The following is a 57671-nucleotide window of genomic DNA, read 5'->3' on the forward strand; positions in this document are numbered from 1 at the left end:
TGATGGCAGAGAGGTCACACCCGTTCCCATACCGAACACGGAAGTTAAGCTCTCTAGCGCCGATGGTAGTTGGGACCTTGTCCCTGTGAGAGTAGGACGTTGCCAGGCAAATGGAGGATTAGCTCAGCTGGGAGAGCACCTGCCTTACAAGCAGGGGGTCGGCGGTTCGATCCCGTCATCCTCCACCATTTAGCCGACTTAGCTCAATTGGTAGAGCAACTGACTTGTAATCAGTAGGTTGGGGGTTCAAGTCCTCTAGTCGGCACCAGAAATCATGGCGGTTGTGGCGAAGTGGTTAACGCACCGGATTGTGGCTCCGGCATTCGTGGGTTCGATTCCCATCAGTCGCCCCATTTTTCTTAAATAAATTAATATGCGGGTGTGGCGGAATTGGCAGACGCACCAGACTTAGGATCTGGCGCCTTTGGCGTGGGGGTTCGACTCCCTTCACCCGCACTTTTAATTAAATAACTCATACATGTCTTGCGGAAGTAGTTCAGTGGTAGAATACAACCTTGCCAAGGTTGGGGTCGCGGGTTCGAATCCCGTCTTCCGCTCCAATTTTCAATATGACATGCCGGGGTGGCGGAACAGGCAGACGCACAGGACTTAAAATCCTGCGGTGGGTGACCACCGTGCGGGTTCGACCCCCGCCCTCGGCACCATATGCGCCCGTAGCTCAATTGGATAGAGCGTTTGACTACGGATCAAGAGGTTAGGGGTTCGACTCCTCTCGGGCGCGCTTTTATTAACGGGAAGTGGCTCAGCTTGGTAGAGCACCTGGTTTGGGACCAGGGGGTCGCAGGTTCAAATCCTGTCTTCCCGATATTCCCAAAAAACATGGGGCCTTAGCTCAGCTGGGAGAGCGCCTGCCTTGCACGCAGGAGGTCAGCGGTTCGATCCCGCTAGGCTCCACTTATCTTAATATCATTTATGGCGGTGTAGCTCAGCTGGCTAGAGCGTACGGTTCATACCCGTGAGGTCGGGGGTTCGATCCCCTCCGCCGCTACCATAAAGGACCTTTAGCTCAGCTGGTTAGAGCAGACGGCTCATAACCGTCCGGTCGTAGGTTCGAGTCCTACAAGGTCCACCATTAGACGTTTCTATCTCGGAGGTATACCCAAGTTCGGCTGAAGGGATCGGTCTTGAAAACCGACAGGCGGCGAGAGTCGCGCGGGGGTTCGAATCCCTCTACCTCCTCCATTTTTTCTAAAGTAAATATTTTATCATCGCGGGGTGGAGCAGCACGGTAGCTCGTCGGGCTCATAACCCGAAGGTCGCAGGTTCAAATCCTGTCCCCGCAACCAAATGGTCCCGTGGTGTAGTGGTTAACATGCCTGCCTGTCACGCAGGAGATCGCCGGTTCGACCCCGGTCGGGACCGCCATTTTTACATAAAGGCTCGGTAGCTCAGTCGGTAGAGCAGAGGACTGAAAATCCTCGTGTCGGCGGTTCGATTCCGTCCCGAGCCACCATTTTGAAATCACATGCCGACTTAGCTCAATTGGTAGAGCAACTGACTTGTAATCAGTAGGTTGGGGGTTCAAGTCCTCTAGTCGGCACCACTTTCAAAATGAGCCATTAGCTCAGTTGGTAGAGCATCTGACTTTTAATCAGAGGGTCGAAGGTTCGAGTCCTTCATGGCTCACCATTTACAATTTAATGCGGGTGTAGTTTAGTGGTAAAACAAGAGCCTTCCAAGCTCTGGTCGAGAGTTCGATTCTCTTCACCCGCTTTTCAATTATGGGCCTATAGCTCAGCTGGTTAGAGCGCACGCCTGATAAGCGTGAGGTCGATGGTTCGAGTCCATTTAGGCCCACCATAATTGTTCCGCAGTAGCTCAGTGGTAGAGCTATCGGCTGTTAACCGATCGGTCGTAGGTTCGAGTCCTACCTGCGGAGCCATATTTATAGAGAAGTACCCAAGTGGCTCAAGGGGCTCCCCTGCTAAGGGAGTAGATCGCGAACGCGGTGCGAGGGTTCGAATCCCTTCTTCTCTGCCAGTAATTGGCCCGTTGGTCAAGTGGTTAAGACACCGCCCTTTCACGGCGGTAACACGGGTTCGAATCCCGTACGGGTCATACTAAAAGAGATAGCATAATCTGCTATCTCTTTTTTGTTGTGTAAAAGTGGACTTTGGATAGTCTACTTTTTTATGAATTAAAAGAAAGATGAAGTATTCGCTGTTACAGTTGGGAATACAGAGAGCTGTAAGTATAGTCATGTTGTTTACCTTGACCTGTATGAGTATGAAGGAATGTTCACTTAACAAATCATACTCAAATTGAATTTTTATCTCGGCCGTATGCTAAAGCCTCCTGCACTTGGATAAACGGGTAAATATCATAGCTGGGAAGATCCTAAGGAATTAGTTGTAGAGTTATTAGATACCGTTGAATAATAAAAATTGAAATATGGGTTGTTCAAACAAAGGATGCTGTATTAGGCGCTACGGTGGAAAATAAATAATATATAGAAGAAACTGTCTCTCAGTAGGTGATCTACTGGAGGCAGTTTTTTTATGCTGTCATTATTGTCGAGTTTTGTCGGTAAGTCGATATTCTTTGTCGAATCGCCGATATAATTTGATTTACGGTCGATATATTATAAAAATCGTTGATATATTTAAATAATCGTCGATATAATTTCACTTACCGACAAAAACATAAGAAAAACCCTTTCACAATCTAAAGAAAACGCCTCCATTGAAATGGATTCCACACCTATTCCAATAACTTTACACTCTATGTGAAAAAGTTCACAAATAGGTCATAATTTGTGAAGTAATTCACAATAATACGTGCTACAATATGAGTGTAAAGAAGTTAAACAACATTAAATTAGTATTTTAATTAATTACTTAAACAATCATAAAAAAATATATGTGAACAATAGAGAGGGGAAATTACCATGAAAAAAGGTATCAATCGTGTAGTATTAGTAGGAACAGGAGCTGTAGGTTGTAGTTACGCTTACTCAATGATCAACCAAGGTGTAGCTGAAGAATTCGTATTAGTAGATGTTAATGAAGCAAAAGCAGAAGGGGAAGCAATGGACTTAAGCCATGCGGTACCATTCTCTCCATCACCAACAAAAGTTTGGAGCGGTAGCTATGCAGATTGTAAAGATGCAGATTTAGTAGTTATCACTGCTGGATTACCACAAAAGCCAGGTGAAACTCGTTTAGACTTAGTTGAGAAAAATACAAAGATCTTTAAACAAATCGTTCGCGGTATTATGGATAGCGGATTCGATGGAATCTTCTTAATCGCAACTAACCCAGTTGATATTTTAACTTACGTAACTTGGAAAGAATCTGGTTTACCAAAAGAGCGCGTAATTGGTTCTGGTACTACTTTAGACTCTGCTCGTTTCCGTTACATGTTAGGTGACTACTTAGATGTAGATCCACGTAACGTTCATGCTTACATCGTTGGTGAACACGGTGACACTGAACTTCCAGTATGGAGTCACGCTACTATCGGTGTACAAAAACTAGAAACAATCTTAGCTAACAACGAACAGTACAAACAAGAAGACTTAGATAAAATCTTCGAAAACGTACGTGATGCAGCTTACCATATCATCGAGCGTAAGGGTGCAACTTACTACGGAATCGGTATGTCACTACTTCGTGTAACTAAAGCAATCTTAAACAACGAGAACAGCGTATTAACTGTATCTGCATACCTTGAAGGTCAATACGGTGAAAAAGATGCTTACGTAGGTGTTCCAGCTGTAATTAACCGTGAAGGTGTACGTGAAATCGTAGAGCTTGAGTTAAATGAGGATGAAAAAGCGAAATTCGCTCATTCTGTAAAAGTATTAAAAGAAACAATGGCACCAGTACTATAATAATTGCTAAATAATCCAGAAGTGGGGAACTACTTCTTACTTCTGGATTTATATATAATTTAATATAAATTCCTTTTCCGGTTTCCCTTGTATATCCCCAATATACCCCTTTTGCTGGATCAGGGTCGTTTATAGAAAAGAGCACTCTACTTTGCGTAGAGTGCTCTTTATTATTATCATTTTTTAGGCGTCAATCCTAATTTTTTAAAAATATCTGCCAGTGTACCGCTTTTTGATTTTTCTACAGGTGTTTGTGATTTGGATGCATCTGGACCTTTTTTCAAGAAGTTCTTTTCAACGAAGCGAATATCTTTTTCGTCGACAATACTATCTTTGTTAAGGTCGCCGTCGTTCACGGATAGTCCTTTTTTACCATAGTTGCTAGCGATAATTTCAGCATCTTTTATATCAATTACTTTATCGCCATTTACATCACCTGCAAGGTTTTCATCAAGGCGTGCATAATAATATTGGCCAAGTAGCTTACCGTCTTTTTCAGTACCAAGTTTCGTTGTTAGTCGGCTTGTTAAATGCCCTGGTACTTCTACATATAAGTTATAGTCGCGTTTATTAGCAGGAAGTCCATTTAGTTTGAAGGATCCGTATTTATCAAGTGAGCCTTCAAACTTATGACGGTAAGAATCTGTTGCATATACTTTTACGCCAAGCTTTGTATAATCGAATTTTTCATCTAAATATCCGCGTTCATTTAAGAAAGCACCAGGTTTAATACTTCCTTCGACTAGTGAGTTTAAAGACATAACTGAGAATGTTTGATCTTGAAGGACACGCATTCTATTTGGCTCTGTTTCCCCTTGTTTCCAGTATGCAAACACTGCTGATTCTAATTGAGCATTTGCTTCATAAAACTCATCATTTTCTACTTTGAACGTTACATCAATGAACGGGAAATCACCATCTAATCCACCGAAGTTTTTGTCATTGATAGCTCCGCCAACTGTGACAGAACCTTCTTCTAGTTTCGGTTCATTTACTTTTGCGGTCACCCCTTTTTCAGAAAGGAGTTTTTCAAAAGCAGGATTAAATTTCGCATTTGCAAACTTGAAGTTCTTCTCTAGGAATTTTACGTTAAATTCCCCAGCAACAAGTTGTTTCACATGTTTGGCGTTTAGCGTCACAGTGAATTCATCACCTTTATATACTTCTTTTTTATCATAACTAGTTTTCGCATATTGAGCTCCTTGCGGGATAAACCAATAGTTATTTACACCGCTTGGATAGTCAGCTCCTGCAGTTGCATAATCGAAAATATATACGCCTGTGTTCATTGGACCTTCAGTTTTAAAAGATTCAGGAGTAATGCCAACTTTAAAGTCACCATTTGCATTAATAGGTAAAAACTTATGCAAGTATGGAGAATAATCATAGTACATCACTCCGTTTGCTTCTTGCGTAATGTTTAATCCTTTTCCTTTTAAGTAGTCAACGTTCGAATCATACACATTTCCTTTAATCCATAACGCTTTTTTACCATCTTCTACTGTATAATTTTCTTCATTTAATTCATAAATACCAGGCTGTAATCCAGTTAATTTCACTTCTGGCGGTGTATTATCAATTACGACATAATCACCTTTCACACGTGCTTTACCGGCTTTATCGTAGCCAACAAACTCAATTGTGTAATCACCTTCTGGTAAGTCGATTTTCTCATCACCAATTGGTTTTGCAGGATCATTTGTAAAAGGATACACTTTGCCGTTAAAGAATGAATCTAAGTAGTAATACACATCAGTTTTTAATCCACTAGTATTTAATGTACCAAGGAAACCGAGAGCTTTATTTGTTTTGGAATCTTTCACGATAAGATCTAACGTTTCAAGTTCGCTATTTAATTGGAACGCCCCGTGCAAATACGATTCACGGTATGGATTGAATTTAGATGTATCAGTTGAAATTGCTTTTCTTGATAATATTGCATTTTCAATACCAGGCTCTGATACACGAATAGAGAACGGAATTTGGTACGTTTCTTCTTTATTTTTCGTATTTGTAATATGAATATATCCTTCATATCGGCCTTGTTTTACACCAGCCGGAACATTAATTTTTGCTTCAATTTCATCTGATTTACCAGCATCAAGAGTAATTGTTTCTGGAACAGAAACTTTTACACCGTTTGCGGTAGCATCGTTAATAGAAGAAGATGCTGGTGTATAAGAAATTTCTGTTTTAAATTCTTTTTTCTCTTGTTTATTATGATTTTGTACTTTTATATTTCGTTTTTGTTCAAGAGCTTCACTGTCTTTTTGATAGAACTTCCCGAATGCAATGGATCCAGTTTCTTCAGGGACTTCAATTACTTCATCATTTACAACTGTTTTTGTTGTATCTAGCACTTTAAAACTAGTTTCCGTATGAACGGCGTTGTACGCATCTACTCGTCCAGCTCCAACTTCATATACGGAATACTTTTCTTTTAAATCATCAGCTGTGTTCATAAGAGACGCCTTTACATCGAATGGAGAGTATTCTGGGTGTTCTTGTAAAATAAGAGCAGCAACGCCCGCGATATGAGGAGAAGCCATAGATGTTCCTTGCATACGCTCGTAGGAAACGTCATAGTTTTCGCCCTCTTGTGGGTCGTTAATATATTCAGGTACTGTTGAAAGTACAGCAACACCAGGCGCTGTAATATCTGGTTTAATATCATCATTTGATGTAACAGGACCGCGTGAGCTAAAGTCTGCAAGATGATCGCCTTCTGTTTGAATATAACTAAGTTCGTCAAAGGTAAAGGATGTATTACCTTGTTCGATTTGAGCTTTTAGTTTTACACCGTCTTCTTTCGTTAGGCGGAATGCGGGAATGTATTTTGTACTTTCGCCAACGTAGAAAGGAATTTCTCCGTCCACATTGTTATAAATAATAACGGCTTTTGCACCAGCTTGTTTTGCATTCGCAATTTTTTCATCAAATGACAGTGTACCACGTGCAACGAGAGCGATTTTTCCTTTTACATCTTTTTTACTAAACTCGTCAGGCGTACCAATTCCTACAGATTCAATAGGTAAAGTTTGTCCCTTGAAATCTTCTATTTTATCAGTAAAGTTTTTGCCGAATAAAATTAGGTTAGGAAATTGTAATTGCCCAGCATGACCTGATAGTTTCGGTAAAGAAATAGAGCTATCACTTGCGCCGACCGTAATCGCAAATGGAGAAGCACCTGGTGATCCGAGTGTCGCTGGATTTGGACCAGAGTTTCCAGCAGCAACGACTGTAACAACACCGGAAAGCATCGCGTTATTGACAGCGATAGACGTAGGATCAAGCGGATTGTTGCTATCGTCACCTAACGATAAGTTAATAACATTCATGCCGTCAGAAATAGATTTATCGATTGCAGCGATAATACCAGAACTATCTCCACTTCCGTATGGACCGAGTACACGATAGTTATACAGTTCAATGTCAGGTGCAACACCTTTTACTGCGGAATCTGATGTGTTTTTCTTTTGCGCAGAAACGATACCTGCTACGTGAGTACCATGCGCAGTGTAGAAGGAAGAGCCACGATCATCAAATTCAGGAGCACCAGATTGTTGCCACTCTGTATAAGTTGTTTCCATCGGATCTGCATCGTTACTAATAAAGTCCCAACCTTTTACGGAGTTTGGATCTATCTTGCTAGAGTCTTCGCCAGGTTTTGCGCGATAGCCCTTATATACGTCTTTTAGATCAGGATGATTGTAATCAATACCTGTATCTAATACACCAACTTTAATTCCTTTTCCGGTAATGCCTTCGCTATGTAACTTATCGACCCCAATTTGCGGAATACTATCTGTTAGTTTTTGAGGTGCTTTCTGCTCTACTTGTTTTGGTAAATTTAATTTCACTTCGTAATCTTTCCAAATACGTTTTACAACGCCAATCCGTAACAATTCTTCCACTGTATTTGCAGGTAATGTCAGCGCAACCCCATTTATCGCATGTTTATAAGAACGTTTAATTTGTACTGACTGGAAATTCCCTGACTTTACTGATGGGCTGAACTGATAAAGACGTTTTAGTCCTTTTTGAAATTCCTCATGTTCTTGATCAATACGTGCCTTTATATTTTCAGGAGCAGCTTGTAACCCTTTTTCTTTTTGTTTTAATTCATTAATCTTTACTGGAGCCGTTTGAAATTCTACAATGATATTTACTGGTTCGGAACTACTTGTATTAATATCTGGCGAGATAGTAAAACCAGGGTTGGCATCTAACGTTTGTAATGCCTGACGTTGTTCTTTAGAAAGTTTTGATAGTAAAGACTGGGCGTTTGAAGAGTCAATTTGGTTAATAGGATTTTCAGCAAGTACATTGAACGGAAGGGCAGTTGAAAACAGAACGCCAGCCGTTACAATTCCGGTAACAAATCGATTTTTCTTTTTCATGTATAAGCCTCCGATAATTTATATTTTAAAAATTATTTCTCTGTGCCTGGTGTTTGCTCTGCATGGAATGTCCAGTTTAGCTGTAAGGAATCACCCTGGAATTTATTTTGATCTTGTTCGTTGTCTTCAAAGGAGAAGAGCACGTGTAAATAATCTGTTTCACCAGGTTTAATACCGTCTATTAAGTTATGACGTTCTAAAGAAGTAGCCACATCCTCAGGTTTCATAGTCTTTAATTGTGATAGTTTTGTTTCCCACAAAATTTCATGATCATCGTTTGGATTAGATGGTTTTCCATCATTCACTAAAAATTTGACGATGATATGATCGCCTAAATCTTCACCATCATTATTTTTCTGTGCATCTGTAACTTCATAGGATGTTTCAAGTGCTACTTTTGCAATATCCAATGACCCTTTATTTTCAAGCGTGAAATTTTTTTCAATAAAGTCACCTGGCTTTAAATCTTTCACATCAACGATTACACTTGGATTAATAGAAAGGTCTAGTGTTCCAGCTTGAAATGAGTTACTAGATGTTTCAGAATCACTGAAGTAGGCGAATACACCGCCGAATGTAAGGGATAAGCCGAGCGTTGCTGTGACAACTCCCATTCCAACCTTTTGTTTTAATGACATAAGAAAGCCCCCTAATTAAATTTTTATAGCGACTGTTCGTAACAAGGATAAATAAGTAAACATAGTAGTCCACTATGAATTATAGTTGCGAAAAGTCGCTGTTCTTTATTGAGAACAAGTATATGCTTATCAATTTTCCATTTCAATAAAATTGTGACGAAAAATGTTGAGAAACATTTTTTTATGACAGATTATTTTGTTACGATTTTAAGTGATACATAACGTGTAAAATAGAGTGAATCTAATAAAATAAAGGTTGAGAAAAAAATATTATGTTGAAAGATTAGTATGAAATGAAGCGTTTTCAATGAATATTCGTCAAAATTCGATATTTTATATAGAAATGTGAAAAAAGACCAACATTTTTAAGAAAAAAACGTATATTTTTTATAAATTAACAAGGATATTTCAGTTTTTCGAAGAAATGATAAATTATAAAAAATTCTGTCATCTTAGTGAGGTGAGCATATTGAACGTAATAAATTGTGAAGAAGTGAAACGAGATGAGTTTCATACAGAAAAGTACTATGAAAGTTATAACATCTTTGGCGCACATATTGTGACGGAAGATGAGATGCGAGGTGTACGATTTACAGTATGGGCTCCTCATGCGAAAGCAATGAGTGTTGTTGGAGATTTTAATGAATGGGATTATGAGCAACATAAGATGCTACAAGTGACAGAAGAGGGAATTTGGTCCCTATTTATACCGCATATTGAAGAAAAAGAAATATATAAATATGCGATTGAAACGATGGCTGGTGATGTCATTTTTAAGGCGGATCCGTATGCTGTGTATGCAGAAGTAAGACCGAATACGGCATCTGTAGTTTTTGATATAAAGGGATACGAATGGAATGATAAAAACTGGAGTCGTAAGAAAAAGAAAAAATCGGTTTATAAAGAAGCGATGACAGTTTATGAATTGCATTTCGGTTCTTGGAAAAAGAAAGCAGATGGAACGCTGTATTCTTACAGGGAAATGGCAGAAGAACTCATTCCTTATGTGGTGGAACATCAATTTACACATATTGAAATTATGCCGCTTGTTGAGCATCCGTATGATCGTTCTTGGGGATACCAAGGGACGGGATATTATGCAGCAACGAGTAGATTCGGCACGCCACATGATTTGATGCATTTTGTCGATGAATGTCATAAATATGGAATCGGTGTCATTTTAGATTGGGTGCCGGGGCATTTTTGTAAAGATGCTCACGGTTTATATTTGTTTGATGGGACACCGACTTATGAATATAAAGATAAAGATGTGCAAGAAAATCCAGTATGGGGAACTGTTAACTTTGATTTAGGAAAGAGGGAAGTACGTAATTTCTTAATTTCAAATGCGTTATTTTGGATGAGATATTTTCATATTGATGGTTTCAGGGTGGATGCAGTTGCGAACATGCTGTACTGGAATAAAGAAGGACAAGAGCAAAGTAATGAGCACGCTGTTTCATTTTTACGGGAGTTAAATGAAGCGGTATTTGCAGAGGATGAAGATTTTCTTATGACAGCAGAGGATTCAACAGCTTGGCCACTTGTAACAGCTCCAACGTATGAAGGTGGGCTTGGATTCAATTACAAATGGAATATGGGCTGGATGAATGACGTGCTGAAGTATATGGAGTGTGCGCCAGAGTACAGAAAATATATTCATGAGAAAATGACGTTCTCTTTACTATATGCTTACTCTGAAAATTTCATATTACCGCTTTCTCATGATGAAGTTGTTCATGGGAAAAAGTCGTTATTAAATAAAATGCCAGGAGACTACTGGGATAAGTTTGCTCAACTTCGTTTATTATATGGATATTTCTTTACTCACCCAGGAAAGAAATTACTTTTCATGGGTGGAGAATTCGGGCAGTTTGATGAGTGGAAAGACCTTGAAGATTTAGATTGGAATTTACATGATTTTGAAATGCATCGTTATATGCATGATTACTTTAAAGAGCTCATAGCATTGTATAAGCGCTCCAAACCACTTTGGCAGCTTGATCATTCGCCTGAAGGATTTCAGTGGATTGATGCTAATAATAATGAGCAAAGTATTTTCTCTTTTATCCGCCAAGGGGATAAACAAGAAGATGCGTTAGTTGTCGTATGTAATTTTACGAAAACTACATATGAAAACTATAAAGTAGGTGTACCAGATTTCGAGTATTATAACGAGGTTTTAAACAGTGATGCTGAGCAATATGGCGGATCAGGGCAAGTAAATAAGAAACGTCTGAAGGCGATTCAAGAACCGTTTCATAATCAAGCAGCACATGTAGAAATTACAATTCCACCATTTGGCGTATCCATATTACGACCAGTGAAGACGAGAAAGGGGAGCAAAAAACAAGATGGCTCAAAAACAAAAGTGCGTAGCAATGTTACTAGCAGGGGGAAAAGGTAGTCGATTAAGTGCATTAACAAAAAATTTAGCCAAGCCAGCTGTTCCATTTGGTGGTAAATATCGCATTATTGATTTTACGCTAAGTAACTGCGCAAATTCTGGTATTGAAACGGTTGGGATTTTAACGCAATATCAACCGCTCGAACTTCATAATTATATTGGAATCGGCAATGCGTGGGATTTAGACCGAGTAAGCGGTGGAGTCACAGTATTACCTCCTTATGCGGAGTCTTCAGGTGTGAAGTGGTACACAGGTACGGCAAGTGCCATTTATCAAAACTTAAACTATTTAAGTCAATATGAACCAGAGTATGTTCTCATTTTATCAGGCGACCATATTTATAAAATGGATTACAGTAAAATGCTAGATTACCATATTGAGAAAGAAGCGGACGTTTCGATTTCTGTTATTGAAGTGCCTTGGGATGAGGCGAGTCGTTTCGGTATTATGAATACGAACGAAGAGATGGAGGTTGTTGAATTTGAAGAGAAGCCGCAATTTCCAAGAAGTAATCTTGCATCAATGGGAATTTACATTTTTAACTGGGCAATTTTGAAAGAGTATTTAGAAATGGATGCAAGAAACCCTGAATCTAGTAATGATTTCGGAAAAGATGTACTTCCGCTTTTATTAGATGAAGGGAAGAAGTTAATGGCGTATCCGTTTGAAGGGTATTGGAAAGATGTTGGAACGGTGAAGAGCTTATGGGAAGCGAATATGGATTTACTTCGCGATGAAACATCACTGAATTTAAATGATCGTAATTGGCGTATTTATTCTGTTAATCCAAACGAACCACCTCAATATATCGCTGAAAAGGCAAAAGTAGAAGAATCACTTATTAACGAAGGATGCGTCATTGAAGGGGACGTGAAGCATTCTGTACTATTCCAAGGAGTGACGGTGGAAGAAGGTAGTATGGTTATTGATTCTGTCGTTATGCCTGGAGCGAAGATTGGTAAAAATGTTGTGATTGAAAGAGCGATCGTTGGATCGGAAATGATTATTGAGGATGGAACAATTATTCGTCCGGAAAAAAATGTTGACGATGTAGTACTCATTGCTGAAGGGAAATAGAAAAGGGGGATGAAATGAATGGGAGAAAAAATGTTAGGAATTATTAATGCAACGGGAAGTTTTCCTTCCTTAAAGAAAGTAACAGGGCATCGTTCACTAGCGGCGTTACCGTTTGGGGGCCGTTATCGACTCATTGATTTCATGCTTTCAAATATGGTGAATTCTAATATTCATAGCGTAGCGGTTTTTACAAGTCATAAAAACCGCTCGTTAATGGATCATGTTGGTTCAGGAAAACAGTGGGATTTAGATAGAAAAAGAGACGGACTGTTTTTATTCCCGCCAAATTGCCAATGTGATCAAGATGAATTTGGATCTTTTGCGCATTTTAGAAGACATATTGATTATTTTCTAAGAGCTAGAGAAGAATACGTCGTTATTACGAATAGCCATCTCGTAACAGCATTGAATTTTCAAGCGGTGTTAGAGCGACATATACATACGGCAGCTGATATTACGGAAGTTTGCCATGAAGGGGTTTCGCTTCAAACATACGTATTAAAGAAACAATTACTGTTAGATTTATTCGATTCATATAAAGATGTGGAGCAATATAGCTTATTCGATGTAGTGAGAGAAAAGCGCGGAAAATCACTACATATTGCTACGTATGAGCATACAGGATATGTAGCTATTATTGATTCAATTGAAAGCTACTATAAACATAGCTTAGAAATTTTGAAACCTGCTATTTGGAAGCAACTATTTAAGAAAGAAGCACCAATCTTTACGAAAGTAAAAGATGAGCCACCAACTCGTTATGTAAAGGGTGCAGTCGTGAAAAATACAATGATTGCAAATGGTAGTATTATCGAAGGTGAAGTAGAAAATAGTGTTGTCTCCCGTTCTGTTAAAATTGGGAAAGGTTCAATTGTTCGTAATAGCATTATTATGCAAAAGAGCCAAATTGGAGATAACTGTATAATAGACGGTGTTATTATTGATAAAGACGTGAAAATTGGTGACGGTGTTGTACTAAAAGGAAACGCCGATGAGCCATACGTTGTAGAAAAAGGAAGCGTACAAAACAGTACGATTAATAGTTATTCTTAAGGAATCAGTGGGGGTTTTTCCTCCACTGATTAAAGTTTTAATTTAAATGAAAACTCGAAGGGAGGAAGCTGCAAGGGAAGTAGTATAAGCTTTTCGTGCAGTGGGACAACAAGTGAATATTTTATTTGCAGTATCAGAATGTGTACCATTTGTTAAATCGGGAGGATTAGCTGATGTAGCAGGTGCGCTCCCAAAAGAGCTAAAAAAATTAGGTGTGGAAGTTCGCATTATACTCCCAAATTATAGTCTTATTCCGCAAAAATTAAGGGATGGATGTACGCTACATAAAGTAATTAACGTCCCGCTTGGGTGGAGAAATCAATATTGCGGAATTTTAAAAGGTGAGCAAGACGGGATTACGTATTACTTAATAGATAATGAATATTATTTTAAGAGGGATTCTCTGTATGGTCATTATGATGACGGAGAGCGTTTTTCTTATTTTTCGAAAGCAGTTTTAGAGTGTATCCCGCATCTTGATTTCGAAGTGGATGTTCTTCATAGCCACGATTGGCATACAGCTATGGTAAATTTCTTACTACGTGAAAAGTATCAAGATAACCCATTATATGAGCATATTAAAACGGTATATACGATTCATAACTTACAGTTCCAAGGTGTATTTCCTCCTGAAGTGATGTACGACTTGCTAGAACTTGGTGATGAATATTTTCATAGTGAGCAGTTAGAATTTTATGGGAATGTGAACTTTATGAAGGGTGGCATTATCGCTTCTGATCAAATTACAGCGGTTAGCCCGACATACAAAGAGGAAATCCAATATGAGTTTTTCGGTGAAAAGTTAGATGGATTACTGCGAAAATATAAAGGTAAGCTTAGCGGCATTGTAAATGGAATTGATACGAGCGTGTACAATCCAGAAACGGATTCGTATATTACTGCTCAGTACGATGCAGATTCATTATATGAAAAGAGTGAAAATAAACGCGCGTTGCAGCGTTATTTTGGTTTGCCAGAAAAAGAAGATACACCAATTATTTCTATGGTAACGAGATTAACGAAGCAAAAAGGTCTTGATTTAGTACGTACTGTATTCCGAGAAATAATGGAAGAAGATGTACAATGTATTATTTTAGGATCAGGTGATTCGGAATATGAGAAATTCTTTGAGTGGATGGCATATGAGTATCCTGAGAAGGTAAAAGTGTATATTGGCTTTAATGAAGAATTAGCCCACCAAGTATATGCGGGAAGTGATTTATTCTTAATGCCATCACTATTTGAACCATGTGGACTTGGACAACTTATCGCATTAGCGTACGGTACGATTCCAATTGTAAGGGAAACAGGCGGATTAAATGATACGGTACAATCTTATGACGAAGAGACTGGAGAAGGAAATGGTTTCAGTTTCACGAACTTTAATGCACATGACATGTTGCACACGGTTCGTCGTGCAATTGAATTTTATCAGGATAAACCGGTGTGGGAGCAGCTTGTAAAACAAGCAATGACTGAAGATTATAGCTGGGAAAAATCAGCTCTGACTTATAAGAAATTGTATAAAAGTCTCATGGAATAACATGTAGGTGGTGAAGAAATGTTTACTCATGTTGAAAGTTTCAAATCAGCTTTTCTAGAAAAGTTAGAGACGATGTATGGTAAAAGTTTCAAAGACTCTACAACTCGTGATCAATACAATACGCTTGGGTACATGGTGCGTGAGTATATGAATAGTCAATGGATTGCAACGAATGAAAGTTATCGGTCTGGAGAGCGAAAGCAAATGTATTACTTATCCATTGAGTTTTTACTTGGGCGTTTGCTTGGAAGTAACATATTAAATTTAGGCATCAAGGATGTATGTGAGCAAGGGCTTTCTGAGCTTGGAATTTCGTTGCAACAATTAGAAGAGGTGGAAGCAGATGCAGGTCTTGGAAATGGTGGACTTGGACGATTAGCAGCCTGTTTCCTTGATTCACTTGCATCTTTAAACTTACCAGGTCATGGATGTGGAATTCGTTACAAACACGGCTTATTTGATCAAAAAATTGTTGATGGTTATCAAGTTGAATTTCCAGAACAGTGGCTTCTTCATGAAAACGTATGGGAAGTAAGAAGGCATGATCAAGCTGTAGAGGTAAGTTATTTCGGCAATGTTGAACCGCTTTACATTGATGGACGTTTAGAATTCAGGCATACAAATGCAGAAGTAATTATGGCAGTACCATATGACGTTCCAGTAGTAGGTTATGAGACGAGTACTGTAAATACACTTAGACTTTGGAATGCGGAACCAGTTCCTTTCCCGCAAAATTGCAAAGATATTTTGAAATATAAGCGTGAAACAGAAGCGGTATCGGAGTTTTTATATCCAGATGATACGCATGATGAGGGGAAAATACTTCGTTTGAAACAACAGTATTTCCTCGTATCAGCAAGTTTGCAAAATATCGTTCGTATGCATAGAGAAAGATATGGTGACCTTCGTCAATTACATGAGAAAATTGCGATTCATATTAATGATACACATCCAGTTTTGGCGATTCCAGAACTGATGCGTATTTTATTAGATGAAGAAAAACTAGCATGGGAAGAAGCTTGGCACATAACAACGCAAACGATTTCTTATACGAATCATACGACGTTATCGGAAGCGCTTGAGAAGTGGCCAATTCACATTTTTAAACCGCTATTACCGAGAATTTATATGATCATTGAAGAGATTAATGAACGTTTCTGTCATGAACTTTGGGAATGTTATCCGTATGAATGGCATCGTATTGAAGAAATGGCGATTATTGCGCATGATCTTGTGAAAATGGCTCATTTAGCAATTGTCGGTAGTCATAGCGTAAATGGTGTAGCAAAAATTCATACGGAAATTTTAAAGCAACGTGAAATGCGATTGTTTTATGAGTTTTATCCAGATAAGTTTAATAATAAAACGAATGGAATCGCTCATAGACGCTGGTTAATGAAGGCGAATCCACAGCTAACGAATCTTATTTCAGAGGCGATTGGAACAGAGTGGAAGAAAGAACCGATTAAGCTTCAAGAGCTACAATTAGTTCAATACGATGCGAGTTTCCAAGAGAAATTTGCAGAGGTAAAACAAGAGCGTAAAGAGATTTTAGCAGCGCGCATTCATAATACAATGGGGATTACAATTGATCCTAATTCTATTTTTGATGTGCAAGTAAAAAGGCTACATGCTTACAAGCGACAATTATTAAATGTTCTTCATATTTTATATTTGTATAACCGTTTGAAAGAGGATGCTAGTTTTACATTTTATCCGCGTACTTTTATTTTTGGAGCGAAAGCATCACCGGGCTATTACTATGCGAAAAAAATTATTAAATTAATAAATGAACTTGCAAGAAAAGTGAATAACGATCCGTACGTAAGCAAATATATGAAAGTTATTTTTCTAGAAAACTATCGAGTGTCTGTAGCGGAAGATATATTCCCAGCGGCCGATGTAAGTGAACAAATTTCAACAGCGAGTAAAGAAGCATCCGGAACAGGCAATATGAAATTTATGATGAATGGTGCGATTACGCTCGGCACGTTAGACGGAGCGAATATTGAAATAAAAGATAGAGTCGGTGATGATAACTGTTTCATTTTCGGTTTAACGGCCGAAGAGGTTCTTCATTACTATCAAAATGGTGGATATCGTGCAAGTGATTATTATCACCACAATGGGCATATTAAAAAGGTAGTAGACCAGTTAACGAATGGTTTCTTTGCACAGTCTGGAGCTGAATTTGAAGCAATTTACGATTCTCTCGTTATTCAAAATGATGAATATTTCGTTCTACGAGATTTTGGCCCATATGCGGAAAAGCAAGAAGCTGTTGGTAGAGCTTATGAGAACCGAACGAAATGGCTAGAAATGTCGATTTTAAATATTGCACAATCTGGTCATTTTGCGAGCGATCGAACGATTTTACAGTATAGTAATGAGATTTGGGGTATTGGTAATACAGTTACGCAAATTTAAAGGGATTGCTACGTCGGAAAAGATTATATGAAATTTATATCGGTGATTTTCAAATTATATCGACCGATACTTAAAATATATCAGCGATTTTTAAGATATATCGATTTACCGACAAAAATTGACACTAATAAATAAACCGAGCTTAAACTCATTAAGCTCGGTTTTCTTTTTTGCTTAAGAAAGAAATGGGATCGCAGTATATATGATACCTGTTCCATCATATTCTCCTGTCGCAAAGTATGAAAATGTAAAGAAACCTGTAAACGTAAAAATTACAATGAGAAAAAGTGCAAAGATAAATTTTAGCATGTAAGGTCCCCTCATCCAAAAGTAACTTCATATATTATTATAGTATAAGGATATTTAATTTCCAATTGTTTACTGGTTAAAAATGAGAAGTCAGACATGTTTTGTATGTTGTCATGGCATGATTATTTGCAATCGATTTTGTGTTTTTTGTAAAAGTCATGTTGTGATGAACGTGTGCATATTCCCAGTCTTGGTCATTAAAATTTATGTTTCGAGGAGGAAGAAGTGGAACGACATCAAATAAGTTGACGAAACGAAAGCTACTAGCTACTTGTAGTTTATAATAATTACGAAATGCAATATCTCCCACTTTTGGGGAGGCAAATGTATACAGACCGTACTGTGCGAAGGCAGTGTTTATACGCGCATCGAGTATATGTAGTGTAGCGAGCGCGCCGCCTAAACTATGACCTGTTGCAAGAAGTTTCTTATGGGCTGGTAATGATACGAGCATATCCATAATAGAATCTCGGCAAGACTCATAAATGGAAAGAAAGCCGTTATGGACATTTCCACTATTTAAAGCATATGGGTATGGTTTTTGGTTAACGAGTGAATCGATAATCCAGTCTGTATCTGTTTGTGTTCCGCGAAAAGCTACAATAATGGTATCCTCAGATTCTAGTATGAATCCGAACCATTCTGTCGTTTGAATGGTTTTTCCTTGAAAGCCTTGTACATATTGAAAACCATCTGGTATTTCAAAAATCCCATTTTGTTTATATTGTTCATACGTTAACTCACAACAAGAAGCTAACAGTATGGCGGTATCTTTATCAAAGGATAAAGGAGTACGCATTAAGGAAGCCTCCTTAAGAAAAGGTATAGTTCAATATATGCAGTGAGGGACTTGATTCATTCTTTTAGAAAAAAAGCTTGAACCTACAGTTACGTGAGGGAGTATGATTTTTGTAAACATACTGTTAGGAGGGGGTAAGATGAGCAAAAGAGAAGGCTATTCAATTGGTGAGTTTTCAAGGGGAACAGGTACAACGATACGAACGCTCCAATATTACGATGAAATTGGATTACTTAAACCTGAAAAGAATGTTAGCTCTGGTCACCGTGTGTACAAAGGAAAAGATATATTAGAGCTACAGAAAATAGTGAGCCTTAAAGTATTAGGATATAGTTTAGAAGAAATAAGCGTCATGTTGAAAATGCCAAGTTTGAATGTAAATTTAAAAGAAACATTGGAGCAACAAAGAAAAGCCTTTGAAGAAAAAAGAAAACAAATTGAAGTTTCGATAAAGGCGCTTGAACGAACAATGGTATGTCTTGAGGAAGATGAAGAGTTGGATAGTGACATATTAATGAGTTTAATTAACAGCATTCAAAAAGAAGCTGAACAACGTTTATGGCTTGAAGAATATGTATCAAAAGAAACAGTTGATGGATTATATAATAAGCCAGAAGAAGAGAGCCTGGCACTTGATAAAGAGTTTGTTCGTTTAGCGAAAGAAGTGAAAAGGTTATTTGGAAGACAAATTGATGATGTAGAAGTGCAAAAACTAGTTGACCAACATATGAAAGCGACTCTTAAGTATGTGGGCGAAGAGACAGTGTATGCTTTAGGAAGATTAGAGAATGCAGAAGAACAATATAATAATATGATGCCATCTCCTTATACGGAAGAAGAAGAGGCGTGGCTTAATGAAGCAATGGAGTATTATATGATTCGAAATGGTTTATCCCGCTTTAATGGGCAGTAAGACCCCCACCTCAAAATTCAGCGAAAGCAAAGAAGTTAGGTGGGGGATCAACTGCCCATAAAAGCCCGATTGGTTCAACTAATAATCAGTGGGGGATGAAGAAAACCCCCACTGATTAAAGTTTCACTTTATATAGTCCACCTAAATAAAAAGAGCCCTATAAGGGCCCTTTTTACTCTTTCCCATCTAATAAACGACCAAGCCCACCTAAAACGCTACCTTCACCAGTGCTTTGCGCTGCTGGGCTTGTCAGACGTGCTGCTAAGCGGCTAAGTGTTAAGGACTGAATCCAAACTGTTCCAGGTCCTTCTAACGTTGCGAAGAATAAACCTTCGCCGCCAAATAGAGCTGTTTTTACTTTTCCAACGAACTCGACATCGTAGTTAATGTCTTTTGTCATGGCAACGAGACAACCTGTATCGATGCGAAGCTTTTCGCCATGTTTTAATTCACGCTTATATACAGTTCCGCCTGCATGCATGAAAGCAAGTCCATCACCTTCAAGTTTCTGCATGATGAAACCTTCACCGCCGAAGAAACCAGTTCCGATTTTTTTCGTAAACTCGATACCGATAGAAACACCTTTTGCGGCACAAAGAAATGCATCTTTTTGACAAACTACTTTTCCTTGATATTCTGTTAAATCTACAGGAATAATTTTACCCGGATAAGGGGCAGCAAATGATACGTGACGCTTGCCGTGACCTGTATTTGTAAATACAGTCATAAACATGCTTTCGCCTGTAACGAGACGCTTACCAGCACCCATCAATTTTCCAAATAAACCTCCAGATGGGCCAGAACCATCGCCGAAGATTGTTTCCATTTCTATGTAATCTTCCATCATCATCATTGCGCCAGCTTCTGCGATCACGCTTTCTTCTGGGTCTAACTCAATTTCAACAAACTGCATATCATCGCCGTATAATTTATACTCGATTTCGTGTGCTCTCATTTTTTTTCACCTCGTATGTAATAGATACTTATATTGTACAGAATTTAATAGGATTAGAATACTTTAGTTTTGTTAACTTTCAAATAAAGTGGGCGCACCCAAAACGGATTAGCAGCTCCCGCCAATCAAACTGTTCACAAATGGGGGGATAAAATATGAATATGGAAATTCAACATTATATTAAAATTATAAAAAAATGGTGGGATGAAAGTGTTCTCATTTGACGTTTTGGATATAGCGTGATATAGTGAAATCACTATTGAGCTACATAATGTGGTACGGAAATAAAGCACGTTGAATTAAAGGCTGTAAGCTTGTTATACATTCATGTCCTTTATATCCACCTTTTCATGTGGATTCATAGTTTCATTTTTATTTAGGAGGTACATGACATGCAAACAGGTAAAGTTAAATGGTTCAACAGCGAAAAAGGTTTCGGTTTCATCGAAGTTGAAGGTGGAGACGATGTATTCGTTCACTTCTCAGCTATCCAAGGTGACGGATTCAAAACTTTAGAAGAAGGTCAAGAAGTTTCTTTCGAAATCGTTGAAGGTAACCGTGGACCACAAGCTGCTAACGTTACAAAAAACTAATTAGCTAGCGATAAAAAGCATTCCGATTTTCGGAATGCTTTTTTTTATTCTTTGGAACTCGACTCATTTGAAGACAATTCGCCCTTAAAGGTACGCTCTTCAAAGTCATCAAGCATTTGCTCATATTCTTCATGTTCTTCCGTAGCGAAAACTTGCGGATTTTTTCCGTACATATCTGTACCGATAAAGTTTTCAAAATCCTCTACGTAGCCTACGTTTTCTTCACTATTTACGTACATGCCATTATAGTTTTTCGAATCTTGTCTTTCTAAATCAGATGGTGTTTCAGACGTTCCGTAATTGGCAACATCTTGCCATGCATCTTCTGCATCATATTCAACAGAATGATCTTCATCATGTTTGTGGAAAGAAGGAGACAATACTTCTTCTTCGACTGGTCGTGTATTCATATTTAACTTATTTGTTGCGTGCTGAACGCATGTTGTAGCGGTTGGCATCGCTTCTAATCTTTCAAACGGAATTTCTTCGCCAGACACTTCGCAAATGCCGTACGTACCCGCTTCTATTTTTTGCAAGGCATGCTTCGTATCCTCTAATTGTTTATGCCAAAGTTCAATAAGCCCGAAGTCTTTTTCACGTTCATATAGCTCTGTTGCCATATCAGCCGGATGGTTATCATAGCTAGATAATTCTCCAACAGATTCACGTTCAGATGCACGATCTTCATTTTCATGTGTTTGTATCGTTTGCTCTAGTTCTTGCTTTTGTTTTTCTAAAACGGATTTAAATTGATTTATTTGTTGTGGAGTTAACATAGTCGTCCACCTTCCTACAATTCAGTTTCTTTACATAGTATGAGCGTTGCGAGTAGGAATTATGAGCTGAATTTGGTATATGAAAAAGGAGCCGCATTAGCAGCTCCTTTTAAAGGAAATATCCAAGTAATAATCCGATTCCCATTAAGAGACCGAAGATTGTATTTGTTTTTGCTGTTGCTATCATCGCAGGTACCATTTCCATTGGAATGCTTTTGCCGATAAAGCCTTTCGTCGCTTTATATGCTTTCGGTGCACTTAAAAATACGATAAGCATCCATGGTGATACGATGCCCACGATAATTAAAGCAATTGTCCAAATGTAGGAAACGATGAACATAGAAGCAAGTACACCAACTGCTCGCTCGCGTCCAACGAGAATTGCTAACGTTTTACGACCGTTTTCTTTATCGCCATCTAAGTCACGGATATTGTTAGCAAGTAAAATGGCACCAATTAAAATTGAGCTTGGAATAGATAGTAAAACGACTTCTGATGTTACAGTTCCAGTTTGAATAAAGAATGAAATCCCGATAATAATGACACCCATAAATAATCCGGCTGTTAACTCTCCAAATGGTGTATAGGCAATTGGAAGGGGGCCACCCGTATAAAGGTAAGCAACGGCCATACAAACAAGACCGATTGCAGCAAGCCACCAGCTAGAATTCATACAAATATAAACACCTAATAGTATTGCGATACCGAAAAATCCAAATGCTAAGTTAAGCACTGTTTTTGGCTGAATGCCATCGCGAACGATAGCGCCGCCGATACCAACTGAACCTTCGTGATCAAGTCCTCTTTTATAATCAAAGTATTCATTAAACATGTTTGTTGCTGCCTGAATGAGAAGACAAGCAAGAAGCATTATAAGGAAAAGAGGGAGATGTATTTGATTTATACCTCCGACCTGCATTGCATAGGCTGTTCCGATGAAAACAGGAACGAAAGCTGCTGTTAATGTATGGGGACGTAGTAAACTCCACCAAATGCGCCAGCCTGTTTGCTTGCTTGGCTTTGGCGCCGTAGGAGAGGAATTCGTTTCGACGTTCATTTCCATGTTGAATCCTCCTTTGGTCACATATTGTACACAACTAAGTGTAGAAAAAGCATCATTTAGTGTCAACGTTTATTTTCTAGGAAGAGAAGGTGAATTTCTCAGAAATGCTAAACGTTGACAGGCCTTTCGTTTGAGGTGTATCTTAAAATCAAGCGTAATTATGACTATTTTTCGCCCATAGGGGGGAGACAATTGTGATTCAAACGAAACAAAAAGGCTTGCAGGAAGTTCTGAGTGCAGCCATTAAGCATGCAACTGATGAAAAAATATTGGTTAGTTTTGTAAAACAAATAGACTGGATGGATCCGCTTCTGTTTTATGCAGCAGGTAAAAGGATCGCATTCGAAAATAGATGTTATTTTGCAGACCCAGCTCAGCATGTAATATTTGCTGGAATTGGTTCTGTTTTCACTATAGCAACTGCTTCTCACAAACGCTTTCAAACTGCTCGTGACGAGTGGGATAAAGTAAAAGAGAAATCATTTGTACAAAGAGAAAGATACGAGTTTGGAACAGGTCCTCTTTTATTTGGTGGATTTTCATTTGACCAAGAAAAAGAGAAAACAGATTTATGGAAAGAATTTGATGATACGACATTTTCACTACCAGCATTTTTATTAACTGTAAAAAATGAAAAAGCATGGTTAACAATGAATACATTCGTTTCGGCAACAGATTGTGCAGAAACTCTTTATAACGAAATTGTTTCTTTAGAAGAGAAAGTTTTGGAGGAGAGTAAATGTGCACTAGGAGGATCTAAATTAACAGTTACTTCTAAAGTAGAAGTAGATCCGAAAGGCTGGATGAAGGCTATTGAGAAAGTGCAAGATGAGATGAAGCAGGGGAACGTGCAGAAGGTTGTATTAGCGAGGGAGCTAAAAGTAGAGATGGATCATCATATTGATTCTGCGCTTGTTTTAGAAGCACTTCGCATTGGGCAACCAGATTGTTACGTATTTTCTTTTGATTATAAAGGAGCATGCTTCTTAGGAGCGACGCCAGAGAGATTAATTCGCAAAGAAGATGAGAAGTTTACTTCAATGTGTCTTGCTGGTTCAACTGGTCATGGTCAATCTATAGAAGAAAGTAAACGAAATAGTGATGCGCTTCTTCATGATGAAAAGAATTTAGCTGAACACGGTTATGTTGTGAACATGATCAGGTCTGTATTAAATGAGCACTGCGAATCCGTTAATATTCCGGAAAGTCCGGGCTTATTAACAACGAAAAACTTAATTCATTTATATACGCCTGTAGAGGCAAAAGGCGATGCGAGTCTTTTAACAATGGTAGAAGAATTACATCCAACACCAGCTCTTGGCGGGACACCTCGTTTGGAAGCGATGAAACTGATTCGTGATGTTGAATTGTTAGACAGAGGATTATATGGTGCACCGATTGGCTGGATAGATGATGAAGGAAATGGTGAATTTGCGGTTGCACTTCGCTGCGGATTATTAAATGGCGAGAAAGCATCCTTATTCGCCGGTTGCGGGATTGTAATTGATTCAGTACCACAACTTGAATATGAAGAAACAAGTTTGAAGTTTAGACCGATGCTTGGTGCTTTGGAGGAATTAATGAAATGAACAATCATATAGAAGCATTATCATATTATTTAGGCGCGTTCGTGGATGAACTGACGCGTCTAAATGTATGTGATGTTGTCATTAGTCCAGGCTCACGGTCAACGCCGATTGCTCTACTAATGGAACAACATGAAGGAATGAACACATATTTACATGTAGATGAAAGATCAGCAGGATTTTTTGCGCTCGGTATCGCAAAAGCGAAAAAACGTCCTGTTGCATTATTATGTACGTCAGGAACGGCTGCAGCGAACTATTATCCAGCTGTATGTGAAGCTTTTCATTCGCGAGTGCCGCTTATCGTCTTAACGGCAGATAGACCGCATGAATTAAGAGATGTCGGTGCACCACAAGCGATGAATCAAATTAATTTATACGGCACGTTTGTGAAGCAATTTACAGAGATGGCAATTCCAGAAGCGAATGAGGCGATGTATCATTACGCTCGCATGACAACGCAGCGTACGATAGCAAGCGCGCTTTTAGCACCGCAAGGACCTGTTCATCTTAATTTTCCAGTTCGTGAACCGCTTATCCCGGACTTCTCATTAGAAAGTTTATGGGATAAAGGACGCGGAGAATATACAGGAGTAGTTCAGCGAGGGAACGTAACGATGCCGAGTGAATATGTAGATTCTCTTGTAGGGCGCCTTTCACATATGGAAAAGGGGCTTATTATTTGTGGAGATGATAGTCATTCAGAAATCGCAACGTTTACAACGCAACTAGCTGAAAAAACTGGATATCCAATATTAGCGGATCCACTTTCTAACATTCGTAGTGGACACCACGATAAAACGATGGTAATCGACTGTTACGATACATTTTTACGAAATGAGCTGTTAAAAGAAACGTGGAAGCCGGAAGTTATAATTCGCTTTGGTGGTATGCCTGTTTCGAAAGCATTAACGCAGTTCATCAAAAAACAAACGAAAGCTGTTCATATCGTTGTTGACGAATCAGGACAATGGAGAGATCCAGCTCTCGTTGCAACAGAAGTTGTCCAAGCAAGTGATATTGCATTTTGCAGTGCACTAATAGAAAAAATGCCAGTTATGAAAAAGAATGTTTGGTCCCAAATGTGGCAACATATAAACGAAAAAACGAAGGAAACGCTTCGTGAAATGGAAACATATGATACTGCGTTTGAAGGAAGAGTCATTACGGATATTGTCCGCGTATTACCAGAAGGAGCAACGTTATTTGCGAGTAATAGTATGCCAATTCGTGATACAGATTCATTCTTTTTCACATCGGATAAAAATATTCAAGTGATGGCTAATCGCGGTGTAAATGGGATTGATGGAATCATTTCGACAGCTTTAGGAGCGAGCATGATTTGCGATCCGCTCGTATTAGTAATCGGTGATTTATCATTTTATCATGATTTAAACGGATTATTAGCCGCAAAATTACATGAGTTAAATATAACGATTGTTGTTGTAAATAATGACGGTGGTGGTATTTTCTCATTCTTACCACAATATGAGAAAAAGGAACATTTCGAATCATTATTTGGAACTCCAATTGGGCTTGACTATGAGCATGTTGTCAACATGTACGGTGGTTCATTTAGCCGTGTAAATGGTTGGGAGCAATTCCGTGAAGAAGTACAAAAGGGAACAACGACAGAAGGTTTACACGTTGTGGAAATTTGTACGAACCGTGATGAAAACTTAACGTTGCACCGTACGTTATGGGCAAAAACACAGGACGTCATTACTACATCGTTGCAAGGTGAATCAAAATGAACGTAACGCTGCAAGGTGTATCGTATGAATATGAAGTAGTCGGAAGCGGAGAACCACTTCTACTTCTTCATGGTTTTACGGGAAGTATGGAAACGTGGCGTTCCTTCATTCCTTCTTGGAGCGAGCAGTTTCAAGTCGTTTTAGTAGACATTGTTGGGCACGGAAAAACGGAAAGTCCTGAAGATGTGACGTATTATGATATTCGAAATGCGGCATTGCAAATGAAAGAACTACTAGATTATCTTCATATTGAAAAGGCGCACATACTCGGCTATTCAATGGGCGGTAGACTGGCGATTACGATGGCGTGTCTATATCCAGAATATGTACGTTCTCTTTTATTAGAAAATTGTACAGCTGGGCTTGAAAGTGAAGATGAGCGAAAAGAACGCTGTGAAAAAGATGAGCGACTTGCTCAAAAAATTGAGCGAGAAGGCATCGAAAGTTTTGTATTGATGTGGGAAAATATTCCGCTGTTTGAAACGCAAAAAAGTTTAGCACAAAACGTACAAGAAGCAGTGCGAAAAGAACGACTTGCTAACAATCCAAAAGGGCTTGCAAATAGCTTGCGCGGCATGGGAACAGGGGCTCAGCCTTCATGGTGGAATGAGCTGAAAAACTTAAAAATGCCTGTTCTTTTAATGAACGGTGAGCATGATGAAAAGTTCTTTCGCATATTAAAAAATATCGAAAAATGCGTCTCTGACGCGAAATTTGTCAAAATTGATGGTGCTGGCCATGCAATTCATGTGGAACAACCGGAAAAGTTTGATACAATAGTAAAGGGATTTCTAAAAACTATGCAGTGATGCTTTTTTCAGTTAAGAATGAAGTTACACTTATAGAGGAGATCAGAAATATACAAGGAGGTAGTTGTAATGGCTATTGAATGGGTAAAAGAAGGCAATTACGAAGATATTATTTATTCAACATACAATGGTATCGCAAAGATTTCGATTAACCGCCCTGAAGTACATAACGCATTCCGTCCTAAAACGGTAATGGAGTTAATCGACGCTTTTGCACAAGCTCGTGATGATGCAAATGTTGGCGTTATCATTTTAACAGGTGAAGGTGGACGTGCATTCTGTTCTGGCGGCGACCAAAAAGTTCGCGGTCATGGCGGATATGTAGGTGACGACCAAATCCCTCGTCTAAATGTATTAGACTTACAACGTCTAATTCGCGCAATTCCTAAACCAGTTATCGCAATGGTAGCAGGTTATGCAATCGGTGGTGGACACGTACTTCATATCGTATGTGACTTAACAATTGCTGCAGACAACGCTGTATTCGGACAAACAGGTCCTAAAGTAGGAAGCTTTGACGGTGGATACGGAGCTGGTTACTTAGCTCGTATGGTAGGCCACAAGAAAGCACGCGAAATTTGGTACCTATGCCGTCAATACAACGCGCAAGAAGCACTTGATATGGGCTTAGTAAATACAGTAGTACCACTAGAACAACTTGAAGCAGAAACAGTACAATGGGCAGAAGAAATTTTAGCAAACAGCCCAATGGCACTTCGTTTCCTAAAAGCTGCATTCAACGCAGACACAGACGGTCTAGCTGGTATTCAACAACTAGCTGGAGATGCAACGTTATTGTACTACACAACTGACGAAGCAAAAGAAGGTCGCGACGCGTTTAAAGAAAAACGCCGTCCAGACTTCGGTCAATTCCCTCGTTTCCCGTGATCAAAAGCGGAGCCGACTGTTTAGCCTCGTTGGCTAAGGTTCTTAGACGGAAGCAGCTCGCCCACAAAGTGAGTCGCAACCAAATGATCAAACCGGAAACAAAACAACTAAGAGACTTGATGTCATATCAAGTCTCTTTCTTTCATGAAAGGAGAATGAGTGATGGATACGATGCCAAATTGGTTAATGCAACGTGCATTTTTAACACCAGATCGCACTGCAATTGAAATAGAGGAAGAGAAAGTTACTTTTATGCAGCTGCATGAAAAAGTAGTATCTGTTTGCGAACACCTTACGCATGTTGGAGTGAAGCGTGGGCAAAAGGTGGCTGTTCTGATGAAAAATGGTATGGAGATGATTACAGTTATTCACGCCCTATCTTACGTAGGTGCAGTAGCTGTGCTTTTAAATACGCGTCTTTCAAGAGAAGAGCTACTTTGGCAAATGGATGATGCTGAAGTTATTTGTTTAGTGACAGATCAAGACTTTGATGCTAAAGATATTCCTGTATATTCATTCGCTGAAGTGATGAATGGACCAAAAGAGGAAGCCTCTATACAAGAAGAGTTTTCTTTAAAAGAAGCAATGACAATTATTTATACGTCTGGGACGACAGGCAAACCGAAAGGCGTTATTTTAACGTACGGCAATCATTGGGCAAGCGCAGTTGGTTCTTCGCTTAATTTAGGCCTTCGTGATGATGATTGCTGGTTAGCTTGTATGCCGATGTTCCACGTTGGTGGGCTATCTCTTTTAATGAAAAACATTATGTACGGCATGCGCATTTTACTCGTTCCGAAATATGATGCTGATTTTATTCATAAAGCACTTCAAACGAGAGGCGTAACAATTATTTCTGTCGTTTCTAAAATGTTAACTGATTTATTAGAGCGACTTGGGGCAGATACATACCCATCTTCTTTACGATGCATGTTACTTGGCGGAGGACCAGCGCCGAAACCACTATTAGAAACGTGTGTAGAAAAAGGAATTCCTGTATATCAAACGTACGGTATGACAGAAACATCGTCGCAAATTTGTACGTTGTCCGCAGATTATATGTTAACGAAAGTAGGATCAGCTGGAAAACCACTATTTCAGTGCCAACTTCGTATTGAAAAAGATGGAGTAGTAGTGCCGGCATTTACAGAAGGCGAAATCGTAGTAAAAGGACCGAACGTAACAGGTGGTTATTTTAACCGTGAAGATGCGACGCGCGAAACAATTCAAAACGGATGGCTTCATACTGGCGACCTCGGTTATTTAGACGAAGAAGGATTTTTATACGTATTAGATCGCCGAAGTGATTTAATTATTTCTGGCGGGGAAAATATATATCCGGCCCAAATTGAAGAAGTGTTACTTTCTCATCCGATGGTAGCGGAAGCTGGTGTTGTCGGCATGACTGACGATAAATGGGGACAAGTACCCGTTGCTTTTGTTGTAAAAAGCGGAGAGGTAACAGAAGAAGAAATTATTCACTTTTGCGAGGCGAAATTAGCGAAATATAAAGTGCCGAAAAAAGCATGTTTCTTAGAGGAATTACCACGAAACGCTTCGAAAAAATTGTTAAGACGAGAGTTAAGACAATTAGTGGAGGAGATGTAAGTGGAAATAAAAAAAGCGACACTTCATATAACGGAAATGCCACTCGTAATCCCGTTTGCTGCAAGCTACGGAACGTATGAAAAGCGTGAAAGTATCGTCATTGAATTAGAAGATACGGACGGGTGTATTGGTTTTGGCGAAGTCGTTGCGTTTTCTGAACCGTGGTATACGGAAGAAACAGTGAAAACCGCGCTGCATGTACTGCAAGATTTTTTAATACCGGATTTATTAAAGGCTGACATTTCTCATCCGAATGAAGTGCCGAGCTTGTTCCAGCATATAAAAAGAAACCGAATGGCAAAGGCGGGAATTGAAGGGGCTATTTGGGATTTATATGCGAAGCGTCAAAAGAGATCACTTGCGACAGTGCTTGGCGGAACGAAGGCTGAAATTGAAGTCGGTGTTGTAATTGGGCTTAATACGATTCCGGTTATGTTAAAACAAATCGAGAAGTACGCTGATGAAGGATACGAGCGTTTTAAAGTGAAAATAAAGCCAGGGCATGACTACGAATTATTGAAAGAGATTCGTAAAGAGTTTCCGCATATCCCGTTAATGGCGGATGCCAATTCAGCGTATACATTAGCGGATACGGAGAGTCTGAAACGACTAGATGAATTCCAATTGATGATGATTGAGCAACCGTTAGCGGATTACGATTTTCTTGATCATGCACAGCTGCAGAAGAAGATTGAAACGCCGATTTGTTTAGACGAAAGTATCCATAGTTTAGAAGACGCACGCGTTGCGATTACACTTGGCAGTTGCCAAATCGTTAATATTAAGCCGGGACGAGTGGGCGGATTAACAGAATCCATCCAAATTCATAATTATTGTATGGAACATAACATACCCGTTTGGTGCGGCGGTATGGTGGAGATGGGAATTTCACGAGCGCAAAATGTTGCGCTTGCCTCATTGCCGAACTTTACGATTCCAGGTGATATATCCGCTTCTAGTAGACATTGGGAGAAGGATATTATTTCACCAGAAGTGACGCTTGAGGGCGGGAAAGTGATTGTACCGCAAAGCGTTGATACTGAGTATGAAGTAGATCGCGGAAGGCTGGCGGAAATCACGAAGCAGCGGATTGTTTTTGAGCGGTAAATTGATTCTTTAAAATAGCGGGCGAATTTCGTCGTTAATTGTCGGTAAGTCGATATTCCTTGTCGAAACGTCGATATAATTCAAGTTGTGGTCGATATATTTGGAAAATCGCTGATATAATTTTATTTACAAAGGTTACTCTAACGAGTAACCTTTTCGTATTGTACAAATTGGATAGACTAGTTTACAATCGAGCGTATAAAAGGGGGAGTAAAATGAAGCGCATTTCCATTTTAATAGCGGATGATGAGGCAGAAATTGCTGATTTAATTGAGATACATTTAGAAAAAGAAGGGTACCACGTCGTGAAAGCAGCTGATGGAGAAGAGGCAATTCATATTATTGAAACGCAGCCAATCGATTTAGTGGTTTTAGATATTATGATGCCGAAAATGGATGGGTATGAAGTGACGCGCCAAATTCGCGCGAAGCATCATATGCCAATCATTTTCTTAAGTGCTAAAACGTCTGATTTTGATAAGGTGACAGGTCTTGTGCTAGGCGCAGATGATTATATGACGAAACCTTTTACACCGATTGAATTAGTCGCACGTGTAAATGCACAATTACGCCGATTTCTTACGTTAAATCAGCCGAAAGTGGCGGAGAATAAATCTGCTTTAGAGGTAGGAGGAGTCGTTATTGATCCTGAGCGAAGAACGGTAAATGTGTACGGAGAACAAGTTGAATTAACACCGAAAGAGTTTGATATTTTATATTTATTAGCGAGTCACCCGAAGAAAGTGTACAATGTGGAAAATATTTTTCAGCAAGTATGGGCCGATGATTATTTTGAAGGCGGAAATACAGTTATGGTACATATTCGTACGTTGCGGAAAAAACTTGGGGAAGATAAAAGAAAGAATAAGTTAATAAAAACAGTGTGGGGAGTAGGTTATACTTTCAATGGCTAAAAAGATGAGAAGTTTTCGCTCGAAGATGGTTATGCTATTTGCGTTAAGTATGGTATTTGCTGGTGGCGTAACGTATATCCTTTATGAAGGGTTACGGATCTATTATAAATTAGTCGTTCGTTTTGAGGATCCGTTAGCTCAAGTCCGGTCGATAATAAGACAAATTGGGGATGTTAATTTCTTTTTAATTATCTTCATCCCTCTGTCCATTATGTTTTTCTTCTTCCTTACTAGGCCGTATTTAAAATATTTTGATGAGATTTCAAATGGAATTCATCATTTGGCGAATGGAGATTTTACAAATGAAGTGCGCGTTTCATCAAATGATGAGTTTGGATATATTGCAAGCGAAATTAATGTAGCGAGTGAGAAATTAAAGGAAGCGGTGGAACGAGGAGACTTCGCAGAAAGTAGTAAGGACCAGCTTATTGTTAACCTAGCTCACGATTTAAGAACTCCATTAACATCCGTGTTAGGATATTTAGATTTAATTCTTAAAGATGAAAATTTAACGAAGGAACAAATTAAACATTTCTCCACAATTGCATATACGAAATCGCAAAGGCTCGAAAGTTTAATTGATGAGTTATTTGAAATTACACGTATGAATTATGGCATGCTAAAGCTGGATAAAAAGCCGATTGATATAAGTGAGCTACTTATACAGTTAGATGAGGAATTGTATCCGTTATTAGAAAAACATCATTTAGAAGCTAGATTGAATGTTGATCCTCATTTGCCGATTAACGGTGATGGAAAATTGTTAGCTAGAGTATTTGAAAACTTGTTAACAAATGCTGTTCGTTACGGATATGATGGGCAATTTGTTGATTTGAATGGGTATATCGATAATGGAGAAGTTGTCGTACAAGTTATAAATTATGGAGATAGCATTCCAGAAGAAGATTTACCGTATCTTTTTGATATGTTTTATACAGGTGATAAATCGAGAACTGAGAATCGTGGCGGGACAGGCCTTGGACTATTTATTGCGAAAAATATTATCGAGCAGCATAACGGTACGATTTCTGCTGAAAGTAATGTAGTTAGAACAATGTTTGAAGTGCGATTGCCAAAAGACGAGAACGTAACAATTTAATAAAAATTTAAACTTTACCCCACTTTTTATTTTAATAGTTTTTTCTATTCTAGACGTAAGTTACGTTAAGGAGGAACTAGAAATGAAAAAGTGGGTATTTATTTCTTTTTTTATCGCATGCACAATCTGTGTAGGCGTTTATATATCACCGTTATTTCAAAAAGAAGTTGATGTGAAAATCGGCGGGGAAAATAGTGCAGTAAAGAATGAAAATATGAAAAAGATAGAGGTTACAAAAGAAGAAATTTATAAAGGGGATCTATTATTAGTTAATAAAGACTACCCAGTGAAAAAAGATAGTATTAGGTCTGACATTATAAATGTAAATCACAGTAGTGAATTAGTGAGAGGCTACGTAATATTTGATAGAAATCTTCGTTTATCAAAGGATGTTGTAAAAAAGTTTTTGAACGTTGTCGATGCGGCTGGAAAAGATGGTGTACAACATTTCTTAATGAATAGCGGGTATAGAGATTTTAAAGAACAAAGTAAATTATATAAAGACATGGGATCTGATTATGCACTCCCGGCAGGATGTAGTGAACATAATTTAGGGTTATCACTGGACGTTGGATCAACGCAAAAGAAAATGGAAAAAGCGCCTGAAGGAAAATGGATTGAAGAGAACGTATGGAAGCACGGCTTTGTTTTACGTTATCCGAAAAATAAAAGCAATATAACAGGCATTCAATATGAGCCGTGGCACATTCGTTATGTCGGCTTACCTCATAGTGCGATTATGCAAAAAAAGAAAATGACATTAGAGGAATACTTAGACTTCTTGAAAGAGAAAAAAGAAATCACAACCGATGTGGAAGGTAAGAAATATACGGTGTCTTATTATAAAGTATCCGGGAACAGGACAGTGAATGTTCCCGCGAATAAGCAGTATGAAGTTTCGGGGAATAATATGGATGGGGTTATTGTGACGGTTCAGGAATAGAGAAAAAGTTATCTGAAGTAGATAGCTTTTTTTCATGATTGGCCGCCTATCAAGCTAGCGAAATAAATCAATGGATACGAAATCGGATTGTCTTTAAACTAACAAATAAAAGTAGGGGTGCTAAAAAAGCTTATTAAAGTGCGATTTTTTTATTAGGTACTTGTCTATGCTTTATCGTTGTTTTATACACAATATCGGATTATAAAAAATGGTACCTTCTTATATCGATGAGATTTAAGACCATTCTTTTTAAGCAGTTGATAAAGGCGATTACTTGAAATAGGAACGAAAAGGAATTATTAATTATATAAATTGCTCTATATTTGCACCGAATGAATTAGTTATGAGATTTATTTTAAATGTCATTAAATAATTGTTTTATACAAATTGATAGTAACAAATATTGATGATTATTAATAGACTAGTTAAATTTTTCTTAATATTTTATTATTTAAAATGCGAGATAATAAAAGTGTATTTTTATTGTTTTCTGCTGTTATATTTTTAGGAGGGAGAATGGTAGATGAAAAAGAAATTTATCACGGGGATGATTTCTGCTGCATTATTGCTGAGCTTTACTTTACCATCAATTGCTGATGCAAGTATTGAAACGGAAGAAGATGGTATTGTAACGGAGTATATCCCTGAAATCAATCTAGGCATTGATTTATCAAAGGTTGATACTTCTGACTTCGATTTTGAAAATTTCGAAAAAGAGTATGGGTTTTTAGTAAATGACCCTGTTTTTTTACAACTAGAGGAGGAAGTAAGTAAACTAAGGGTTGAATCTGTTGTTGAAAAAAATCCTTTTACTGGCGAATTGGTTGTTAAGCAGGAGATATTGCCTGCTATTGTTCTTGGTGCATTAAGAGTATTAGTTTCAAAAGTAGGTAGAACTGCTGCGGATAAAGCCTGGGCGGTTGCGCGTCCATATGTACAAAAGGCACTCAATTCTCCGAAGCAATATATTTTAGAAGCAGCTAAGGGTGGAATGATAATACAAGTACGTTCTAAAGCTACTGGTAACCGAGTTTTTGCCATAGATTATCATTATATTGATGGAAAAGGTCCTATCTTACATTATCATAGTCCTCCTAATGTTGGTGCACATAAATATTTTAGATAATGTCTAAGGAGCTTATATCTATGAAAAAATATAACTTTGAAGATTCGATTCATATGCATTTATTTTATTACAGGGATATAGAAGAGGTTTTTACATATGAGGCTATAGCTTATAAAGTATGTAATGAAAATTTATGGGTAGTGTATTTTGATATTTCTTACTATGATGATTTATCAAATCATCAATTTTCTCAGTATCCATTCTATGATAAGTATGGATATGAAATTCTCCATGTTCGTACAAAAGATCTAGATGAGTGTGAAGGAAATAAATTATTTACTGATTGGTTAATTAATAATTCAATTGTTTAGTTCTAGCCAGCTATTGGTGGGCAGTAAGGCTTCCACCTCAAAAGTTGGTGAAGGCTAATCCACACTGATTAAAGTTTCATTTTATAAATCTATCTATCACCAAAAGGCCTATCAATTTAAGTGCTTTTTGGTTTTTTATTTATGATAGAGAAATGTCTTGAAAAATCAGAGGCACAATGTACTAAAAATATCTTAACATATAAAATTTACGAAATGATAATTGTATCTATTATTGGGAATTAAACATTATAACGTTATATTTACTTCTCCCTTTTTTTGTGTTACGCTAAACGTGTGAAAGAGATATAAAAATGAAATTTTAATGTAAGCGTATTCTTATGGCTTCTTATAGAAAAGGGTGAAGTACAATGACAGAACGATTCGTACTACGTAACGTGAAACGTGTGAACGGGGAAGAAATTGACATTGTAATTGAAAATAATAAAATCGCACAGGTGACGAAAGCTGGTGCTGGTGAGGGTGGAAAGGTTCTTGATTACTCAGGTACTTACGTATCGAGTGGCTGGATTGATTTGCACGTTCATGCTTTTCCAGAGTTTGATCCGTATGGCGATGAGGTGGACGAAATTGGCGTTAAGCAAGGGGTAACGACAATTGTTGATGCGGGTAGCTGCGGAGCTGATCGTATTGCAGATTTAGTAAAAAGTAGGGAGCAGGCGAAAACGAATTTATTTGCCTTTTTAAATATTTCTCGCATCGGTTTGAAACGAATTGATGAATTATCCAATATGGAATGGATCGATAAAGAGAAAGTAATAGAAGCAGTAGAAAAGTATAAAGATGTAATCGTTGGGTTAAAGGCGAGAATGAGTAAAAGTGTCGTTTGTGATAGCGGAATTGAACCGCTTCATATAGCGCGTGATTTATCCCGTGAAACATCATTACCGATTATGGTACATATCGGTTCAGCGCCTCCTCGCATTGAGGAAGTTGTACCTCTTTTAGAAAAAGATGATGTGATTACACATTACTTAAACGGGAAAGAAAATAATTTATTTGATGAAGAAGGCAAACCGCTACCTGTGTTACTAGATGCAGTGAATCGCGGCGTACATTTAGATGTTGGTCACGGTAATGCTAGTTTTTCTTTTAAAGTAGCAGAGGCGGCGAAGCGTCACGATATCATCTTTAATACGATTAGTACAGATATTTACCGGAAGAATCGCGTTCACGGTCCCGTGTATAGTATGGCTCACGTTCTTTCGAAATTCCTTTACTTAGGTTATCCGCTAGAAGAAGTAATTGATGCGGTGACGAAAAATGCAGCAGAGTGGCTTAAGAAACCAGAGCTTGGCCGTATTCAAGAAGGCGATATTGCAAACTTAACTTTATTTACGGTGAAAGATGAGAAGATTACGTTAATTGATTCAGAAGGGGATCAGCGCATCGCTGAAAGAAGAATTGATACGAAAGGGGTTGTAATCAATGGGTCATTCATTGAATGCTAAGTATGGATTAAAAAGAGTGATTAATGCGAGCGGTAGAATGAGTATTTTAGGTGTATCCGCTCCGACAGATACAGTTATGGATGCAATGAAACATGGGGGACAAAATTATGTGGAAATTGCTGATTTAGTAGATAAAGCAGGAGATCATATTGCGAGAATTCTAGATTCAGAGGCAGCGGTCGTTGTGAATTCAGCATCGAGCGGAATTGCGCTTTCTATCGCAGCAATCGTGACGGAAGGAAATCGCCGTAAAAGTGAAAGACTTCATCAAGAGGTCATCGCGAAAAACGAAGTGATTATGTTAAAAGGTCATAACGTTCAATACGGTGCTCCTGTTGAAACGATGATTTATTTAGGCGGAGGAAAACTTGTAGAAGTTGGCTACGCAAATGAAGGGAAAGCAGAGCATATTGAAGACGCGATTGGTGAAAATACAGCGGCGATTCTTTATGTGAAATCCCATCATGCAGTACAAAAAAATATGATTTCTGTTGAAGAAGCATGGGAAGTTGCGCAGCGAAATAACATCCCGCTTATCGTCGATGCGGCAGCTGAAGAAGATATTCAAAAATATGTGAAGTATTCAGACCTTGCCATTTATAGCGGTTCAAAAGCAATTGAAGGACCTACTTCTGGTATTGTTGGCGGGAAACGAAAATATATTGAGTGGCTGAAAGTGCAATTACATTGCATTGGAAGAAGTATGAAAGTTGGGAAAGAAACAACTTTTGGTTTACTGCAAGCACTTGATGAGTACGGAGTAAAAGAAGATAAGAGCGAGCAAGAAAAAGAGTTATTACAAGTACTTATGCCGCTAAAAGAATTAAACGGTGTAAATGTAACGATCGTTCAAGATGAAGCGGGAAGAGCAATCTTTAGAGCTCGTATTCATATTGACGAGAAAGAATTAAAAAAATCAGCAAAAGACGTTGTGACAGCATTACGCGAAGGGGAAATTGCAATTTACACACGTGATTACGGAGTAAGACAAGGATTCTTTGATATTGATCCACGTCCACTTTTAGGTGATGACATACATGTGATTGAAGAAAAATTGAGAGAAATTGTAGGGGGAAACTAAAATGACAAACATTCAAAAACGTTTTTATAAAGGCCGCGTAGCATTAAATGTATTAGCGAACAATATCGAAAACGCGAAAGATATTTTTGAAGCAGCAGAAGGTTATGTAGTAGTGGGAGTGTTATCAAAAGACTATCCAACAGTAGAAGAAGCAGTTACAGCGATGAAAGCATACGGAAAAGAAATTGAGGATGCTGTATCGATCGGACTAGGAGCAGGAGATAATCGACAAGCGGCAGTTGTAGCTGAAATTGCGAAACATTATCCAGGTAGCCATATTAACCAAGTGTTCCCTTCAGTTGGAGCGACACGTGCAAATCTTGGTGGAAAAGATAGCTGGATTAATAGTTTAGTATCGCCAACAGGAAAAGTAGGGTACGTAAATATTTCTACTGGTCCAATTAGTGCAGCTGGAGAAGAAAAAGCAATCGTTCCAATTAAAACAGCGATTGCACTTGTACGTGATATGGGTGGAAATTCATTGAAATACTTCCCAATGAAAGGGCTAGCTCATGAAGAAGAATATCGCGCAGTTGCGAAGGCTTGTGGGGAAGAAGGATTCGCATTAGAGCCAACAGGCGGAATTGATAAAGAAAACTTTGAAACAATTGTACGTATTGCGCTTGAAGCAAATGTAGAGCAAGTGATCCCGCACGTGTATTCTTCTATTATTGATAAAGAAACTGGTAATACGAAAACAGAAGATGTTCGCGAATTATTAGCAGTCGTGAAGAAGTTAGTTGATCAATATGCGTAAGAAAATCGCAGCATTCGGTGAAGTAATGATGCGCCTGCAAGTACCAGGATATGAGTTGTTGTCGCAAGCTAACACATTACATTACTCATTTTCTGGTACAGGTGTGAACGTTGCGGCAGCACTTTCTCATCTCGGTCACGAAGGCTTTCTTATTTCGACTTTACCGGAAAATTCGGTTGGAGATGCTGCGGTATCACACATTCAGAAATTAGGTATTCGTCCTTCATTTATTTCAAGAGGCGGTAAATATGTCGGCATGTACTTTTTAGAAAATGGATTTGGGGCACGTGCGAGCCGCGTTACATATTCAAATCGATTAGAAAGTAGCTTCAATACGGCATGTGAAGACATGTATCAATTTGAAGAAATCGCAAAGGAAATTGATATCGTTCATTTTTGCGGGATTACACTTGCGATGAATGATACGGTGCGTCATCATATGAAATCTTTAGCGAAAGCAGTGAAAGAAAACGGAGGAACTGTCGTCTTTGATTGCAATTATCGTCCGTCACTTTGGGGAGAAGACGGATATGAACAGGCGAGACCGCATTATGAAGAAATGTTAGGGCTAGCTGATATTGTAATGATGAATGAAAAAGATGCGATGTTTATTCTTGGAATGAAAACAGAAGAGACAGAGCGAGAGGCGCAGCTTGTTGATCTTATTCCAAAAGTAGCTGAAACGTATCATATCGCTACAATCGCTGGTACACATCGCTCTATTAATAGCGATAATACACACTCGCTTCGCGGATTTATATGTAAAGATGGTGCGTTCACTTTTGCAAAAACACTTACGTTTTCTGTATATGATAGAATAGGTGCTGGAGATGCTTATACGAGCGGGATTATTCATGGCGAGATAGAAGAGTTTGCACCAGAGAAAGCTGTTTCATTTGCGTCAGCAGCTGGAATGCTTGCACATACAATCGTCGGTGATACGCCAATGTCATCAGAGAAGGATATACTTCGGGCAATGACGGCATCAGTAGGTGATGTAGAAAGGTAGTGGGTGTAACGGTGAACGTAACGAGGAAAAAAGGACCATTATATTTACAAATAAAAAACATTATTCGTGATCGAATATTGCATGGTGTATATGCGATTCATACGAATATTCCTTCCGAACCACAGTTAGAAGAAGAGTTCAAAGTGAGTAAAATTACAGTGCGAAATGCAATTAAAGAACTCGCTCAAGAAGGATATTTAGAAAAGAAAAGCGGTAAAGGAACGAAAGTTATCCGTAATACTTCTGCGACAAAGTTGTCAAAGGGTAAAAAATTTACAGAAGTGTTAGTGGAAGAAGGATATAAAGTACAAAAGAAATTGCTAAAAGCAGAAATCGTTCATAATGAAGAAGGAACGGTGCCATTTCGATTATTCGGTAAGGAAAGTTTTCGCATTGAACGTTTATATACGTTAAATGATGCACCGTACATTCATTATACGCACTATTTCTCAGCACACATGGCAAGTACAGATTTATCGGACTTTGACTTGCAATCGCTTTACGATTTAGTTGAGGACCGAGGTATACATTTAGAAAACTTCAGAGATGAATTCGCTGTTGGACTTGCGCCTAGTTTCGTTGCCGAAGCGTTAGGTGAAAAAGAGGAGACAGCGCTATTAAAACGTATGCGCTATTCTTACGATGAAGTTGGAGAAGTGATTGAATATAGCGAAGGCTACTACAATACAGAAATGCAGCATTATGTAGTGAATTATGACGTATAAAAAAGAGGGGATTTTCCCTCTTTTTTTATCCCCCGTTAACGGACAGTAAAACCCCCACCTCAAAATTCAGTTGGAGCAAAGAAGTTAGGTGGGAGTCGGGCTGTCCATAAACGTCCGATTGGTTCAACTAATAATCAGTGGGGGATGAACAAAACCCCCACTGATTAAAGTTTCACTTTATAAAGTAAGGAGAATGGGAGATGGATATATACTTATTAATCGTCACGTTACTTGCAATTGCGATTGTTATTTTAGGGGTATCATGGTGGAAATGGCATGCATTTATTAGTTTAACGGTTGCGAGTTTATTTTTAGCTATCATGTCTGGATTGAATTTGACGAAAATAGTGACTGCCTATGAAACTGGTGTCGGTAGTGTACTAGGGCATTTAGTTGGTATTCTAGCTCTCGGAACAATTTTAGGAAAAATGATGTCCGATTCAGGGGCCGGCATGCAAGTGGCAGATTTCTTTATTCGATTTTTCGGTGTAAAGAAACTACCTTGGGCTATGTTATTTGCAGGATTTGTTATAGGGATTCCGGTATTTTTTGAAGTGGGGATCGTCATTTTATTACCACTTGTTATTTCCATTCGAAAAACGACGAAGCAAAATATATTATTAATTGCGTTACCTGTCATTGCTGGATTATCTATTGTTCACGGGCTCGTGCCACCACATCCAGGAGCGATGACAGCAATCGGTATTTATAACGCGAACTTAGGAAAGGTACTATTATATTCATTACTTATCGCGTTACCAACAGCCATTATCGCGGGACCGATATTTGCAAAGTGGGTACATAAAAAGGTTATACCTGAAAATGAACCAGAGCTTATTCGAGTTACGACTGTCTCAACTGATTTACCGAGTCGGAAAGTTTCATTCTTTATTATTTTACTCCCAGTTGTATTGATGATTTTATCGGTCGTTGCACCTTATATTTCATTACCAAAAAAGATGACTGAATTTTTTGTGTTTATTGGAAGTCCAGTAATTGCTTTACTTATTTCATGTTTCGCAGCATTTTATTTACTTGGAATAAGACAAGGAATTAATAAAAAGATGATTAAAAAATTAACAGACGAAAGTTTATTACCGGTCGGTTCCATTATTTTAATTATCGGTGCAGGCGGTGGATTTAAACAAATATTAATTGAAAGCGGCGTTGGAACAGCGATTGCGCAAATGGCAGAACATATATCGTTATCACCAATTGTACTTGCTTTCATGGTAGCTGGTTTAATTCGAATCGCGACCGGATCGGCTACAGTAGCATTAACGACAGCAGCAGGGATTGTTTCACCAGTTATTCAGCACATGTCTGGTGTGAATTTAGAGTTGCTTGTTATTGCAACCGGAGCAGGCTCATTAATGTTTTCTCACGTAAATGATGCAGGATTCTGGCTTGTAAAAGAGTATTTAGGTTTGACGGTGAAGGAAACGTTTAAAACGTGGACGGTACTGGAGACATTGTTATCATTTATTGCATTTGGTTTTGCGCTTTTATTGAATATGTTTCTTTAGGAGAGGAGATCAGATTTAAACGAACAAAACCTAGAGGAAATGTAATTTCTCTCTAGGTTTTATTCGTTTTTTTGCTTTCTATTACGTAATGGAACGGACATACTGATTTTCTCCATCGTCTTTGACAAAGACTCCTAGCTCATTCAAATCTTTGCGTAAATGCTTCTTTTTCTTCGAATTTCCGTCTCGGATAGCATTTCGTCTTTCATACAAAATGGTATTTACATTTTTACTAAATCGCTCATCCTCTAATTTCCATAGACTATAGTCTTGCTTATAAGGATCTTGTTCCACCCATGGAAAGCCGTGCAGCAAGAAAATATCTTTAATTTTATGTGGATTTATATCAGATTTTTCACGTAACCATTCGCGGTCTTCTTGATCAATGATTACCACTTGGCCTGTATCTACAAAAACGGCTTTTACATTTGAAATGGTAATTTGCTTCTTTTGATCGTCCTTATTTACATGAATGCTTTCCGAAGTAATGTTCATTTTTAAAGCTTCACTATAAATAATTAAAGAAAATAAAATTCCTGCAATAGCGCCAATTGACATGAGGATAATAGGAAGCCAGAAGGGATTAATAAAATTTAAAAGTTCTATCATTTTCGAATCAGAAAAGAGAGGAATCTTTTTTATAACCTCTATTAATTTAGGTGAAAAATATCCGATAACGCCTAAAAGGATTGGACTTACTATAACAAGTAATTTTTCTAAAAAACCTAATCCAATGACAGATACCTTTTTCATGTGTAGTTCATCCTTTCTTCATATATATATTTTCAAAATCAGGGCATTTAAATAGTGAGTTTCTTCACCATTTTTATGAGCTCATCTGAGTAATTTTCTATAGATATAGATGCATTTGCCTTCAGCATTCTTTCTTCGATTGCTCCTAAAATAAATGAAGCTAATGTGTCGGCTTGGAAAGAGTTAGAAAACACTCCATTTTGTTGACCAGTCTTCAAAATATTTAATAACAGCGTTCTAAGAGCATCATCTTCTTCATCGTCTTCAATTCTGTAATAAGGAATATTCTCTTCATTTCTTGCATTAAAGACGATCTCAATTAAGGCAATATTATTTTTGTAATGAGTTTCTTGGTAAGCCAAATGTGCTTCAATAAAAGCTTCTAGTTTGTTTATTTCAGATTGGGCTAATAGCACTCGATTGCTAATAAATTCATGTTGTTTCTCAACTAAAAATTGTAATGTCCGATTCATAAGATAAAGCTTATCGTTAAAATGATAAGAAATAAGTCCAGTGCTAATCTTAGCTTTTTTTGCTACCTTCGTTAAGCTTAAGTTGTTATATCCAACTTCTTCTAATGTATCAATGCATGCAAGAATAATTTGTTCACGCCTAGCCTCTGCGATAAAAGAATCAGTCACGCTATTCAACTCCTGATTTATATAATTTGAATGTATAATCAAAAAACTGATTGGTCGTTCAATTAAATTTTAGTAAGAAATTAGAAGTATGTCAAATGCTTTATGCTTACATCTTGAAAAGGGTAATCCGCTGATTGATGAAGCCCAATTCCTAAAACAAGCCCGTTTTTAAGTAAGCCAAGCTTCCTATTCGCCCTGAAAACATACTATAAATGGAATCCCCTCATTTAGAGCAAGGTGAACTTGTTATGAATGATACTAAAGGAGGAATAGAGTAATGAGCGAAAAGTGTGAACACAGACATGATGATTGTAACCGCAGACATGGGTGCGGTGGCGGTTTTGCGCTTCTAATCGTATTGTTTATTTTATTAATCATCATCGGTGCTAGCTGCTTCGGCGGAGGCGGTTGTGGTTATGGCGGTTACGGCGGCTACGGATATGGTGGCTACGGCGGATATTGCTGCTAATTAAAAACTATTGAAAATGGCCTTGTGCAATACGCACAAGGCCATTTTATTCAAATTTTTATATGCTGTGATAATTTATTAATGTACAGAGAACGAATTAAGAAGAAGAAAATAATCTCGATAATCCCGAAAAAGGTGAGTACGATACATGTCTCTTTTAGTAATGAGAAAGAAAACATGCTTTGTAAAAACTTAACCGCAAATAATGTGTGAATACCAGCAACGATGTAAGGAACGAAAAATAAAATTCCTAACTGAATCGTTGCGGAGCGAAACATTTCTGACTCAGTTAATCCAAGCTTTGTAATCGTAATATACTTTTGTCTTTCAGTTGTTAAGTCATTATACATACGGAAGTATAAAACACTAGCAGCTCCGATAAAGAAAATAAAGCCGAGAAATGTCCAAATAAAGAAAGTGGCAATTGAATTTCCTTTGCTGTAGCTTAGATCATCAGCAGCTGTATAAATAGAAAAAGGGGCTCGAGTATTTTCTCCCTTATGTTTTTCGTAAAAATCACGTACATCATCGCTAATGGTACGCGACATTTTTTTCGTCGGAATAATCGTGTTTTCCCAGTTTTCTACAAAATAATTATAAATCGCGATTGTCTCAATATGAGGAATCATATTTTCAATTGCATTATCTTGCATAATAATAAGATGAGGCAATGCAAAGGGTGGTTCTATTCCTTTATTAATAAAACCTTTAATATGAAATTCCTTTTTATTAGAGCCAAGTGTAATCGTATTTTGTTTAGCAAATGGATTTGATACAAGATTTAAAAGTTCTGGCGAATAACGAGACATAATATAAACTTGTGTAGAATCCAGAGTTATTTTCGGCCTCTTTAATTGTTTAGCGAGTGCATTATAGTCACTCATTTTCATAAGAGCAACATCTTCTTTTGAAGCTGTATCTTTTAATACTGTAGATTTGTATTTATTGTATTGAAAATTAGCATGTGTAAGCTCTGTTTCAATTGTAGCAGTGTGCTTTTGCTCTAGTGCACTTTCTCCTTCGGATATGTATGTGAAGGGGAAAGGATATCGTTCTAGTATTGATGCTTTTGTATTGTTATTAGCGGCAAATAACCCAATGATAATTGTGAATGCAAGTGCCGATAACATAGAAACGATAAAGAGCACATTAATATTGCTACGAGTACGGCTAGTTAAATCTGAAATCCATAACATATTTATTTGCTTCATATAAAACTTTCTTCGTCTTTTTAAAATCAAGATAAAGAGAAGAAATGTTTGGGAAAAGAATAAATATGTTCCGACTACTACGAGTGGCAAAATAGATAACATGATAAATAATACAGAGCCATTTTGTGCATTCTTTTCTGTTATGTAGCCTTGCGGATAACCAGCGATATAATAACATAATGCTAAGCAAATTAAAGCGAATATCGAGATGAGTATAGATGGTTTTTTTTCTTTATCGCCTTTTTTAGTCCCTTTAATGAGCTGTGTTGTTTTACGAGTGCGAATGAACATCGGTGTAAACGTAGATACGATGAAAAATAAAATAATAAAGGTTACGGTTGTAACGATAATTGCTTCTGTTGGCCAATATAAATAGAGGCCTTTTGCACTTGTTAATTTAGAAGTAACGAGTAAGAAAAAGTTAGAAAACACAAGACCGCCTTGAATACCTGCAAAGATAGCGAGTATTCCAATGATCATATTTTCAGTAAACAAAAGACGTTTTAATTGTTTTTGAGATATACCGAGAACAGTTAAAATGCCAAATTGTTGTTTTCGTACATTTAAAAATGTCCCAATAGAATATAAGAGAAAGAAGAACGAGAACAAGACGATAACAAACTGTGCCATTCCAGCTAAGTTCATGAGCGGATCTTGTTCCTGTAATTTATTCATAATTTGTAAGCGTGGATGATACGCGTATACAGTAAATGAAAAGAAAACCATGATAGAGAATGCACTACTTACAAAATAAGCGAAATATGCTTTAGAATTACGCGAGACATTTTTAAATGCAAATTGCCAAAATGTCATCCACGTCTTCCTCCTAGTAATGCTAGAACATCCAATATTTCTTGATAAAATTTCTCTCGGTACAATCCGCGGTGTAGTTCATTGTAAAGTTCGCCATCTTTAATGAAAATGACGCGGTTACAATAACTTGCTGCGAATGGATCGTGCGTAACCATTAAAATTGTTGCATCTTCTTCTTTGTTCAATTTCGTAAATAGTTCCATCACGTCAATTGCCGCTTTTGAATCTAAATTTCCTGTCGGTTCATCGGCAAGTAAAAGTGACGGATGATGAATAACAGCACGTGCTACTGCGGTACGCTGTGCTTGTCCTCCTGACACTTCAAAGATACGCTTGTCTAAAATATGATCAATTCCAAGTTTTTTTGAAATGTTATCAAGCTTTTCATCCATTTCTTTTAAAGGAACATTATCTAATGTTAAAGGTAGTACGATATTTTCACCGATTGTTAGTGTATCTAGTAGGTTAAAGTTTTGGAAAACAAATCCTAGCTCTTGGCGGCGGAAAATAGCTAACTTCTCTCTACGAAATGTGTGCGGTTTTTTTCCGTTAATCACGACATCACCAGCAGTCGGGGAATCAATGGTAGAAATAACGTTTAAAAATGTAGATTTACCGCTACCAGATGGTCCCATAATCGCAACGAATTCACCTTTATCTACATGTAAATTTATATTTTTTAAAGCAGTATGAGGGACCTTTCCTTCATACACTTTTGAGACATTTTTAATGTGTAATACTTCTTCCATAATAATCACCTTTCTAATTTTAAAACTTAATGTGTTGTGATAATTTTTGCATATAGAAGGAACGAATTAAAAGGAAAAATAAAATTTCAACTGTTCCAAAAATCATCAGTACGACTGTAATCTCAGCGAAGAACGAGAGATGTAAAACTTCTTGCAGCATCTTTGTCGCAAACATCGTATGAATTGATGCCATAATGTACGGGACAAAGAAAAGAATCGCAAGTTGAATTGTAGCAGATCGTTTCATTTCGGCTTCTGTTAAACCAATTTTTGTAATCGTTACATACTTTTCTTGTTCATTTGTTAAATCTGTATGCATCCTGAAGTAAAGAACACTGCCAGCACCAATAAAGAAAATAACACCTAAGAAAGTACCAATTAAGAAGAACGAAGCGACATTTTGTTTTGTTGTGTATAGAGAATCGCTCGCTTCACTTGCGTGGAAAGGCGGGTGCTCTGCCTGAATGTTGTTCCCGTCGGTATTAATTTTGTCTATGAATACCGCGCCGATGTTATTAGCTTTTTCCCAGTCCTTAACTTTAAAGCTATATACACTCATCTGTTTTGAAACAGTGGATAATGCTTCTACATTTTCATCAGATAGTATGAGCAATTGGTATATTAAGCGATTTGGGAATGGGTTATAACTTTTATATTCTTTCACTTGTAGTTGCAAATTGTTTTGCGTAAGTGTAAGAGTATTTTTCTTGTCTTTATTATGAAGCGTTCCAATAACTTGATCATCTAAGTCTTTCATAAGAATATAAGATTCATTCTTATTTACCTTGAGTGTTTCCCAATTTAAAGCCTTAGCAAGTACATTATAGTCACTTTGTTTAATTGCATAATAGAGCTGCGAATTTTCTTCCGCTGAAGATACTTCATATATATCCGTTTTAAATTGTTTATAAGTAAATTGCTCTTCGTTAAACTTTTGTTTTAACCAATTTAAATGTTCATCCGCCAACGTATTTTCGGTATGTGATAAATATGTAAAAGGAAAAGGATTTTCTCTTACTGTATCGAACTTCATAAATTTACCAAAACCATATAAGAATGTAATCATAGTAAAAGCAAGTGTTGATAGCATCGCTACAATAAAGAGCATGTTAATGTTTGTCCGAATGCGCGTTGCTAAATCAGAAATCCACAGCATATTAATTCGCTTCATATAAAATGTTCTTCGCGTTTTTAATATACGAATGAGTAAAAAACTAATTTGTGAAAAGAAAAAGTATGTTCCAGCTGTAACAAGTGACGGAATGAGAAATATACTGGTGGCGGCGTACAAAAGCCCAACTATGTCGCCGAGCGACATGAAATATAGCGGATTGGCTGCTAGTACGTATCCAGATATTAAACATGTTGCACCAAATAGAGAGATGAGCACAGATGCTTTTCTTTCTTTTTGTTTTGTTCCTTCTTTTAAAAGACGTACAGCCTTCCTCGTCCGAATGAGCATCGGCGTAAACGATGAGACGAGAATGAAGAGTCCTAGAAAAATGATCATAGTTAAAATAATGGCAGCTGTTGGCCAATATAAATATAAACCAGGAACATGTGTAATCTTGGCAGTAACTAATAAAAAGAACTGCGAGAAGACAAGTCCAAGCTGAATGCCGAAAAAGATGGAAAGAACACCAATTAGCATGTTTTCTAGAAATACGAGTCTCTTTAATTGTTTTTGGGATATGCCAAGTACTGTTAAAATCCCAAATTGCTTTTTTCGTACTTTTAAGAAAGTACCGATTGAATATAGTAAAAAGAAAAATGAAAAGAATACAATGACAATTTCTGAAATTGTCATTAATATGTTCAGAGCAGCATTTACGCCTGTCATATGTAGTTTAGGATGAAATAAATAAACCGCAAACGAGAAAAAGATTGCGATAGAGAACGCACTGCTTACAAAATAGGCGAAATAAGCTCTGGCGTTCCGTGTGACGTTTTTAAATGCAAACTGCCAAAATGTCATTTGCCTAGCCTCCTAGTAGGGTGAAGAGGAAAAGGATATAAGAGATATCCTTTTCCTCTACTAAATACATTCATAAAATTTAACCATTCGTATACTCTGATAACTTTTGCATGTAAAAGGAACGAATGAATAAGAAAAAGACGATTTCAACTACGCCAAAAATAATAAGAACAGCTGAAATTTCTTTGAATAGTGATAGATCAATTACATCTTGGAGCATTTTCGTTGCGAACATTGTATGAATGGATGCCATAATGTAAGGGACGAAAAATAAAATACTAAGTTGAATGGTTGCAGATCGTTTCATCTCTTTATCTGTCACACCGATCTTAGAAATTGTTATATATTTCTCTTGTTCGTTCGTCAAATCTGTATACATTCTAAAATAAAGAACGCTCCCCGCTCCAATAAAGAAAATGACTCCCAGAAATGTCCCAATTAGGAAGTACGTGGCACTACCAGATGTGATTCTGTATAATGAACCTGCTGATTCATAGGAGCGTATAAGGGGGCCTTTGTATTGGAATGCCTGTCGATCTCTTTGTATTTTTTTCATAAAATCATCAGCAATTTTATACGTCTTTTCCCAGTTTTGTACTTTGTAATTGTACGCTGCTACATGCTTTGTTGTATGTGGTAAGTTATTAACAACAGTATCAGGTAAAATTAAAGTTTGGTATGAAAAATTAGATGGAATGGCCCCTGCTTGTTCATAGCCCTTTACTTGTAATTGCGTATTTGTGCTAGAAAGTGTAATAGACTTTCTATTGTAGCTTGGCTCAAATTCGCTGAATAAGGTTACATAAGCGTTACCTGTTAAGATGTATGCTTCATTTTCGTTCATGAATAGTTGTTTCATTCGCAGAGAAGCTGCGAGTTTATTATAGTCACTTTGTTTTATTGCATATATGTCATTATAAGTTGTTATACCTTCATCTTCTTTTAGTGGTGTTTCATATAAATCAGCCTTTATTTTTTTATAAGAGAAATTCTCTTTTTTTAATTGTTGTTCAAGCCAATTTAAATGATCGTCCACAAAAGGATTTGCGTCATAAGAAAAATAAGAGAATGGAAACGGTGAACTTCGCGTAACCTCTAGCTTTGTAAACTTTCCGACTCCATATAGGAACGTAATCATTGTGAAAGCAATTGTAGATAGCATCGCTACAATAAACAGCATATTAATATTCGTTCGGATGCGGCTTGCTAAATCTGAGATCCACAGCATATTAATTCGTTTCATATAAAACTTTCTTCTTTTCTTTAAAATATAAATAAGTAAGAAACTAATTTGAGAAAAGAAAAAATATGTCCCAACTGTCACAAGTGATGGGATCACAAAAATACTTGAAACCATATATATAACGCCTACTTGCGGGTTTATTGAGAAGAAATATTTAGGATTTGCAGCTAAAATATAACCACCTAATAAACAAATCGCACCAAATAGAGAGATGAATATGGATGGTTTTCTTTCTTTTTGTTTCCCACTATTATTCGTTTTTAAAAGGTTTACCGCTCTTTTCGTACGAATTAGCATTGGTGTAAATGAAGATACTGCAATAAAGAGACTCAGAAATACAATTGTTGTTAAAATAAAAGCATTCGTTGGCCAATATAAATATAGTCCTGGTAGATGTGTAATTTTCGCTGTTACTAATAAGAAAAATTGCGAAAAGACAAGTCCAAACTGCATGCCGAAAAAGATAGATAAAATACCAATTAACATATTTTCAGTGAAAATGAGTCGATGTAATTGCTTTTTTGATATACCTAAAACGGTTAACACACCAAATTGCTTTTTCCGAACTTTTAAAAACGATCCGATTGAATAAAGTAGAAAGAAGAACGAGAACAAGACAATGATAACTTCTGAAAAAATCATTAATCCGGAAATTTCTAAGATCATACTAAAATTTTGTAATTTAGGATGAAATAAATAAACAGCAAACGAAAAGAAAACAGCAATGGAAAAAGAACTGCTTACGAAATAAGCAAAATAAGCTCTGGAATTACGTGTTACATTTTTAAAGGCAAACTGCCAAAATGTCATAATACGTACCTCCCGCTAGAAGGAAAATATGTAGTTTTATTGCAAAAAATGTATGAGAGTAAGTTCTCATACATTTTGCTAGTATATGTTGCGATCATGCTTCGGTCACCTTCTCCGTATGTTCTGCTTGATTATTTGCAGCGTTGTGGAAGATGATTTTAATCGTCGTTCCTTTCCCAACTTCAGAATCTAGTTTGACAGAGTGACCTAAATAATCACAAATTTTACTTACAATATAAAGCCCCATACCAGTAGATTCTCCGAATGTACGGCCGTTTTTCCCAGTGTAAAACGGTTCGAATACTCTTCGTATATCTTCTTGTGGAATACCAACACCTTCATCACGAACTTCTAAAATAATATCTTTTCCGTTTCGGTAAGCGGATAAGAATACTTTCTTTCCGCGCTCACCAGAGTAACGAACAGCATTTGTCATTAACTGATAAATAATGAATTTTAGCCATTTCGCATCAGAGGCAACCTTTAAATCAGAATGAACTTCTAAAACAGGGAAGACTCCGTTTCGAATGAATAGTTCTTTTAATCCATTAATATTTTTTGTTACCGTGTCTTTTAATGAAATCGTCTCAACATGGAAGTCTTCATGGAAGTTATTTAACCTTGCCATGTATAAAGCCATATCAAGCCCTTGGTTTAGACGCTCTAATTCTTTTTTGAATTTCGGAATTAAATGTTCATCTTCCATTTCGAGCACCATAAGCTGCATAACAGAAACGGGTGTCTTCATTTGATGCACCCAGTGGTTAATAAATAATTGATGTTCTTGCTGTTTTACTTCGTACGATTGTAGTTCTTTTTGGAATAGACGATACTGCGTGCGCACGAGTTCATTTACACCGTGAGGCATTGGAGCAGTTGCTCTTTCAATAAATGCATCTTCCATTTTTTCTGGTTGTTCACTTAATCTATGGTACATTCTACGATTGCGAACGTAACGGTAAGCGAGGAAACAAATAAATAAGTATAAGCTTAAAACGACGAAGTAAAATTTATTATTTTGAAATCCATCTACTGCATCATAAAGAACGAAAATGATACCGAAGTTTAATACGTACAGTAGAAAAAATGCAAAATGATCACGTAGAAATAGCTTCATGCTTATTCACTCCAAGTTGCGTTAAAACGATATCCAAGTCCGCGCACTGTTTCAATAGCATTTTCAATACCAAGCTCATTGAACTTTTTACGAAGACGCGTAATGTTTACGTTTAATGTGTTTTCTTCAACGAAGCTCTCGTCATCCCAAAGCGCAGCTAACAAATCTTCACGGCTCGCTGTACGAGGGAATTTAGATAATAACATTTCTGCTAAAATAGCTTCTTTTTTCGTTAAAAGAACTTGCTCAGATCCAAAATGAATTTCTGGGCGTTCCGGGAATAATTTTAATCCTTCTACTTCAACGATACGTTCAGAAATATTTGGCGCATAATCACCGTAAATACGGCGTAATTGACCTTTAATTTTCGCCATTACAACGTCGTAGTGGAACGGTTTCGTAATATAATCATCCGCACCGCTTTCAATCGCCATAATTTGTTCCATCTCACCAGCACGCGCTGAAATGAAAATAATTGGACAAGTAGATTCATGACGAATTTGACGGCACCAGTAGAATCCATCGAATTTTGGTAAGTTTACATCAAGTAAAACAAGATGTGGTTTCACTGTGTTAAACGATTCCATAATATCATCAAAGTTTTCAGTAACAACAGCGTCGTAACCGTACTTTTGAATGTGAGATTGTAGTAATGATGAAATATTTGGATCGTCTTCAACGATTAAAATTTTATACATATGTATATTCCTCCTAAAAAAACAATTGTAGCTATAGTGTATCATGTGTTTCAAGTCTTTTCATTAAGTTGAAAGATAAGCTAGTAAACAGTATATGTCAAAAGCGTAGAAAGTAAAAAGGGCTTCTTATATAATTGACAATTAACCGAAATCATTTTAACATTTAGATAAATATCTAAATGTCTAATTAGTGAAGGGAAGAAAGACATTGAATCAAGCATTTAAAGCATTAGCAGATCCAACAAGGCGAAAAATTTTAGACTTATTAAAAGAAGGGGATCTAACCGCTGGTGAGATTGCTGAACATTTCAATATGACAAAGCCAAGTATTTCACACCACTTAAACGCACTTAAAAATGCTGAACTTATTCAAGATGAAAAGAAAGGCCAATTCGTTATGTACTCTTTAAACACAACTGTCTTTCAAGATTTATTGACTTGGGTGTTTACGTTTACGAATAAGGGGGAAGAGGGGAAATGAGAAAACATCTTGTTGCAATTATATTGATTTTTATAACTGGTCTAGCTTGGGCATATGCATGGCCAAATTTACCTGACACAATGGCAATTCATTGGGGAACTGAAGGTGTAAATGGTTATGCTTCTAAATTTAATGCAATGCTGTTGCTACTTGGAATTATGATTTTTACTTATGTTTTATTAACAATTACCTCAAAGATTGATCCTAAGAAAAAGAATTATGATAAGTTTTCTAAAGGTTATATGATAATAAACTATAGCGTAGTAGTATTATTATTTTTAGTTAATATGCTTGTAATTGGGGTGGGGTTAGGCTATGACATTCCAATGAATAGTACACCGTTTATTCTTGTTGGTCTTTTATTTATAGTTATAGGCAACTATTTACCACAATGTAAACCAAATTACTTTGTAGGTATAAAAACACCGTGGACATTAAGTAACGAGGAAGTATGGAGAAAGACACACCGTTTTAGCGGAAAAGTGTTTGTTGTATTAGGGGTTATTATGATTTTAAGTATTTTTGCCCCCGTAGCGTGGAAAGGTTTCCTAATCATTGGAATTATTGTTGGGGCAGTAGGATTAACGATGGGATATTCTTATGTTGCTTATAAAAAAGAACTAAAAATGTAAACAAAGCAGCTTTTCCTTTCAAGGAAAAGCTGCTTTGTTTTTTTATCACTTCTTCAAAACCGGTATCCAAATTTCACTTTTAAAGTTTGGAGAGGATGTATCTTTCTGTTCATTCCACAATATTTCCGGTCCTTCCGCTAGTTCATAGTTTGAAGAAGGGAACCATTCGGAATAAATACGCCCCCACACATTTTGTAATGTGTCAGGAAATGGACCGACAGCTTCAAATATAGCCCACGTTGAAGCTGCAACTTCAAGTTGTGCGAATTGCTCTGGACAATCTTTAGTTGTGGCTACTCCAATGTAGTGATCGAGTTCGCCTTTTTCCTCCATTCTGCCTTCAGAAAAATTAGTAGAAGCACTAATGATTCCATTCGGTTCCATGTTTGAAAGTGACTTTAACGTTTGAATGGACTTTGGATTTAAACTTTTCCACATAGAAGCAATTTCTTCATTTACACCGTTAAATACAATGGGTACTCGTTTTGTAATACCTATAATTCGAAATGGTTCTTTTTCTTCAATTCGATAATTCATTTCGTTTCCTCCTTGGATGGATAATTGGAAGGTCATTGGTGAATAGGCTTTTAAGGAATGACTACTATTTCGGGCCTCTGAAGGTGTTATGCCGTGTAAGTTTTGAAAGGCACGAGAGAATGAATCTGGTGAGTTGTACCCATATTTGATAGCGACATCAATGACTTTTGCATCGCTATTTTTTAGTTCAAAAGCAGCGAGAGTAAGACGTCTACAACGAATGTATTCTGATAGTGATATGCCAGCTAGGAAAGAAAACATTCTTTTGAAATGGTATTCTGAGCAGTAAGCTAGCTTCGCAACTTCTTTAAAATTAATTTCATTTGTTAGGTTATTTTCAATATAGCGCATTGCAGCATTCATATTTTTAAGTGAATCCATATTATGACCTCCTCTGTACATAGAATAGCAGGAACGAAATAGCTCCACCCGACATTTCGTGCACAACTTTGTAGGGTACATTTTGTACCTTACAAAATTGTAATGTTCCTGTAAGGAGAATGAATGGATGGCATGATATCCCAATGCTATAGTAACAAAGTACTTTGATTCATTAGGTTAAATTTTGATTTCTTTGCTTACCGGTCTTACATAACTGTCATGTTTGTGTAAGAAACATCGATAGTGGAAAAAGTAGAGAATGTATATAGTGAAAATAGAGAATAGATGAAATGAGGGATGTCGAGATGAAAACAGTGTTAGAAGCAAAAAATATTGAAAAAGTATATGACACGGGTGGTAATAAATTTGCAGCGTTAAAAGGTATTAACTTACAAGTAAAAGAAGGTGAGTTCGTTGGAATTATGGGACCTTCTGGTTCTGGTAAGACGACTTTACTAAACGTTCTTTCCACAATTGATAATGCGACGAACGGTGAAATTTTAATTGATGGAAAAGATATCGTGAAAATGAATGATGATAAGTTAGCGTTATTCCGCCGCGATCATTTAGGTTTCATTTTCCAAGATTATAACTTATTAGATACGTTAACTGTAAAAGAGAACATTGCGTTACCTCTTGCGTTATCAAAGGTGAAAGCGAGTGAGATTGATCGCCGCGTTCTTGAAATCTCAAAGAAATTCGGTATTGATCATATTTTAAGTCAGTTCCCATATCAAGTATCTGGTGGACAGAAGCAAAGATGTGCGGCATCACGTGCAATCGTTACAAATCCAAGTATGATTTTCGGGGACGAGCCGACTGGAGCGCTTGATTCTAAATCAGCAACAGATTTACTTGAAAGTATGAAGTCGCTAAATGAATATGACAACTCTACAATTTTAATGGTAACGCACGATGCGTTTGCGGCAAGTTACTGTAAACGAGTTATTTTCATTAAAGATGGTGAGTTATATAAAGAATTGCACCGCGGTGAATTAACGCGTAAACAGTTCTTCCAACAAGTCGTTGACGTAATGTCTTCTATTTCCGGAGGTATGGCTGATGACCTTATCTAGCATTGCCCTCCGCAACATACAGCGGAACTTTAAAGACTACTTTGTATATTTTGCATCTATGATTTTTAGTATCGTTATTTACTTTACATTTAAAGCACTGCAATATAATTCACAAATGGAAAAAGCTGCGGAAGCTTCTAAAAAAATTAGTGGAGCTTTCCAAGTTTCAAGTGTCATGCTAATTATATTCGTAGCGGTGTTCATTATATATTCAAACGGTTTCTTTACAAGGAAACGTAAAAAAGAAGTTGGATTATATTCCTTATTAGGTATTCGTAAAAGACAGATTGGTAAAATGCTCTTTTATGAAAATATGTTAATGGGATTAATGTCTTTAATTATCGGAATTGCGATTGGTAGCGTCCTTTCGAAATTATTCCTTGAACTGCTAGTAAGCATGATGGGATTAAACTTAAACGTTCATTTTGAAGTACCGATAGCTGCCATTATTGATACAGCACTTATTTTCTTTGTGATTATTTTGTATACATCACTTCAAGGATATCGTTTAATTTATCGCTTTAAGTTAATTGAACTTTTCCGTGCAGAACGTGAAGGAGAAGCAATGCCAAAAGGATCTGTCATTATGGCATTCATTTCAGTTGTCTTAATCGGTTCAGGTTATTTCTTAGCATTAATGTTCATGAAGGCAGTTAAATATGCAGACTTTATGGCAGTTGCACTTTATATTTTACTAGCAACAGTATTAGGTACGTACTTACTATTTATGTTCTTTACAGTATTCGTATTGAAACGTGCAAGAACGAATAAATCATCGTTTTATAACGGTATGAATATGGTAACGACGTCACAGCTACTATATCGTATTAAAGGAAATGCAAAGTCACTTGCGACAATTTCTATTTTAAGCGCGGTAACATTAACGGCAGTTGGTACATCAGTTACGATGTATTACAACACATTTACACAGTCAAAAGCAGTTGCGCCTTACAGTTACTCTTATGAGAAAAAAGATGCAGAGCTTGATAAGAAAGTAAATGCGATTTTTGCAGAAGAGAAGAAAGATCACCCGATCAAAGATCAATTTGAAATTGAGACAGTTCCTGTAAAAGGGAAGTTTGAAGGAGACAAAGTTGATTTCATTCTTAACATGAACTATAGGATTTCAGAGAAATATCAGTTTATGTCTCAGTCAGAATTTAATAAATTTGCTAAAAAAATCGACGCAGAAACAGTGAATGTAGCTGCTGGTGAAGCATTTATATATGATAGTTCGTATATGGAAGGGCATGAGTTTAGTCCAAAATATAAAGGAAATAAAACGGTATTCCAAATTGGAAATGAAACGAAGACATTAACAATCAAGGATGCAAATAATACTGCAATTACAAACTTAGGCGAACTAGTTGTTGTCGTTTCAGATGAAATGTATGAACAAGCGAAGCAAGCATTTGGAACACGCGTTGTAAAAAATATTGATGTAAAAGATGAAAAAGATAGTAAAGTGTTAACAGAAAAATTAACAAAAGTGATGCCAGCTGGTGAATCAGAAATGGTACTATCATTTAGAGATTTCTACACTGGTTTCCATATGGGGCTTGAAGGAACAGGATTAATGATGTTTATTGGAATGTTCTTAGGTCTTGTATTCTTACTAGCAACAGGTTCTATCATTTACTTTAAACAATTAACAGAAGCAAATGCTGATCGTGAGCGTTATGTTGTACTTCACAAAATAGGGGTCACAAAACAAGAAATGAAAAAAGCTATCGCCAAACAAGTAAGCTTTATCTTTGCAATTCCGTTAGTGATTGGAATTTTGCACAGCTTATTTGCACTAAAAGGTTTAGCAACACTAATACAATTTGAAATTATGATTCCGCTTCTAATTAGTATCGGAGTATACGGTGTTATTTATATTGGATATTACTTCTTAACGGTTCGTTCTTATTATAAGATTGTGAGTGCGAAGTAATAAAGGAGCAGCTATCGCTATAGGCGATAGCTGTTTTTTATTCTTCATAAAATCTTAAGAAATCTCCTCAATTTTTGTTAAGAAACGATAGTTATACTTAGAAACAAGTTAAAAACTATTGAACGAATGGGGAGATGGTTACATGCAACTCATAACATTCTTACACGAATTTATTAAACATCCGAAACATACTGGTGCAATTGCGCCAAGTTCAAAAATATTAGCAAGAAAAATGGTAGATGTAATTGATTTTCATAGAGCGAAATGCATCGTAGAGTTAGGGCCTGGTACAGGGGTTTTTACGAAGGAGATTATGAAGAGAAAAAAGAAGGAAACAATATTTCTTCTTATTGAAATTAATGAAGTGTTTTGCAAAGAGCTAAAGAGAAAATATAAAGATGAGCAGAACGTCATTGTTGTACACGGTTCAGCTGAAAATATAAAGAAGTATATGGAAGAGTTCCATATAGAATGCGTGGATTACGTCTTATCGGGATTACCTTTTACCTCTTTACCAGAAGAAGTTTCAAAGCGTATTTTAAACAATGTAATGGAATCGATACAAGAAAACGGTGAATTTATTACATTTCAATATTCACTTGTGAAAAAAGGATTTATACAGCATTTCTT

General features: G+C 37.3%; 47 protein-coding genes, 22 tRNA genes, 1 rRNA gene and 2 pseudogenes (1 of these 72 running past the window's edge). 54 read left to right on the forward strand and 18 right to left on the reverse strand.

Features of this window, described 5'->3' with window-relative positions; translation table 11 throughout:
• From rrf to ACTFRS_RS11055, 23 genes are all read left to right on the forward strand, one after another.
• Positions 1-108: ribosomal RNA gene (gene rrf, locus ACTFRS_RS10945) — 5S ribosomal RNA — on the forward strand; the annotation flags it as partial.
• A 4-nt stretch (positions 109-112) separates the two neighbouring features.
• Positions 113-188: transfer RNA gene (locus tag ACTFRS_RS10950), tRNA-Val, on the forward strand.
• Positions 189-192: 4 nt separating this feature from the next.
• Positions 193-268: transfer RNA gene (locus tag ACTFRS_RS10955), tRNA-Thr, on the forward strand.
• A gap of 9 nt (positions 269-277) precedes the next feature.
• Positions 278-353: transfer RNA gene (locus ACTFRS_RS10960), tRNA-His, on the forward strand.
• Between the two features lie 22 nt (positions 354-375).
• Positions 376-456 (forward strand) — tRNA-Leu (locus ACTFRS_RS10965).
• Positions 457-485: 29 nt separating this feature from the next.
• Positions 486-560, forward strand: a tRNA-Gly gene (locus ACTFRS_RS10970).
• A 16-nt stretch (positions 561-576) separates the two neighbouring features.
• Positions 577-665: transfer RNA gene (locus ACTFRS_RS10975), tRNA-Leu, on the forward strand.
• 3 nt (positions 666-668) lie between these two features.
• Positions 669-742: transfer RNA gene (locus ACTFRS_RS10980), tRNA-Arg, on the forward strand.
• A gap of 10 nt (positions 743-752) precedes the next feature.
• Positions 753-826: transfer RNA gene (locus ACTFRS_RS10985), tRNA-Pro, on the forward strand.
• A gap of 16 nt (positions 827-842) precedes the next feature.
• A tRNA-Ala gene (locus ACTFRS_RS10990) sits at positions 843-915 on the forward strand.
• Positions 916-935: 20 nt separating this feature from the next.
• A tRNA-Met gene (locus ACTFRS_RS10995) sits at positions 936-1012 on the forward strand.
• Positions 1013-1016: 4 nt separating this feature from the next.
• Positions 1017-1093: transfer RNA gene (locus ACTFRS_RS11000), tRNA-Ile, on the forward strand.
• Between the two features lie 17 nt (positions 1094-1110).
• Positions 1111-1203: transfer RNA gene (locus ACTFRS_RS11005), tRNA-Ser, on the forward strand.
• A 27-nt stretch (positions 1204-1230) separates the two neighbouring features.
• Positions 1231-1307 (forward strand) — tRNA-Met (locus tag ACTFRS_RS11010).
• A 3-nt stretch (positions 1308-1310) separates the two neighbouring features.
• Positions 1311-1386 (forward strand) — tRNA-Asp (locus ACTFRS_RS11015).
• A 12-nt stretch (positions 1387-1398) separates the two neighbouring features.
• Positions 1399-1474: transfer RNA gene (locus ACTFRS_RS11020), tRNA-Phe, on the forward strand.
• 14 nt (positions 1475-1488) lie between these two features.
• Positions 1489-1564 (forward strand) — tRNA-Thr (locus ACTFRS_RS11025).
• A gap of 10 nt (positions 1565-1574) precedes the next feature.
• A tRNA-Lys gene (locus ACTFRS_RS11030) sits at positions 1575-1650 on the forward strand.
• A gap of 13 nt (positions 1651-1663) precedes the next feature.
• A tRNA-Gly gene (locus ACTFRS_RS11035) sits at positions 1664-1734 on the forward strand.
• A 10-nt stretch (positions 1735-1744) separates the two neighbouring features.
• A tRNA-Ile gene (locus ACTFRS_RS11040) sits at positions 1745-1821 on the forward strand.
• A 7-nt stretch (positions 1822-1828) separates the two neighbouring features.
• A tRNA-Asn gene (locus ACTFRS_RS11045) sits at positions 1829-1903 on the forward strand.
• 7 nt (positions 1904-1910) lie between these two features.
• Positions 1911-2001: transfer RNA gene (locus tag ACTFRS_RS11050), tRNA-Ser, on the forward strand.
• Positions 2002-2007: 6 nt separating this feature from the next.
• A tRNA-Glu gene (locus ACTFRS_RS11055) sits at positions 2008-2079 on the forward strand.
• A gap of 97 nt (positions 2080-2176) precedes the next feature.
• On the opposite strand, the pseudogene ACTFRS_RS11060 reads toward ACTFRS_RS11055, so the two are convergent.
• Positions 2177-2332 (reverse strand): annotated as a pseudogene (locus ACTFRS_RS11060) (IS4 family transposase); the annotation flags it as partial.
• Between the two features lie 576 nt (positions 2333-2908).
• Here ACTFRS_RS11060 and ACTFRS_RS11065 point away from each other — a divergent pair.
• On the forward strand, positions 2909-3853 hold the full coding sequence (locus ACTFRS_RS11065) for an L-lactate dehydrogenase (protein ID WP_000715338.1): 945 nt from the start codon (positions 2909-2911) through the stop codon (positions 3851-3853).
• Positions 3854-4029: 176 nt separating this feature from the next.
• Here ACTFRS_RS11065 and ACTFRS_RS11070 read toward each other — a convergent pair whose 3' ends face one another.
• Together ACTFRS_RS11070 and ACTFRS_RS11075 are read right to left on the reverse strand one after the other, a co-directional pair.
• The gene (locus ACTFRS_RS11070) at positions 4030-8253 is read right to left on the reverse strand and encodes a S8 family serine peptidase (protein WP_440025439.1); all 4224 of its coding nucleotides are present in this window, start codon (positions 8251-8253) and stop codon (positions 4030-4032) included.
• A 32-nt stretch (positions 8254-8285) separates the two neighbouring features.
• Positions 8286-8891 carry a TasA family protein gene (locus tag ACTFRS_RS11075; RefSeq protein ID WP_440025437.1) on the reverse strand — a complete coding sequence of 202 codons (606 nt, stop codon included), beginning with the start codon at positions 8889-8891 and terminating at the stop codon, positions 8286-8288.
• Positions 8892-9360: 469 nt separating this feature from the next.
• On the opposite strand from ACTFRS_RS11075, the gene glgB reads away from it, so the two are divergent.
• From glgB to glgP, 5 genes are all read left to right on the forward strand, one after another.
• Positions 9361-11298 (forward strand): 1,4-alpha-glucan branching protein GlgB, encoded by a 1938-nt coding sequence (gene glgB, locus ACTFRS_RS11080; protein ID WP_440025435.1) that lies wholly within the window; start codon positions 9361-9363, stop codon positions 11296-11298.
• The gene (gene glgC / locus ACTFRS_RS11085; protein WP_440025434.1) at positions 11246-12376 is read left to right on the forward strand and encodes a glucose-1-phosphate adenylyltransferase; all 1131 of its coding nucleotides are present in this window, start codon (positions 11246-11248) and stop codon (positions 12374-12376) included. The genes glgB and glgC overlap by 53 nt, the downstream gene beginning before the upstream one ends.
• A gap of 18 nt (positions 12377-12394) precedes the next feature.
• On the forward strand, positions 12395-13429 hold the full coding sequence (gene glgD / locus ACTFRS_RS11090; RefSeq protein ID WP_242294700.1) for a glucose-1-phosphate adenylyltransferase subunit GlgD: 1035 nt from the start codon (positions 12395-12397) through the stop codon (positions 13427-13429).
• Between the two features lie 112 nt (positions 13430-13541).
• The gene (glgA, locus tag ACTFRS_RS11095) at positions 13542-14972 is read left to right on the forward strand and encodes a glycogen synthase GlgA (protein ID WP_440025433.1); all 1431 of its coding nucleotides are present in this window, start codon (positions 13542-13544) and stop codon (positions 14970-14972) included.
• A gap of 18 nt (positions 14973-14990) precedes the next feature.
• A complete protein-coding gene (gene glgP, locus ACTFRS_RS11100; RefSeq protein ID WP_440025431.1) occupies positions 14991-17399 on the forward strand; it encodes a glycogen phosphorylase in 2409 nt (802 codons plus the stop codon).
• 174 nt (positions 17400-17573) lie between these two features.
• Here the strand turns inward: glgP and ACTFRS_RS11105 are convergent, their stop codons facing one another.
• Both ACTFRS_RS11105 and ACTFRS_RS11110 read right to left on the reverse strand, forming a co-directional pair.
• Positions 17574-17708, reverse strand: coding sequence for a hypothetical protein (locus ACTFRS_RS11105; protein WP_000911070.1), 135 nt, complete (start codon positions 17706-17708; stop codon positions 17574-17576).
• A gap of 76 nt (positions 17709-17784) precedes the next feature.
• Positions 17785-18507 carry a lipase family protein gene (locus ACTFRS_RS11110; protein ID WP_088327206.1) on the reverse strand — a complete coding sequence of 241 codons (723 nt, stop codon included), beginning with the start codon at positions 18505-18507 and terminating at the stop codon, positions 17785-17787.
• A 139-nt stretch (positions 18508-18646) separates the two neighbouring features.
• Here ACTFRS_RS11110 and ACTFRS_RS11115 point away from each other — a divergent pair, with 139 nt between their 5' ends.
• Positions 18647-19420, forward strand: a complete 774-nt coding sequence (locus tag ACTFRS_RS11115) for a MerR family transcriptional regulator (protein WP_139869535.1) — start codon at positions 18647-18649, stop codon at positions 19418-19420.
• Between the two features lie 172 nt (positions 19421-19592).
• On the opposite strand, the gene ACTFRS_RS11120 is transcribed toward ACTFRS_RS11115, so the two are convergent.
• A complete protein-coding gene (locus ACTFRS_RS11120; protein ID WP_001201255.1) occupies positions 19593-20375 on the reverse strand; it encodes a TIGR00266 family protein in 783 nt (260 codons plus the stop codon).
• A 392-nt stretch (positions 20376-20767) separates the two neighbouring features.
• Here ACTFRS_RS11120 and cspD point away from each other — a divergent pair, with 392 nt between their 5' ends.
• Complete coding sequence (gene cspD, locus ACTFRS_RS11125; RefSeq protein ID WP_001193054.1) at positions 20768-20968, forward strand: cold-shock protein CspD; 201 nt, start codon at positions 20768-20770, stop codon at positions 20966-20968.
• A gap of 44 nt (positions 20969-21012) precedes the next feature.
• Here cspD and ACTFRS_RS11130 read toward each other — a convergent pair whose 3' ends face one another.
• Together ACTFRS_RS11130 and ACTFRS_RS11135 are read right to left on the reverse strand one after the other, a co-directional pair.
• Positions 21013-21744, reverse strand: coding sequence for a yteA family sporulation protein (locus tag ACTFRS_RS11130; RefSeq protein WP_061182731.1), 732 nt, complete (start codon positions 21742-21744; stop codon positions 21013-21015).
• 109 nt (positions 21745-21853) lie between these two features.
• Entirely contained in the window at positions 21854-22807 is a 954-nt protein-coding gene (locus ACTFRS_RS11135) for a 1,4-dihydroxy-2-naphthoate polyprenyltransferase (RefSeq protein ID WP_000425748.1), read from the reverse strand.
• A gap of 194 nt (positions 22808-23001) precedes the next feature.
• On the opposite strand from ACTFRS_RS11135, the gene ACTFRS_RS11140 reads away from it, so the two are divergent.
• The 9 genes from ACTFRS_RS11140 to ACTFRS_RS11180 all read left to right on the forward strand — a co-directional run bounded on the left by ACTFRS_RS11140 (position 23002) and on the right by ACTFRS_RS11180 (position 33515).
• Positions 23002-24396 (forward strand): isochorismate synthase, encoded by a 1395-nt coding sequence (locus ACTFRS_RS11140; protein ID WP_440025429.1) that lies wholly within the window; start codon positions 23002-23004, stop codon positions 24394-24396.
• Complete coding sequence (gene menD, locus ACTFRS_RS11145; RefSeq protein WP_440025427.1) at positions 24393-26147, forward strand: 2-succinyl-5-enolpyruvyl-6-hydroxy-3-cyclohexene-1-carboxylic-acid synthase; 1755 nt, start codon at positions 24393-24395, stop codon at positions 26145-26147. Before ACTFRS_RS11140 ends, menD begins: the two co-directional genes overlap by 4 nt.
• On the forward strand, positions 26144-26956 hold the full coding sequence (gene menH, locus ACTFRS_RS11150) for a 2-succinyl-6-hydroxy-2,4-cyclohexadiene-1-carboxylate synthase (RefSeq protein WP_440025425.1): 813 nt from the start codon (positions 26144-26146) through the stop codon (positions 26954-26956). The genes menD and menH overlap by 4 nt, the downstream gene beginning before the upstream one ends.
• A gap of 69 nt (positions 26957-27025) precedes the next feature.
• A complete protein-coding gene (gene menB / locus ACTFRS_RS11155) occupies positions 27026-27844 on the forward strand; it encodes a 1,4-dihydroxy-2-naphthoyl-CoA synthase (RefSeq protein WP_061185000.1) in 819 nt (272 codons plus the stop codon).
• A 162-nt stretch (positions 27845-28006) separates the two neighbouring features.
• A complete protein-coding gene (locus ACTFRS_RS11160) occupies positions 28007-29452 on the forward strand; it encodes an o-succinylbenzoate--CoA ligase (protein ID WP_431085325.1) in 1446 nt (481 codons plus the stop codon).
• Positions 29453-30559, forward strand: coding sequence for an o-succinylbenzoate synthase (menC, locus tag ACTFRS_RS11165; protein WP_440025422.1), 1107 nt, complete (start codon positions 29453-29455; stop codon positions 30557-30559). It abuts the gene before it with no gap.
• Positions 30560-30774: 215 nt separating this feature from the next.
• The gene (locus ACTFRS_RS11170) at positions 30775-31473 is read left to right on the forward strand and encodes a response regulator transcription factor (RefSeq protein ID WP_000822490.1); all 699 of its coding nucleotides are present in this window, start codon (positions 30775-30777) and stop codon (positions 31471-31473) included.
• Positions 31466-32572, forward strand: a complete 1107-nt coding sequence (locus tag ACTFRS_RS11175) for an ATP-binding protein (protein ID WP_440025420.1) — start codon at positions 31466-31468, stop codon at positions 32570-32572. The genes ACTFRS_RS11170 and ACTFRS_RS11175 overlap by 8 nt, the downstream gene beginning before the upstream one ends.
• Positions 32573-32654: 82 nt before the next feature.
• On the forward strand, positions 32655-33515 hold the full coding sequence (locus ACTFRS_RS11180; RefSeq protein ID WP_440025418.1) for a M15 family metallopeptidase: 861 nt from the start codon (positions 32655-32657) through the stop codon (positions 33513-33515).
• A 133-nt stretch (positions 33516-33648) separates the two neighbouring features.
• Here the strand turns inward: ACTFRS_RS11180 and ACTFRS_RS11185 are convergent.
• Positions 33649-33840: pseudogene (locus ACTFRS_RS11185) on the reverse strand (hypothetical protein); the annotation flags it as partial.
• A gap of 198 nt (positions 33841-34038) precedes the next feature.
• Between ACTFRS_RS11185 and ACTFRS_RS11190 the strand changes: the two are divergent.
• The 8 genes from ACTFRS_RS11190 (at position 34039) to gntP (ending at position 41519) form a co-directional block, all read left to right on the forward strand.
• Complete coding sequence (locus ACTFRS_RS11190) at positions 34039-34641, forward strand: hypothetical protein (protein WP_242294885.1); 603 nt, start codon at positions 34039-34041, stop codon at positions 34639-34641.
• Between the two features lie 20 nt (positions 34642-34661).
• Positions 34662-34952, forward strand: coding sequence for a DUF3986 family protein (locus ACTFRS_RS11195; RefSeq protein ID WP_429777492.1), 291 nt, complete (start codon positions 34662-34664; stop codon positions 34950-34952).
• Positions 34953-35320: 368 nt separating this feature from the next.
• The gene (locus ACTFRS_RS11200; RefSeq protein ID WP_242294884.1) at positions 35321-36421 is read left to right on the forward strand and encodes an amidohydrolase/deacetylase family metallohydrolase; all 1101 of its coding nucleotides are present in this window, start codon (positions 35321-35323) and stop codon (positions 36419-36421) included.
• Positions 36399-37502 (forward strand): DgaE family pyridoxal phosphate-dependent ammonia lyase, encoded by a 1104-nt coding sequence (locus ACTFRS_RS11205; protein WP_242294883.1) that lies wholly within the window; start codon positions 36399-36401, stop codon positions 37500-37502. Before ACTFRS_RS11200 ends, ACTFRS_RS11205 begins: the two co-directional genes overlap by 23 nt.
• A 1-nt stretch (position 37503) precedes the next feature.
• Entirely contained in the window at positions 37504-38259 is a 756-nt protein-coding gene (gene dagF / locus ACTFRS_RS11210; RefSeq protein WP_139869549.1) for a 2-dehydro-3-deoxy-phosphogluconate aldolase, read from the forward strand.
• Complete coding sequence (locus tag ACTFRS_RS11215) at positions 38252-39268, forward strand: sugar kinase (RefSeq protein ID WP_139869550.1); 1017 nt, start codon at positions 38252-38254, stop codon at positions 39266-39268. The genes dagF and ACTFRS_RS11215 overlap by 8 nt, the downstream gene beginning before the upstream one ends.
• Positions 39268-39993: a GntR family transcriptional regulator gene (locus ACTFRS_RS11220; RefSeq protein ID WP_440025415.1), complete on the forward strand. Its 726-nt coding sequence runs from the start codon at positions 39268-39270 to the stop codon at positions 39991-39993. The genes ACTFRS_RS11215 and ACTFRS_RS11220 overlap by 1 nt, the downstream gene beginning before the upstream one ends.
• A 200-nt stretch (positions 39994-40193) precedes the next feature.
• The gene (gene gntP, locus ACTFRS_RS11225; protein ID WP_440025413.1) at positions 40194-41519 is read left to right on the forward strand and encodes a gluconate permease GntP; all 1326 of its coding nucleotides are present in this window, start codon (positions 40194-40196) and stop codon (positions 41517-41519) included.
• An 81-nt stretch (positions 41520-41600) separates the two neighbouring features.
• On the opposite strand, the gene ACTFRS_RS11230 is transcribed toward gntP, so the two are convergent.
• Complete coding sequence (locus tag ACTFRS_RS11230; protein ID WP_440025411.1) at positions 41601-42272, reverse strand: YqeB family protein; 672 nt, start codon at positions 42270-42272, stop codon at positions 41601-41603.
• 47 nt (positions 42273-42319) lie between these two features.
• Entirely contained in the window at positions 42320-42913 is a 594-nt protein-coding gene (locus ACTFRS_RS11235) for a TetR/AcrR family transcriptional regulator (RefSeq protein WP_440025409.1), read from the reverse strand.
• 277 nt (positions 42914-43190) lie between these two features.
• Here ACTFRS_RS11235 and ACTFRS_RS11240 point away from each other — a divergent pair, with 277 nt between their 5' ends.
• Positions 43191-43382, forward strand: a complete 192-nt coding sequence (locus ACTFRS_RS11240; protein WP_001290390.1) for a YjcZ family sporulation protein — start codon at positions 43191-43193, stop codon at positions 43380-43382.
• 50 nt (positions 43383-43432) lie between these two features.
• Here the strand turns inward: ACTFRS_RS11240 and ACTFRS_RS11245 are convergent, their stop codons facing one another.
• The 6 genes from ACTFRS_RS11245 to ACTFRS_RS11270 all read right to left on the reverse strand — a co-directional run bounded on the left by ACTFRS_RS11245 (position 43433) and on the right by ACTFRS_RS11270 (position 51998).
• The gene (locus ACTFRS_RS11245; protein WP_440025407.1) at positions 43433-45406 is read right to left on the reverse strand and encodes an FtsX-like permease family protein; all 1974 of its coding nucleotides are present in this window, start codon (positions 45404-45406) and stop codon (positions 43433-43435) included.
• The gene (locus ACTFRS_RS11250) at positions 45403-46155 is read right to left on the reverse strand and encodes an ABC transporter ATP-binding protein (RefSeq protein ID WP_000393244.1); all 753 of its coding nucleotides are present in this window, start codon (positions 46153-46155) and stop codon (positions 45403-45405) included. Before ACTFRS_RS11250 ends, ACTFRS_RS11245 begins: the two co-directional genes overlap by 4 nt.
• A 19-nt stretch (positions 46156-46174) precedes the next feature.
• A complete protein-coding gene (locus tag ACTFRS_RS11255) occupies positions 46175-48130 on the reverse strand; it encodes an FtsX-like permease family protein (protein WP_440025405.1) in 1956 nt (651 codons plus the stop codon).
• Positions 48131-48209: 79 nt separating this feature from the next.
• Positions 48210-50183, reverse strand: coding sequence for an FtsX-like permease family protein (locus ACTFRS_RS11260; RefSeq protein WP_440025403.1), 1974 nt, complete (start codon positions 50181-50183; stop codon positions 48210-48212).
• Between the two features lie 94 nt (positions 50184-50277).
• Positions 50278-51300, reverse strand: coding sequence for a sensor histidine kinase (locus ACTFRS_RS11265; protein ID WP_000765345.1), 1023 nt, complete (start codon positions 51298-51300; stop codon positions 50278-50280).
• Positions 51301-51302: 2 nt separating this feature from the next.
• Complete coding sequence (locus ACTFRS_RS11270) at positions 51303-51998, reverse strand: response regulator transcription factor (RefSeq protein WP_000276733.1); 696 nt, start codon at positions 51996-51998, stop codon at positions 51303-51305.
• A gap of 208 nt (positions 51999-52206) precedes the next feature.
• Here ACTFRS_RS11270 and ACTFRS_RS11275 point away from each other — a divergent pair, with 208 nt between their 5' ends.
• Positions 52207-52479, forward strand: a complete 273-nt coding sequence (locus ACTFRS_RS11275; RefSeq protein WP_001070523.1) for an autorepressor SdpR family transcription factor — start codon at positions 52207-52209, stop codon at positions 52477-52479.
• Entirely contained in the window at positions 52476-53111 is a 636-nt protein-coding gene (locus tag ACTFRS_RS11280; RefSeq protein WP_440025401.1) for an SdpI family protein, read from the forward strand. The genes ACTFRS_RS11275 and ACTFRS_RS11280 overlap by 4 nt, the downstream gene beginning before the upstream one ends.
• Before the next feature lie 45 nt (positions 53112-53156).
• Here the strand turns inward: ACTFRS_RS11280 and ACTFRS_RS11285 are convergent, their stop codons facing one another.
• The gene (locus ACTFRS_RS11285; protein WP_139869556.1) at positions 53157-54029 is read right to left on the reverse strand and encodes an AraC family transcriptional regulator; all 873 of its coding nucleotides are present in this window, start codon (positions 54027-54029) and stop codon (positions 53157-53159) included.
• A gap of 305 nt (positions 54030-54334) precedes the next feature.
• Here ACTFRS_RS11285 and ACTFRS_RS11290 point away from each other — a divergent pair, with 305 nt between their 5' ends.
• From ACTFRS_RS11290 to ACTFRS_RS11300, 3 genes are all read left to right on the forward strand, one after another.
• On the forward strand, positions 54335-55105 hold the full coding sequence (locus ACTFRS_RS11290; protein ID WP_000859654.1) for an ABC transporter ATP-binding protein: 771 nt from the start codon (positions 54335-54337) through the stop codon (positions 55103-55105).
• Positions 55092-57041: an ABC transporter permease gene (locus ACTFRS_RS11295; protein WP_000176127.1), complete on the forward strand. Its 1950-nt coding sequence runs from the start codon at positions 55092-55094 to the stop codon at positions 57039-57041. The genes ACTFRS_RS11290 and ACTFRS_RS11295 overlap by 14 nt, the downstream gene beginning before the upstream one ends.
• Positions 57042-57183: 142 nt before the next feature.
• Positions 57184-57671: the 5' portion of a class I SAM-dependent methyltransferase gene (locus tag ACTFRS_RS11300; RefSeq protein ID WP_001176076.1), read on the forward strand. Its footprint extends 91 nt past the window's final position; only the first 488 of its 579 coding nucleotides appear in the window; its start codon is at positions 57184-57186; its stop codon lies beyond the right edge, outside the window.

The sequence above is a fragment of the Bacillus cereus group sp. MYBK139-1 genome, from assembly GCF_051916915.1.
Lineage (GTDB): Bacteria > Bacillota > Bacilli > Bacillales > Bacillaceae_G > Bacillus_A > Bacillus_A pacificus.

Coding starts and splice junctions, on each gene's coding strand:
- ACTFRS_RS11065 (WP_000715338.1), top strand. CDS start 2,909: ATGAAAAAAGGTATCAATCGTGTAGTATTAGTAGGAACAGGAGCTGTA.
- ACTFRS_RS11070 (WP_440025439.1), bottom strand. CDS start 8,253: ATGAAAAAGAAAAATCGATTTGTTACCGGAATTGTAACGGCTGGCGTT.
- ACTFRS_RS11075 (WP_440025437.1), bottom strand. CDS start 8,891: ATGTCATTAAAACAAAAGGTTGGAATGGGAGTTGTCACAGCAACGCTC.
- glgC (WP_440025434.1), top strand. CDS start 11,246: ATGGCTCAAAAACAAAAGTGCGTAGCAATGTTACTAGCAGGGGGAAAA.
- glgD (WP_242294700.1), top strand. CDS start 12,395: ATGGGAGAAAAAATGTTAGGAATTATTAATGCAACGGGAAGTTTTCCT.
- glgP (WP_440025431.1), top strand. CDS start 14,991: ATGTTTACTCATGTTGAAAGTTTCAAATCAGCTTTTCTAGAAAAGTTA.
- ACTFRS_RS11105 (WP_000911070.1), bottom strand. CDS start 17,708: ATGCTAAAATTTATCTTTGCACTTTTTCTCATTGTAATTTTTACGTTT.
- ACTFRS_RS11110 (WP_088327206.1), bottom strand. CDS start 18,507: ATGCGTACTCCTTTATCCTTTGATAAAGATACCGCCATACTGTTAGCT.
- ACTFRS_RS11115 (WP_139869535.1), top strand. CDS start 18,647: ATGAGCAAAAGAGAAGGCTATTCAATTGGTGAGTTTTCAAGGGGAACA.
- ACTFRS_RS11120 (WP_001201255.1), bottom strand. CDS start 20,375: ATGAGAGCACACGAAATCGAGTATAAATTATACGGCGATGATATGCAG.
- cspD (WP_001193054.1), top strand. CDS start 20,768: ATGCAAACAGGTAAAGTTAAATGGTTCAACAGCGAAAAAGGTTTCGGT.
- ACTFRS_RS11130 (WP_061182731.1), bottom strand. CDS start 21,744: ATGTTAACTCCACAACAAATAAATCAATTTAAATCCGTTTTAGAAAAA.
- ACTFRS_RS11135 (WP_000425748.1), bottom strand. CDS start 22,807: ATGGAAATGAACGTCGAAACGAATTCCTCTCCTACGGCGCCAAAGCCA.
- menD (WP_440025427.1), top strand. CDS start 24,393: ATGAACAATCATATAGAAGCATTATCATATTATTTAGGCGCGTTCGTG.
- menH (WP_440025425.1), top strand. CDS start 26,144: ATGAACGTAACGCTGCAAGGTGTATCGTATGAATATGAAGTAGTCGGA.
- menB (WP_061185000.1), top strand. CDS start 27,026: ATGGCTATTGAATGGGTAAAAGAAGGCAATTACGAAGATATTATTTAT.
- ACTFRS_RS11160 (WP_431085325.1), top strand. CDS start 28,007: ATGGATACGATGCCAAATTGGTTAATGCAACGTGCATTTTTAACACCA.
- ACTFRS_RS11170 (WP_000822490.1), top strand. CDS start 30,775: ATGAAGCGCATTTCCATTTTAATAGCGGATGATGAGGCAGAAATTGCT.
- ACTFRS_RS11175 (WP_440025420.1), top strand. CDS start 31,466: ATGGCTAAAAAGATGAGAAGTTTTCGCTCGAAGATGGTTATGCTATTT.
- ACTFRS_RS11180 (WP_440025418.1), top strand. CDS start 32,655: ATGAAAAAGTGGGTATTTATTTCTTTTTTTATCGCATGCACAATCTGT.
- ACTFRS_RS11190 (WP_242294885.1), top strand. CDS start 34,039: ATGAAAAAGAAATTTATCACGGGGATGATTTCTGCTGCATTATTGCTG.
- ACTFRS_RS11195 (WP_429777492.1), top strand. CDS start 34,662: ATGAAAAAATATAACTTTGAAGATTCGATTCATATGCATTTATTTTAT.
- ACTFRS_RS11200 (WP_242294884.1), top strand. CDS start 35,321: ATGACAGAACGATTCGTACTACGTAACGTGAAACGTGTGAACGGGGAA.
- ACTFRS_RS11205 (WP_242294883.1), top strand. CDS start 36,399: ATGGGTCATTCATTGAATGCTAAGTATGGATTAAAAAGAGTGATTAAT.
- dagF (WP_139869549.1), top strand. CDS start 37,504: ATGACAAACATTCAAAAACGTTTTTATAAAGGCCGCGTAGCATTAAAT.
- ACTFRS_RS11215 (WP_139869550.1), top strand. CDS start 38,252: ATGCGTAAGAAAATCGCAGCATTCGGTGAAGTAATGATGCGCCTGCAA.
- gntP (WP_440025413.1), top strand. CDS start 40,194: ATGGATATATACTTATTAATCGTCACGTTACTTGCAATTGCGATTGTT.
- ACTFRS_RS11230 (WP_440025411.1), bottom strand. CDS start 42,272: ATGAAAAAGGTATCTGTCATTGGATTAGGTTTTTTAGAAAAATTACTT.
- ACTFRS_RS11240 (WP_001290390.1), top strand. CDS start 43,191: ATGAGCGAAAAGTGTGAACACAGACATGATGATTGTAACCGCAGACAT.
- ACTFRS_RS11245 (WP_440025407.1), bottom strand. CDS start 45,406: ATGACATTTTGGCAATTTGCATTTAAAAATGTCTCGCGTAATTCTAAA.
- ACTFRS_RS11250 (WP_000393244.1), bottom strand. CDS start 46,155: ATGGAAGAAGTATTACACATTAAAAATGTCTCAAAAGTGTATGAAGGA.
- ACTFRS_RS11255 (WP_440025405.1), bottom strand. CDS start 48,130: ATGACATTTTGGCAGTTTGCATTTAAAAACGTCACACGGAACGCCAGA.
- ACTFRS_RS11260 (WP_440025403.1), bottom strand. CDS start 50,183: ATGACATTTTGGCAGTTTGCCTTTAAAAATGTAACACGTAATTCCAGA.
- ACTFRS_RS11265 (WP_000765345.1), bottom strand. CDS start 51,300: ATGAAGCTATTTCTACGTGATCATTTTGCATTTTTTCTACTGTACGTA.
- ACTFRS_RS11270 (WP_000276733.1), bottom strand. CDS start 51,998: ATGTATAAAATTTTAATCGTTGAAGACGATCCAAATATTTCATCATTA.
- ACTFRS_RS11280 (WP_440025401.1), top strand. CDS start 52,476: ATGAGAAAACATCTTGTTGCAATTATATTGATTTTTATAACTGGTCTA.
- ACTFRS_RS11285 (WP_139869556.1), bottom strand. CDS start 54,029: ATGGATTCACTTAAAAATATGAATGCTGCAATGCGCTATATTGAAAAT.
- ACTFRS_RS11290 (WP_000859654.1), top strand. CDS start 54,335: ATGAAAACAGTGTTAGAAGCAAAAAATATTGAAAAAGTATATGACACG.
- ACTFRS_RS11295 (WP_000176127.1), top strand. CDS start 55,092: ATGACCTTATCTAGCATTGCCCTCCGCAACATACAGCGGAACTTTAAA.